Source organism: Nocardia sp. CNY236 (assembly GCF_000482385.1).
GTDB lineage: Bacteria > Actinomycetota > Actinomycetes > Mycobacteriales > Mycobacteriaceae > Nocardia.
The window spans coordinates 1-41304 of record NZ_AXVD01000041.1; the positions used below are offsets into that span (position 1 = coordinate 1).

Annotated in this window: 35 protein-coding genes; 23 read left to right on the forward strand and 12 right to left on the reverse strand. The window is 65.6% G+C overall.

What is annotated here, in order from left to right:
• Positions 1 to 556 precede the first annotated feature (556 nt).
• Entirely contained in the window at positions 557 to 760 is a 204-nt protein-coding gene (locus tag K940_RS0119020; protein ID WP_028478826.1) for a DUF397 domain-containing protein, read from the reverse strand.
• Positions 757 to 1761 (reverse strand): helix-turn-helix transcriptional regulator, encoded by a 1005-nt coding sequence (locus K940_RS29210; protein ID WP_081706482.1) that lies wholly within the window; start codon positions 1759 to 1761, stop codon positions 757 to 759. The genes K940_RS0119020 and K940_RS29210 overlap by 4 nt, the downstream gene beginning before the upstream one ends.
• A 430-nt stretch (positions 1762 to 2191) precedes the next feature.
• Here K940_RS29210 and K940_RS0119035 point away from each other — a divergent pair, with 430 nt between their 5' ends.
• A complete protein-coding gene (locus K940_RS0119035) occupies positions 2192 to 2461 on the forward strand; it encodes a hypothetical protein (RefSeq protein WP_028478827.1) in 270 nt (89 codons plus the stop codon).
• A gap of 6 nt (positions 2462 to 2467) precedes the next feature.
• Positions 2468 to 2794 carry a hypothetical protein gene (locus K940_RS0119040; RefSeq protein ID WP_028478828.1) on the forward strand — a complete coding sequence of 109 codons (327 nt, stop codon included), beginning with the start codon at positions 2468 to 2470 and terminating at the stop codon, positions 2792 to 2794.
• Between the two features lie 97 nt (positions 2795 to 2891).
• On the opposite strand, the gene K940_RS0119045 is transcribed toward K940_RS0119040, so the two are convergent.
• A complete protein-coding gene (locus K940_RS0119045; protein WP_028478829.1) occupies positions 2892 to 3848 on the reverse strand; it encodes a LysR family transcriptional regulator in 957 nt (318 codons plus the stop codon).
• A 65-nt stretch (positions 3849 to 3913) separates the two neighbouring features.
• Here K940_RS0119045 and K940_RS0119050 point away from each other — a divergent pair, with 65 nt between their 5' ends.
• The 10 genes from K940_RS0119050 (at position 3914) to K940_RS29215 (ending at position 16155) form a co-directional block, all read left to right on the forward strand.
• Positions 3914 to 5074 (forward strand): XdhC/CoxI family protein, encoded by a 1161-nt coding sequence (locus tag K940_RS0119050; protein WP_028478830.1) that lies wholly within the window; start codon positions 3914 to 3916, stop codon positions 5072 to 5074.
• Positions 5075 to 5131: 57 nt separating this feature from the next.
• A complete protein-coding gene (locus K940_RS0119055; protein WP_028478831.1) occupies positions 5132 to 6022 on the forward strand; it encodes a xanthine dehydrogenase family protein subunit M in 891 nt (296 codons plus the stop codon).
• A 2-nt stretch (positions 6023 to 6024) separates the two neighbouring features.
• Positions 6025 to 6543: a (2Fe-2S)-binding protein gene (locus K940_RS0119060; protein WP_028478832.1), complete on the forward strand. Its 519-nt coding sequence runs from the start codon at positions 6025 to 6027 to the stop codon at positions 6541 to 6543.
• The gene (locus tag K940_RS0119065; RefSeq protein WP_028478833.1) at positions 6540 to 8930 is read left to right on the forward strand and encodes an aerobic carbon-monoxide dehydrogenase large subunit; all 2391 of its coding nucleotides are present in this window, start codon (positions 6540 to 6542) and stop codon (positions 8928 to 8930) included. The genes K940_RS0119060 and K940_RS0119065 overlap by 4 nt, the downstream gene beginning before the upstream one ends.
• A gap of 26 nt (positions 8931 to 8956) precedes the next feature.
• A complete protein-coding gene (locus K940_RS0119070) occupies positions 8957 to 9847 on the forward strand; it encodes an XdhC family protein (RefSeq protein WP_028478834.1) in 891 nt (296 codons plus the stop codon).
• Positions 9844 to 10437, forward strand: coding sequence for an NTP transferase domain-containing protein (locus tag K940_RS0119075; protein WP_028478835.1), 594 nt, complete (start codon positions 9844 to 9846; stop codon positions 10435 to 10437). Before K940_RS0119070 ends, K940_RS0119075 begins: the two co-directional genes overlap by 4 nt.
• The gene (locus K940_RS0119080) at positions 10434 to 11321 is read left to right on the forward strand and encodes a MoxR family ATPase (protein WP_028478836.1); all 888 of its coding nucleotides are present in this window, start codon (positions 10434 to 10436) and stop codon (positions 11319 to 11321) included. Before K940_RS0119075 ends, K940_RS0119080 begins: the two co-directional genes overlap by 4 nt.
• Positions 11322 to 11334: 13 nt before the next feature.
• The gene (locus tag K940_RS0119085) at positions 11335 to 12012 is read left to right on the forward strand and encodes an SRPBCC family protein (RefSeq protein ID WP_028478837.1); all 678 of its coding nucleotides are present in this window, start codon (positions 11335 to 11337) and stop codon (positions 12010 to 12012) included.
• Positions 12009 to 13208 (forward strand): VWA domain-containing protein, encoded by a 1200-nt coding sequence (locus K940_RS0119090; RefSeq protein ID WP_036529288.1) that lies wholly within the window; start codon positions 12009 to 12011, stop codon positions 13206 to 13208. The genes K940_RS0119085 and K940_RS0119090 overlap by 4 nt, the downstream gene beginning before the upstream one ends.
• A 142-nt stretch (positions 13209 to 13350) precedes the next feature.
• Positions 13351 to 16155, forward strand: coding sequence for a DEAD/DEAH box helicase (locus tag K940_RS29215; protein ID WP_231390433.1), 2805 nt, complete (start codon positions 13351 to 13353; stop codon positions 16153 to 16155).
• Between the two features lie 52 nt (positions 16156 to 16207).
• On the opposite strand, the gene K940_RS0119100 is transcribed toward K940_RS29215, so the two are convergent.
• Genes K940_RS0119100 through K940_RS0119110 form a run of 3 tightly spaced genes read right to left on the reverse strand, consistent with a single transcriptional unit; the run spans position 16208 to position 18110 of the window.
• Positions 16208 to 17011, reverse strand: a complete 804-nt coding sequence (locus tag K940_RS0119100) for a hypothetical protein (protein WP_196812276.1) — start codon at positions 17009 to 17011, stop codon at positions 16208 to 16210.
• Between the two features lie 29 nt (positions 17012 to 17040).
• Positions 17041 to 17931 (reverse strand): ABC transporter ATP-binding protein, encoded by an 891-nt coding sequence (locus K940_RS29220; protein WP_051407362.1) that lies wholly within the window; start codon positions 17929 to 17931, stop codon positions 17041 to 17043.
• Positions 17928 to 18110 carry a PLDc N-terminal domain-containing protein gene (locus K940_RS0119110; RefSeq protein WP_036529290.1) on the reverse strand — a complete coding sequence of 61 codons (183 nt, stop codon included), beginning with the start codon at positions 18108 to 18110 and terminating at the stop codon, positions 17928 to 17930. The genes K940_RS29220 and K940_RS0119110 overlap by 4 nt, the downstream gene beginning before the upstream one ends.
• 686 nt (positions 18111 to 18796) lie before the next feature.
• Here K940_RS0119110 and K940_RS30980 point away from each other — a divergent pair.
• The 4 genes from K940_RS30980 to K940_RS0119135 are packed head-to-tail and all read left to right on the forward strand — an operon-like array spanning position 18797 to position 21612.
• Complete coding sequence (locus K940_RS30980) at positions 18797 to 19531, forward strand: hypothetical protein (RefSeq protein ID WP_051407363.1); 735 nt, start codon at positions 18797 to 18799, stop codon at positions 19529 to 19531.
• A gap of 35 nt (positions 19532 to 19566) precedes the next feature.
• Positions 19567 to 19932 carry a hypothetical protein gene (locus tag K940_RS0119125; protein WP_028478842.1) on the forward strand — a complete coding sequence of 122 codons (366 nt, stop codon included), beginning with the start codon at positions 19567 to 19569 and terminating at the stop codon, positions 19930 to 19932.
• Entirely contained in the window at positions 19925 to 20479 is a 555-nt protein-coding gene (locus tag K940_RS30985; protein ID WP_051407364.1) for an ImmA/IrrE family metallo-endopeptidase, read from the forward strand. Before K940_RS0119125 ends, K940_RS30985 begins: the two co-directional genes overlap by 8 nt.
• Positions 20476 to 21612 (forward strand): hypothetical protein, encoded by a 1137-nt coding sequence (locus K940_RS0119135; RefSeq protein ID WP_155980973.1) that lies wholly within the window; start codon positions 20476 to 20478, stop codon positions 21610 to 21612. The genes K940_RS30985 and K940_RS0119135 overlap by 4 nt, the downstream gene beginning before the upstream one ends.
• Here K940_RS0119135 and K940_RS0119140 read toward each other — a convergent pair.
• Entirely contained in the window at positions 21519 to 22694 is a 1176-nt protein-coding gene (locus K940_RS0119140) for a serine hydrolase (RefSeq protein ID WP_028478844.1), read from the reverse strand. The genes K940_RS0119135 and K940_RS0119140 overlap by 94 nt on opposite strands.
• Before the next feature lie 346 nt (positions 22695 to 23040).
• Between K940_RS0119140 and K940_RS0119145 the strand changes: the two genes are divergently transcribed.
• Positions 23041 to 23229 carry a hypothetical protein gene (locus tag K940_RS0119145; RefSeq protein ID WP_028478845.1) on the forward strand — a complete coding sequence of 63 codons (189 nt, stop codon included), beginning with the start codon at positions 23041 to 23043 and terminating at the stop codon, positions 23227 to 23229.
• Positions 23230 to 23491: 262 nt separating this feature from the next.
• The gene (locus K940_RS0119150) at positions 23492 to 25060 is read left to right on the forward strand and encodes an esterase-like activity of phytase family protein (RefSeq protein WP_028478846.1); all 1569 of its coding nucleotides are present in this window, start codon (positions 23492 to 23494) and stop codon (positions 25058 to 25060) included.
• Here K940_RS0119150 and K940_RS0119155 read toward each other — a convergent pair.
• Together K940_RS0119155 and K940_RS0119160 are read right to left on the reverse strand one after the other, a co-directional pair.
• A complete protein-coding gene (locus tag K940_RS0119155; RefSeq protein ID WP_155980974.1) occupies positions 25047 to 25391 on the reverse strand; it encodes a hypothetical protein in 345 nt (114 codons plus the stop codon). The genes K940_RS0119150 and K940_RS0119155 overlap by 14 nt on opposite strands.
• Before the next feature lie 65 nt (positions 25392 to 25456).
• Positions 25457 to 26089, reverse strand: a complete 633-nt coding sequence (locus K940_RS0119160; protein ID WP_051407365.1) for a TetR/AcrR family transcriptional regulator — start codon at positions 26087 to 26089, stop codon at positions 25457 to 25459.
• Between the two features lie 78 nt (positions 26090 to 26167).
• Between K940_RS0119160 and K940_RS29235 the strand changes: the two genes are divergently transcribed.
• Entirely contained in the window at positions 26168 to 27199 is a 1032-nt protein-coding gene (locus tag K940_RS29235; RefSeq protein ID WP_081706483.1) for a zinc-binding dehydrogenase, read from the forward strand.
• Positions 27196 to 28074, forward strand: a complete 879-nt coding sequence (locus tag K940_RS29240; RefSeq protein WP_051407366.1) for an MFS transporter — start codon at positions 27196 to 27198, stop codon at positions 28072 to 28074. Before K940_RS29235 ends, K940_RS29240 begins: the two co-directional genes overlap by 4 nt.
• 23 nt (positions 28075 to 28097) lie before the next feature.
• Here K940_RS29240 and K940_RS29245 read toward each other — a convergent pair whose 3' ends face one another.
• A complete protein-coding gene (locus tag K940_RS29245; protein ID WP_081706485.1) occupies positions 28098 to 28796 on the reverse strand; it encodes a TetR/AcrR family transcriptional regulator in 699 nt (232 codons plus the stop codon).
• Here K940_RS29245 and K940_RS34150 point away from each other — a divergent pair.
• A complete protein-coding gene (locus K940_RS34150) occupies positions 28787 to 28939 on the forward strand; it encodes an alpha/beta hydrolase (protein WP_369797527.1) in 153 nt (50 codons plus the stop codon). The genes K940_RS29245 and K940_RS34150 overlap by 10 nt on opposite strands.
• 416 nt (positions 28940 to 29355) lie before the next feature.
• On the opposite strand, the gene K940_RS0119180 is transcribed toward K940_RS34150, so the two are convergent.
• Together K940_RS0119180 and K940_RS0119185 are read right to left on the reverse strand one after the other, a co-directional pair.
• Entirely contained in the window at positions 29356 to 30447 is a 1092-nt protein-coding gene (locus tag K940_RS0119180) for a hypothetical protein (RefSeq protein WP_028478849.1), read from the reverse strand.
• A complete protein-coding gene (locus K940_RS0119185) occupies positions 30444 to 31406 on the reverse strand; it encodes a malonyl transferase (protein ID WP_028478850.1) in 963 nt (320 codons plus the stop codon). Before K940_RS0119185 ends, K940_RS0119180 begins: the two co-directional genes overlap by 4 nt.
• A gap of 345 nt (positions 31407 to 31751) precedes the next feature.
• Here K940_RS0119185 and K940_RS29250 point away from each other — a divergent pair, with 345 nt between their 5' ends.
• Together K940_RS29250 and K940_RS0119195 are read left to right on the forward strand one after the other, a co-directional pair.
• Positions 31752 to 39215, forward strand: coding sequence for a type I polyketide synthase (locus K940_RS29250; protein ID WP_196812278.1), 7464 nt, complete (start codon positions 31752 to 31754; stop codon positions 39213 to 39215).
• Positions 39215 to 41304: type I polyketide synthase (locus K940_RS0119195; RefSeq protein WP_155980976.1), on the forward strand; the 2090-nt coding region annotated here is incomplete at its 3' end. The genes K940_RS29250 and K940_RS0119195, both read left to right, overlap by 1 nt.

Sequence of the window (41304 nt, forward strand, 5' to 3'; positions counted from 1 at the left end):
GCAGACTTCGTTGCCAACCCTCGTAGGGCTGATGAGGACGGTGTGTCATTCCTGGTGACTTCCAAGGGGGGCGCCGGGTTGCCAACCCTCGTAGGGCTGATGAGGACTCGTCCGCGGCGCCGGCGTCGGCGAGTTGCCTCGGTTGCCAACCCTCGTAGGGCTGATGAGGACCCCACGGTAAACCCGCTGGTAGGGAGCCTAGCGAAGTGGGGTTTTCGGGGGGTGATTTCAGCAGAGTGGCGATAGTGTAAATGTGTCCGGCGTGTCGCTGCAATGATCTTGTTCTCAGATGATCAACGACGGTTCAGTCAGGTGGAGGTCAGACGGGCAGCTTTCGATCAGCAATCGCGACGATGCGAGCGGCCCGAGGCATCGACCTGGCGTGGTGTCCCACGTAGCCTCGCAGGCATGGAGCGTGCGGCCCGGACCCCTGCATGGATAGCCGGATCGCCGAATCCGAGAGAGGGATTCACAGCGTTCGTTTGGCCTCAGCGCGGTATAGATCGAAAATCGGTCCGCTGGAGGCTCCACCGGACCGATTCGGACATTGTCCGCGCTATGGCCGGTTGAAATTCTCACCCGCCACACCAGCCGTGAACGCATCCCACTCGCCGGGAGTGAACACCAGCGCCGGGCCGGTGGGGTTCTTGGAGTCGCGAACGCCAACCATCCCACCATCGAAGTGCGCGACCTCGACGCAGTCGTTCCCGCCTGCGCTGTAACTGCTCTTGACCCAGCGCGCCTCAGTGCCATTGGTCATGGCGTGTACTCCTTCGCTGCCTGCCGGAGCAGACGTCTACTGTCTGGCACGTCCAACGCTACGCGCCTCAGTGTCTCGAAGGCAGTCCGATATCGACGTACAGTGTCAGCCCGCTCCAGGTAGATGTTTCCGGTGTAGCTCTCGACGTACACCACAGGAGGCTCCAGCGGGCGAGCCCCGTCCTCGGCTGCGAAGTCCAGAATCGTAAACGGTCCAGTCGAGATGCCAAGCGGAAAACCACATTTGGAAGGGAGGATCCGTACCCGGACATTGGGTGGCAGGTTCGCGAGGTGGCGCAGTTGCGTGGACATCACCTTCGGCCCGCCGACACAGCGACCAACCACGGCCTCGTCCAGGACGAGATCGATTCTCAGGGGCCGCAAGTCGCGTGTGATCAGTGTCTGTCGCTTTCGTCGCACTGTGAAACGCTGTTCGATCTCGTTCACCGAATCCATGGGGAAGTACGCTCTATCCAGCGCCCTGGCGTACTCCGGAATTTGGAACAGACCGGATACCATGTCCGGCCGGTAGATGGTCAGATGGGTTGCTGCTGCCTCCATCTGTAGATACACATTGAATGTGGGGTTGATCTGGTTCGGATATTCATCCAGCCACGACGGTTTTTTGCCTTGTGCAGCCAGGGTTCTCAGAAACTGCAGCATTTCCGGCCGCTGGTAGAGCCGGCACAGTCCTTTGAGGTCTTCATCTCGGACAACCACATTCGGAGCGCCGGTTTCCAGTCGGTGCACGGTACCGGCTCCTCGCTTGATCGCCTTCGCCGCCACCTCGATGGACAGCCCGGCCTCTTGGCGCATCCCGCGCAAGCACCGACCGAGGCTCCTATATGGAACCCCCGATGTCGTTGTGTCATCTTGCGTGTCGGTCGTTGTTCGACGGTTTCTCATATCGATGGACCCCTGGTCTGCTCTGGCATTGGAAGGTACACACTTTCTGTTCTGGAAGGCGTGCGAGTCGTAGGTGGAATCGATTGCTCGGGACATTTGGAATGCGGGCAGGGAAAACAACGAATTTCGAAGCGAATTCCATTGGAACCTTACGCAGAAACAGCTTTGGTGCTCAACTGGTCGAGCACCCGTTGTGGAGTACGGAGGCCAACTCCCTCCTATTCCACGTCCGCTCCCCTTTACCAGCCAGGGGTGTACCTCGGACCGGGCACCCCGCGCTTTCCGATTCGAACAGAGGACCTCATGGGCCACAATGCATATGCCGATACCAAGGCGATTCGATACCGGTGCTGCCCGCCCAGGCGCCGCCTACCCATGGCCGGGAGCTCGCTATGTATCGCACGGATCGTGGCTCGGAGGCACGCGGTATGCGCGCTCGGCATGCTCGCGGTCATGGGTCAGCGGGTACGGCAGGCGACCGCAGGGCGCGACCGGGTGGTGGCCTATGGGTGAGCACCCTCCCCACGTGAGTGCCTCGGTGCTGATCAGAGTGGCCAACGCATTGCGGGAAATGTCCGATACACCACAAGGTTGCGCGCAGCCTGCGCCGGAGCAGGGTATCGGGTGGTTGCAGCGGGGCGACGGTACGTGGAGTCCGGTGTACGCGGACGGCTTGGTGGGTCCGGAGTTCACGTGGGCGCAAATGATCGCTGCCAGAGGCGAGGACCTCGGTGATGTACTCGATGCCGTGGTCGAAGCCGGGCTCATCGGCGGACCCGACCACCAGGGCGGGTGAACAGCCGTGCCATCGAGACCGACCGCTGTGGGCTACCTTCGCCGCGATATCTCCGGGATCTCCCAGGACTGGCACGAAATCCAGATCCGCAGTTTCGCAAAACGGCTCGGCTACAATCTGGCCAAGACCATCGTGTTCGGACCACGCACCGATGCCCGGATCGCGCGATTGGTGAGCGCCGTTGAGACCGCGGACGCCGAGGCCGTGTTCGTGCCCAGTCTCTGGCACTTCGATTCCCACCTGCCGAGCGAGCTGATGCAGCTCACCGACGTGATCACCCTGACCCCACTACGCACCTATTCGCGGAAGCCACCCAGGGAGTTCGACACGTAGGTCGAATTCACCTACACGACAACGACATCGGAATCCGCATGGCAGAAGTCATCGCCCACCGGACGGTGTGTCTGGGGACGACTGGAAGGTGTTGCCGTCAACTCCACAGCGTCACATGCACTTTCGGGCGGAAGCGAGCAACGCCCACCCCGGACCCGCGGATCATGGCCTGGATACAGCGTGGAGTGGTGATGAACCGCAGCAGTTCCGACACAGCGGGCTGGCGGGTCGCGGGCGGCAAGGTGGTCGCGCACCATTCGTCGCAGACCTGAAGGCCCGGCCCGGTGATGTGGGTCAAACGACCGGCCGCGAGGTCGGAGGAGACGGCGAAACCGACTGTCAGGGTGATGCCGCCGACATGGCGGACCTCTTCCAATGCGGCAGCGTCGCTCTGGAAGATCCGCTGGTGTGTTTCGGGAATGGCCGCAGCGCGCAGCATCGTCGCGATGTGCCCGTCGACGCTGCCGGCGCTGGGACCCAGCATCCATTGTTGTTCGCGCAAGAGAGCCGGATGCGCCGGTATGCCGGCCAGTGGGCAATCGGGGCGCGCGACCGCGATGATGCGGTATTTCAGGAAGGGTCGGGCGACGACGGTGGAGTCTGCGTAGTCCTGCCGGGATCCCAGCGCGATATCCACCGCGCGGGTCTCGACGAGACTGCGCAGCTGGCTGGTGGGGTGCACGCTCAGTTCGACCGACAGATCTTTCGCCCGCGCCGCGAACAGGTCGATGAGGCCAGGGGCGGCATGTTCGGCGAATGCGGTCGACGCCGCTATGTGCAGTAGCCGCCGACCCTGTGCTGCTTCGCTCACTTCGACGGCGGCTTGGCGCTGTAGGCCGAGAATCTCGATTGCCCGACTGGCCAGACGGAGTCCGCCGGGGGTGAAGCTCAAACCGGTCGCGGCGCGGGTGAACAGTGGATCACCGAGTTCTTTGCGCAGTTGAGCGATGTGCGTCGAGACACCCGCATCGGACATCCTCAGCTCTCTGGCCGCCGCATGGACGGAGCCGAGCCGCACCACCGTCGAGTAGGCCCGAAGCTGGGCGAGGGTCACATCTGGAGTCTACGTTGGAGGTGAAAGCAGTGCCTACAGTCGCAACGTTGCCTGGAGGACGCACCATGCACGACGTGCTCGCGGAATTGAAGACGATCTGGAATGCCGGGGGCACAGCCGGGCTCGCCACAGTGGTGCGGGCCTTCCGGTCAGCGCCCCGTCCGCCGGGTGCGGCGATGGTCGTCGCGCCGAACGGTGCGGTCGTCGGGTCGGTGTCGGGCGGATGCGTCGAAGGCGCGGTCTACGAACTCGCTACCGAGGTCATCCAGACCGGTCATCCCGTCCTGAACCGGTACGGTTTCAGTGACGACGACGCCTTCGCCGTGGGGCTCACCTGCGGTGGCACTATCGACGTGTTCGTCGAAGCGATCTCGCCGGCGACCTTTCCCGAATTGGGGGAGGTCGCTGCTGACGTTGCCGACGATCGACCGGTCGCGATCGCCACCGTGATCGAGCACCCCGACCCTGCCCTGGTCGGGCGGCGTGTGGTGGTCCGGCCGAACGAGGCGATCGGCACGCTGGGGTCGGCGCGGGTCGACGGCGCGGTGGTCGACGACGCTCGCGGACTGCTCGCCGCCGACCGCAGCGAGGTGCGTTCCTACGGTCCGCAGGGGCAACGTCGTGGCGAAGGGATGGCGGTCTTCGTCGCCAGTCATGCCCGACAGCCTCGGATGTTGGTGTTCGGGGCGATCGATTTCGCTGCTGCTGTGGCTCAGCAGGGGTCGTTCCTGGGGTACCGGGTGACCGTTTGTGACGCGCGGCCGGTGTTCGCCACTGCCGCCCGGTTCCCGACCGCCGACGAGGTGGTCGTCGACTGGCCCCACCAATACCTGGCCGCGCAGATCACGGCCGGAATGGTCGATTCCCGGACCGTCGTGTGCGTGCTGACCCATGATCCCAAGTTCGACGTTCCGTTGCTCGAGGTGGCGTTACGGGCGCCGGAAATGGGCTATGTCGGCGCCATGGGATCGCGCCGCACCCACGACGAGCGGTTGGACCACCTACGACGGGCCGGTCTCACCGATGCGCAGCTCGCCCGGCTCGCCAGCCCCATCGGGCTGGATCTGGGTGGCCGCACCCCCGAGGAGACCGCGGTGTCCATCGTGGCCGAGATCATTGCGCGTCGCTGGGGCGGACACGGCGGCTCACTGACCCAAACCGCGGGCCGGATCCACCACGCGCACCCAACCGACAGTGGATTAAGTGTTTCCTTAAGTCGGTCTTGACGCCCAGATCGCCACAGGCGGACGCTGACACCCTCCCATTTATGTGAGGTTGATCACATGCAAGTTCCCGGACCATTCGAATACGAGCGGGCGACCGGCGTCGACCACGCCATCGGACTCCTGGACCGGCTGGGGGAGGAGGCGCGCGTCGTCGCCGGCGGACACAGTCTGCTGCCGATGATGAAGCTACGTCTGGCCAATCCGGAATACCTCATCGACATCAACGACCTGGCCGCCGAGCTGGGCTACCTCATCACCGATCCGACCCTGGTGCGCATCGGCGCAATGGTGCGGCATCGGCGCCTGCTCGAGTCCGACGAGCTCGCCGCGGTGTGCCCGATCTTCCGCGACGCCGAACGCGTGATCGCCGATCCGGTCGTGCGCAACCGCGGCACGCTCGGCGGCTCGCTGTGCCAGGCCGATCCCGCCGAAGATCTCACCACGGTGTGCACGGTGCTCGGCGCGACCTGCCTGGTGCGCGGACCCTCCGGCGACCGCGAGATCGCGATGGAGGAGTTCCTCGTCGGCCCCTACGAAACCGCGCTGGCGCACGACGAGCTGCTGATCGAGGTCAGAATTCCCGTGCGGCACGCGACCTCGAGCGCCTACGTCAAAGTAGAACGCCGGGTCGGTGACTGGGCGATCGCCGCGGCCGGCGCGGCGGCAACTCTGCGCGACGGCGTGATCGCCGCCGCCCGCATCGGTCTGACCGCGGTCAACTCCGATCCGGCCGGACTGGTCGCCGCGGCGGACGCACTCCTGGGCGAGCCACCCACGCAGGAGGCCTTCGCGCAGGCGGGTCGCCGAGCGAGCGAGGCCTGCTCACCGAGCACCGACGCGCGCGGCACCGCCGACTACAAGCGGCATCTCGCCTCCGAACTGACAATTCGCGCGCTGCGCACCGCGGTAGAGCGAATCCCGAACAACACCGCGCTGGGAGAGAAGTAGCCATGCAGGTAACCATGACCGTCAATGGCGAGCAGGTGACCGCAGAGGTCGAGCCACGCACCCTGCTCGTGCACTTCTTGCGAGATCAGTTGCGGCTCACCGGTACCCACTGGGGGTGCGACACCAGCAACTGCGGCACGTGTGTGGTCGAGGTCGACGGCACACCGGTGAAGTCGTGCACGATGCTGGCCGCCATGGCCAGCGGACACGAGGTGCGCACCGTCGAAGGACTCGAGGTGGACGGCCAGCTCGATCCGGTGCAAGAGGGCTTCATGCAATGTCACGGGCTGCAATGCGGGTTCTGCACCCCGGGAATGATGATCACCGCCCGTGCCTTGCTCGACCGCGACCCGAATCCCGACGAGCAGACCATCCGCGAGGCGATCTCGGGCCAGATCTGCCGCTGCACCGGATACACCACCATCGTGCGGTCGATCCAGTGGGCCGCTGCCAAGCAACGAGGCGAAGCCGCCGAGCCCGAACCCGCCGCCCCGGCAGCGCCGGTAGGGAGCACGTCATGACCGCCGTGGAGCCCCGGCCCGAAGACCGAGTCGACAACGACCACAAGCCCTGCGGTCACGGCACGATGCTGCGCAAGGAGGACCCACGCTTCATCCGCGGACACGGCACCTACGTCGACGACGTCTCGCTGCCGGGCATGCTGCACATGGCGATCCTGCGTTCGCAGTTCGCGCATGCACGCATCCTGAGCGTCGATACTTCCGCAGCGCAGGCGCATCCGAAGGTCGAAGCAGTGGTCACCGGGGCCGACCTGGCCGCCAAAGGACTGGCCTGGATGCCGACGCTGTCCAATGACGTGCAGGCGGTACTGGCCACCGACAAGGTGCGCTTCCAGGGCCAGGAAGTGGCCTTCGTCGTCGCACACGATCGCTACTCCGCGCGGGATGCGTTGGAGTTGATCGACGTCGAATACGAGATGCTCGATCCGGTGATCGACGCTCGAACCGCCCTGGCGCCGGACGCGCCGGTGATTCGCGACGATCTCGAAGACAAGCACGACAACCACTGCTTCGAGTGGGAGACCGGTGACGCCGACGCGACCGCTGCGGTGTTCGCCCGCGCCGATGTCGTCGTCGAACAAGAGATCGTCTATCCACGGGTGCATCCCGCACCGATGGAAACCTGCGGGGCAGTAGCGGATCTCGATCCCGTGACCGGCAAGCTCACCCTGTGGTCGACCAGTCAGGCGCCGCACGCTCACCGCACGCTCTACGCCCTGGTCGCCGGTCTGCCCGAGCACAAGATTCGGGTGATCTCCCCGGACATCGGCGGCGGGTTCGGCAACAAGGTGCCCATCTACCCCGGATACGTGTGCGCCATCGTCGGATCGCTGCTGCTGGGCAAGCCGGTGAAGTGGATGGAGGATCGCAGCGAGAACCTCACCAGCACCGGGTTCGCCCGCGACTACATCATGCTCGGTGAAATCGCCGCGACCGCCGAGGGCAAGATTCTGGCTGTCCGGTCGAAGGTGCTCGCCGACCACGGTGCATTCAACGGCACCGCAGCGCCGTTGAAGTATCCGGCCGGCTTCTTCGGTGTCTTCACCGGCAGCTACGATCTCGAGGCCGCCTACTGCTCGATGACCGCGGTCTACACCAACAAGGCCCCTGGCGGCGTCGCCTACGCGTGCTCGTTCCGCATCACCGAGGCGGTCTACCTGGTCGAACGGTTGGTGGACTGCTTGGCCTACGAGCTGAAGATGGATCCGGCCGAGCTCAGGTTGCGCAATCTGCTGCGGCCCGAGCAGTTCCCGTACACCAGCAAAACCGGTTGGGTCTACGACTCCGGCGACTACGAGACGACCATGCGCAAGGCGATGGACATGATCGGCTACCACGCCCTGCGGGCCGAACAGCGCGACAAGCGCGCCCGCGGCGAGCTGATGGGTATCGGGATGTCGTTCTTCACCGAGGCCGTCGGCGCGGGTCCACGCAAGGACATGGACATCCTCGGATTGGGGATGGCCGATGGGTGCGAGCTGCGAGTCCATCCCACCGGCAAAGCCGTTGTCCGCCTCTCGGTGCAAACTCAAGGCCAAGGGCACGAGACGACCTTCGCCCAGATCGTCGCCGAAGAGCTCGGCATCCCGCCCGACGATATCGACGTGGTGCACGGTGACACCGATCAGACACCGTTCGGTCTCGGAACCTACGGCAGTCGGTCGACTCCGGTCTCGGGGGCGGCCGCGGCGTTGGTGGCGCGCAAAGTGCGGGACAAGGCGCGCCTCGTCGCGTCCGGCATGCTCGAAGTCTCCGTGGCCGACCTCGAGTGGGACAAGGGTTCGTTCCACGTCAAAGGCGACCCGTCGGCCTCGGTGACAATTCAGCAGATCGCGATGCGCGCCCATGGCGCGGGGGATCTGCCCGAGGGTGTCGAGGGCGGACTCGACGCGCAGATCTGCTACAACCCGCAGAATCTCACCTACCCATATGGCGCCTACTTCTGTGTCGTGGACATCGACCCGGGGACGGCGGTGGTGACCGTGCGCCGCTTCCTCGCCGTCGACGACTGCGGCACCCGGATCAACCCGATGATCATCGAAGGGCAGGTGCACGGCGGTATCACCGACGGTATCGGCATGGCGCTGATGGAAATCATCGCCTTCGACGCCGACGGCAACTGCCTGGGCGGCTCCCTGATGGACTACCTCATCCCGACCGCGGTGGAGGTGCCGCATCTGGAGACCGGATACACCGTCACCCCGTCGCCGCACCACCCGATCGGCGCGAAGGGCATCGGCGAATCGGCCACCGTCGGATCACCGGCCGCCGTGGTCAATGCGGTGGTGGACGCACTGGCGCCGTTCGGGGTACGCCACGCCGATATGCCCTTGACGCCCTCCCGGGTGTGGGAGGCCATGCAGGGGCGGGCCACCCCGCCCATTTGAGGAGGGGCCGAACCATGGGATCACCGATGAAGATGACCGAGCGCGCGCAAGCGCTGGTGCGCGCCCGGACATCGTTCGTGCACGCGACGGTGGTCCGGGCGCAGCCGCCGACCTCGGCGCATGCCGGAGACGAGGCGATCTTGTTGCAGGATGGGACGATCGAAGGGTTCGTCGGCGGGCGGTGCGCGCAGAACTCGGTCCGCAAAGCGGCGCTGGGCGCGCTGCAGTCCAACCAGAGCGTGCTGCTGCGGGTGCTGCCCGATGGTGATCTTCAGTTCCCCGAGGCGCCGGGCGCGGCGGTGGTGGTGAACCCCTGCCTGTCGGGTGGAGCGTTGGAGATCTTTCTCGAGCCGCAGGTCCCGGCGCCGCTGGTGTACATCTGCGGTGCGACACCGATCGCGGATGCCCTGGCCGAAGTGTGTGCACTGGTCGGATTCGAGGTGCAGCGCAGTAGCGCCGACGCCGAGACGCGCGAGGCGCTGGTCGAGGTCACGGCACTGGTGATCGCCAGCCACGGTGGCGCGGAAGCCGAGACGATTCGCGCCGCACTCGACGCCGGGGTGGGCTACATCGGGTTGGTGGCCAGCCGGGTTCGTGGTGCGTCGATCCTGCACGGGCTCGGGCCGACCGAGTCGGAGCAGGCGCGGGTGCACACACCGGTGGGACTGTCGATCGGCGCCAAGACCTCCGCGGAGATCGCCATCTCGATTGTCGCGCAGGTGATCCAGGCCATCCGTGTGGACGGTCTGGCCGTGACCGCCCGCGCGGCGCCGGCCGCGGTCGAAGTGGTCGATCCGCAGTGCGGGATGACGGTGGTGGTCGGGCCGCAAACCCCGCACCTGACCGTCGGCGGGGTCGACTATTGGTTCTGCGGCGCGGCCTGCCGCAGCTCCTTCGCGCAGAAGACGGCGTCATGACGATCGAGTTCGTCACCGGAGTCGTCCTGGCCGCGGGAAGCTCGCGGCGGCTCGGTCGGGCGAAACAACTTCTGCCGTATCGGAAGACGACGATTCTCGGTGCCACTCTCGACGTGGCGCGCTCGTGTGGGTTCGATCAGCTCATCGTGACCCTGGGTGCGGCGGCCGCGCGGGTTCGTCGCGAGGTCGACCTCAACGGGGTGGAGGTGGCCATGGCCGACGAGTTCGGGTCGGGATGCGCGTCGTCACTGCGGGCGGCACTGCGGATCGTCGATCCCCGCGCCCGCGGCATCGTCATGATGCTCGGTGATCAACCGGAGCTGTCGACGGCCACCGTCGACCGGCTGATATCGGAGGGGACGACAGCTGCGATCACCGTCTGCGACTACCGCGACGGCATCGGTCATCCGTTCTGGCTGGATCGCAGCGTATTCGACGAATTGGCCCGACTGCGCGGCGACAAGGCTGTGTGGCGGATCATCCACTCGAGCCACGTGCCGGTGGCTCGACTCGCGGTCGATGCTGCAGCGCCGCAGGATGTGGACACCTGGGACGACTACGCGCGCCTGTGCGCGGCGACATCGCCATGATGGCGCTGTTCGACGATGTCGACGATGTCGTGCGACGCTTCGACACCGACAATTACCTGCTCGACACCGGGGCCGCCGCGGCGTTCTATCTGGCCACCACCTTGGGCCGTCCGCTGTTGCTGGAAGGCGAACCGGGAGTGGGAAAGACGACGGCTGCGAAGACGTTGGCCACCGTATTGGATGCAGCGTTGATCCGCCTGCAATGCTACGAGGGTCTCACCGTGAGCGAGGCGCTCTACGACTGGAACTATCAGCGCCAGTTGTTGAGCATTCGGCTGGCCGAGGCACGCGGTGTGGGTCTCACCGAAGCCGATCTGTTCACCGAAGAATTCCTGGTGGACCGCCCGATTCTGCGTTGCGTGCGATACCGCGGTCCGGCGCCGCCGGTGCTGTTGATCGACGAGATCGACCGTGCCGACGACGAATTCGAGGCGCTGCTGCTGGAATTCCTCGGTGAGGCCACGGTGACGGTTCCCGAGCTCGGCACGTTCGTCGCCGAACGCCCACCCATCGTCGTGCTGACCTCCAACCGCAGCCGAGACCTGCACGACGCACTGCGGCGGCGCTGTCTCTACCACTGGATCGACTACCCGGACCCGGCCCGCGCGGTGCAGATCGTGCGCCGCACCGTGCCCGGCGCGACCGATGCGCTGATCGAGCATGCCACCCGATTCGTCGGCCGCGCACGCGGTCTGGATCTCGACAAACCACCCGGCGTCGCCGAGACCATCGATTGGATCGCGGCATTGGCCACGCTCCACGTCGCCGACCTCACCGCACCGGCTGCGATCACCGCGTTGAGCGCGCTGGCCAAGACCCCGGACGACCGTGCCACCGTTCGTGGGGCATTCGTCGAATACGCCCAAGAGCTGGGTACCGGATGAGAGGGAAACTCCGATGAAGATCGTCAACGAGTTCACTGTCAACGCACCCGTCGGGCAGGCGTGGGAGGTCCTGACCGACCTCGAACAAATGGTCCCGCTCATTCCCGGAGCACAGATGACCGGATGGGAGGGCGAACAGTTCCTCGGCAAACTGAAGGTCAAGATCGGACCGGTGACCAGTGACTTCTCCGGAAAGGCCAGCTTTGTCGAGCGCGACGACGGCGACCATCGGGCGGTGATCGCCGGCACCGGCCGGGATACGCGCGGATCCGGCAATGCGACGGCCACCATCATCACCCAAGCGCGTGCGGACGGAGACCAGACCCGCGTCACCGTCGACACCGACCTCAAGGTCGTCGGCAAGCTCGCCCAATTCGGCGGCGGAGTCCTGCAACAGGTCTCCGAGAAGCTGATCGGCCAATTCGCCGCCTCGCTGGAAGCGAAGCTCGCTGCCGGCGGCGCGGACACTTCGGCGCAGGCGGCGGGGGCCGACGCTCCACACGAGCAGCCGGCCGCACGATCCGGCGGTCGACACGCACAACAGCCGGCCACGCAATCCGAACCCGCACCGCTGGACCTCGTCGGTCTCGTCGCGCCCGCGCTGATCAAGAAGTACGCGCCGGCAATCGCATTCGCGGTCGCGGCCGTGCTCGCCATGGTCGTCGTGCGCAGGAGAATGCGGGCGCGGTGACGACCCGAGCGGTCCTGCTGCGCGGCATCGATCTGGCCGCGTTCGCCGTCGCGCTGGTCGCACACCTGCGCCGGGGTGGCGTCGCAGTCGCGCCCAGCGGGCCCGGTCTGTTCGTGCAAGCCGTGCGCTGTATGGCGCCGCGCTCACGCACCGAACTGTATTGGACCGCGCGGCTCACGCTCGTGGACCGCATGGAGGATCTCGCCGCCTTCGACGTGGCCTTCACGACGGTGTTCGCCGATGCGGCGCCGGAGGCAGGCCCACGGACCATCGCATCCGGACCTCCGAGTGAGCGCGCGGCGGCTGCGAACGCAGCCGGTCGCCGACCGTCGGGTTCCGGCAGTGACGTGCCGTGGACGACCCTGCGGTCGGCGCCCGCCGAACGCACTGCCGGCGCGGACCGCACGCTGGCCGACATGCTGCCGAGTCGGTTCGTCGCTCGCGCGCAGCAGCCGTTCGATCGCTTCGATCCGGATGATCTGCGGGCCATCGGTGGTTGGCTGGAACAGGCTTGGGCGCTCTGGCCGCAGCGCAGTAGCAGGCGTTACGAGAATCATCCGCACGGCAAGCGGATCGACTTTCGCGCGACGACGAATCGCTCGCGCCGCACCGGGTGGGAACCGGCGGTGTTGGTGCGCACTCGTCCTCGGCGTCGCCCCCGCCGAATCGTCATGATCTGCGACGCCAGTCGCTCGATGCAGCCGTATACGATGATCTACCTGCATCTGATGCGCGCTGTGCTGCAGCGTCGTCGGCTCGATCGTCCCGAAGTGTTCGCCTTCTCCACCTCGTTGACCAGGCTGACATCGGTGCTTGCGCATCGCAGCGCGGAGGTCGCGGCGGCGCGGGCCAGCAACAAGGTGGTCGACCGATACGGGGGCACGCACATCGGGCGAAGCCTCGGTGCGCTGCTGGCCGGACCGTCGGGTAGTGCGGTGCGCGGCGCCGTGGTCGTCATCGCCTCGGACGGTTGGGACAGCGATCCTCCGGAGGTCCTCGCCAGCGCGATGGCTCGGATCCGCCGCCGGGCGTGGTATGTCGTGTGGCTCAATCCTCGAGCGGGTGCGGCTGGATTCCGACCGGTCACCGGGGCGATGGCGGCAGCACTGCCGTTCTGCGACATCGTGGTGCCGGCGCACACTCTGGCGAGCCTGCCTGCGTTCATCCACGCGGTGGCGTCGGCGACGGCCCGCTGACCGACACCGAGCGCAGCCGAGCCGGCGTGGCGCAGCTCACGGACCGCCCCGGTGCGATCGTGGCCGGCGCAGTCGTGTCGGCGTGGTGGGTTAGGGTGACGCGATCGATACATACGTCATGCCAGCCGCCGCGGTGACCGGTGTGACCGAGCCCTGGAGGTCACCGGTCCAGTCGATGCAGATCGAGGATGACGTGTCCGATGTCGCCGATCCACGGCCTCCGATACTGTGGATGAAGATCGCGGACCCCGATACCCCGATACCCCCGTTTCGGTCCGGAACCGATATGCGTGTGTTGATCCCGATCGGCGATCGATTCACCACCATGCGAGAACAGCTGCACGCGCAGCGGATTCCCTTTCGTGAGGTCGGCTACCTGCTCGAGCACGAAGTGATCAGCACCCTGAACCCGCGACGAGAGCTGCTCGCGGCCGTCGGCCAGCGCGGGTCGGCGTCGTCCTCGGCGAGGCCGGCGCGCCCCTTGGAGGGCGCTGCCGCCGAGGCTGCTCGCGACGGATTCGATCTCATGTGGCACAACCACGTCACGCCCGACGACTTCGCTTCGGGAGGGACCCCGGCTCGGTCGGTGCCCGTGGATCATCTCGTGCCCCCGGCGTGGATTCGCTTCCTTCCCCACGACGCGATGAATCCCGCTCAGGCCGAGGCCGTCCCGCATATCATCGGCAGTGACGACCATGTGCTCGTGGTCGCGCCCACCGGCGCCGGGAAGACGGTGATCGGCATGGTGGCTGCGCTGCGCACCGTTCTGGAACACGGCAAGAAAGCCGCCTGGCTGGTGCCGCAACGGTCCTTGACCGATGAACTGAATCGCGAACTCGACAGCTGGCGTCGCCGCGGTTTGCGTGTCGAACGGCTCTCGGGTGAGTACCGGGTGGATGCCCACCGTATTCGGGCCGCCGATCTGTGGGTGACCACAACCGAGAAGTTCGAGGCCATCTGCCGGACCTCCACGCTGCGTGAAGCGCTCGCCGAGGTCGGTTGTCTGGTTGTCGACGAAATCCATTTGCTCGGTGATTCCACCCGTGGGTCGTTCCTCGAAGCGATTCTGGCCCGGGTTCGTGGGAGCGAATCACCGATTCGGATCGTCGGATTGTCGGCAACAGTGGCCAATGCCGATCAAATCGCCGCGTGGTTGCATGCCCGCACTGTCCGGGTGGCGTGGCGCCCGACCCGGTTGACCTGGCAGTTGCCGACCGTCGCCAACAGTACCGATTGGAGTTTGGTCGAAGCGGCCAAGGTCAGACTGACCACGTCCATCGTCGCTATGGTGACGCGTGACAATGGCAGTGTCGTCGTGTTCTGTGGCAGTAAGCGCAATGTCCGACGTACCGCGCTGATCATCGCCGCCAGTCGCGGTGCCACCGGATACGGTATCGACCCCGACGACGTCGAAGCGGTGCATCGCGCCTGCCGGGCGGTCGGCGTCGGTTTGCACTACAAGGGCTGGGAACACAAGAGAGAGGCCGAGCAGGCTTTCCGTGCACGGGAATTCGATGTCCTGGTCGCGACCTCCACGGTTGCTGCCGGGGTGAATCTGCCCGCTCGCGCGGTGATCGTGCAGGATACCGAAGTAGGACTGAAGGCCATCGACGTCGCCACCGTCCAACAGATGTTCGGGCGCGCCGGACGCGTCGGCGCCGGTGAACGACAGGGGTGGGCGTTCCTGCTCGTCGACGAGACCGAACGGTCCATCTGGCAGCGAAAGCTGTTGGCCGGCTTCCGGGTCAATTCTCGCATCCAGGACAGCCTCACCGAGCATGTCCTGGCCGAAGCCACACAAGAACGTATCCACTCCGTCCACGACGCCGAACGGTGGTACGAACAGACATTGTCGTATCACCAAGGCAGCCAGGACATGACGCCCCTGCGCCAGGCGGTCGGGTTCCTCGACGAGGGCGACTTCTTCACCCGAAAGCGCCCGGTGTCCGGCGAGGACGAACTGGTTCCCACCGAGCTCGGGTTGCTGACGGCGCGACTGATGGTCCCACCGGACACGTGCCATCGGATCCGGGCCGCGTTGGCCGAGGTGGATGTCCCCGATACCGCCGAGGACGCCGAGGCCGTGCTGATCGAAACTCTCGCCGCACAGGTGGTCACGCTCGCGCGGGCCGCTATCAGCGAGGACCTCAAGCAGCGCGCGGTCGAACTCGAGCTGGCCCGAGGCTTTGTCGCCGAGGTCACCGACAACGACCGAAGGCGTTCGGCGGAGTCGAGCTCGTATGTGTACGCCCCCGGTGTCTTGGCTCGCGCGGTCCTGCTCACCGCGGCCAATTCTCCCACGGCGTTCCACCGCGGCGCGCGCACCATCGGCGGAATCCCCTACGCGACCATGTATCCGATTCTCGAACAGGCGCCGCGGTATCTGCACTGGCTCGGCTGTCAGGGATTTCTGGGCACGGTGCACCCCTGGGTGGCCATCGTCGCCGCCGACTTGAGTCGACGTATTCGGTGGCGGCGGTGTAACCCGCCCCGGGGAGCCGGTCGACTGTTGTGGATGTGTGAGCAGATGGCCACGGCCGTCCACGCCGATGACGTGGTTCCGGCACTGTGGCGCGCCGCGACCGCTCGGGGCATCACCAATCCGGATTGGGGCGAAACCGGTCGACCGCAGGATTGTCGGCTCAGCCCATCCGACTACGCAACGCTCCTGCGTGATCGGGTCACCCAGACGAGTGTGACGATCGACGACGAGCGTGTGACCACGACCTGCTCGACATCAGCGACTCTGATGGTCTGGTCCGGGACCGACCATGTTGCAGTACCGGTGGCCCAGGGGCGTGCGAGCGCGCCCCTGCCTGCCGGCGACCCCCGCGCGGTCGGGGCCGCTGTCTTCACCAGACGTGGCGACTACCGGGCCGTCGGCTGGCTCGGTGCCTACAGCGAATGCGCACAGCCGTCGACGCCCGCTACACCGTCATTGGTCTGACCACCGCCGCACCCGGATGGGCGCCGATCGTCATCGTCGAGGACTCACTCTCTCATCGAGGTCGATCCGAGCGGGTGACCACTCGGGTGTCGGTATGACGGCGGGTCTCGACACCCAAGTGGATCGCAAGAACGGCGGCCACAGCCGCGACGGCGACGATGATCGGTGGCCACCCGACGGTGGAGGAGGCCCACGGGGTGGCATCCACCTGCGCCGCGGCGCCCATCGTCCGTGCGATATCGGCCGGTAGCCAATCGCCGATCCGTTCGATGGTGGTGAGCAACGGAACAGCCAGCAAGACGACGCTGGCGCAGCAAACGGTAGCCGCTAGGCCGCGGACCAGGCCGGAGATCGTCGCGGTGACCGCGATACACAGCGGAAACCACACGCTACCGGTGAGAATCGCGATGGTCAGGTCGGCGAAGGCGGTGTAATCGAACAGGACGGCGAGTTGATAGGCCAGCGCCGCACCCGCGATCCAGTACGCCAGGAGTGCGGCGACCGTCAGTACGACGAATCGTGGCCACAGCAGCCGAATCGGGTCGGTGAGCCGGGTCCGGTAGAACACCGCCAGTCCTGGACGGTTCGCTTCGGTGTAGGTGGCGCTCGCCACGGCCACGATGGCGAGTGTCGTGAACGTTTGCATGTTCTGCCCGAACGTATCCAATACCATTGTCGCGGTGGGCGGTGGCAGTGTTGCAGCGCCGAGTTCGGCCCCCACCAGGCTGTCGAGGTTGTAGATCAGCACGGGAATCCCCAAGGCGGGCAGGAGCATCACGAACAGCACCGCTATCAGCCGTCGGGTTCGCAGCAGGCGCAGGACCTCGAAATACCACACGGTTGTCGCGGCTCGCATGCGGTACGTCGGAGCGGGCACCGGCGCGTTCACGCGGTCAGGCGCAGGAATGCGTCCTGCAGCGTGCCGGTCTCCTGGTGCAGGGAGGTGAACGGGATTCGCGCCGACCCCAGGACGGCGCCGAGTCGCCAGCCCGCGTCGGCAACGACCTTCTCGTCGAGGTGAACTCGTAGTTCCCGTGGACCGACGGTAGTGACCGCGCCCACCCAGTTCTGCGCGACCAACACATCACGAGCCGAATCGCAGTCGGACGAACACCTGATTCGCCACTGTGTCGTGGCATGTGGACCGGTCAGGCCGTCCAATGGTCCGTGATAGACGACGCGACCACGTCGCAGGACCGCGAGCGCGTTCGCTCGCTCCTCGACGTCTTGCAGGTCGTGGCTGGACAGCAGGACGGTGGTCTGGTCGGCCACGTCCGCCAGCAGGTCCAGCACCTGGACTCGGCCCGCGGGATCGAGGGCAGCGACCGGTTCGTCGACGACGAGGAGACGCGGTTCGGACAGGATGCCGGCGGCAATACTCAGCCGGGTCTTCATCCCACGCGAAAAGCCACCCACTCTACGGGTGTTCGCCGGATCGAGCCCCACCTGATCCAGGGTGTCGGCAATGCGTGTGCTGGTCACAGATTCTCCCCGCAGCGCGGCAGACAGCTGCAACAGTTCTGCTGGGTTCAACCAGGAATCGAACTGCGCGACATCGGGGCAGTAGCTCAGCGCCGACGGCGCGATCTCGAGCCTCACCTGCCCGGACGTCGGTCTCAGCAGCCCACATACCACGCTCAACAATGTCGACTTACCGGCGCCGTTCGGGCCGACGAGCGCGAACATTCCTCGATCCGGTATGTCGATGCCGACCTCGCGCAGTGCGTCCAGCTCACCGAACCGGACTCCGACACCGTCGAGGGCCACCGTGGTCACCGAGGCCGCCCGAACACGAGGTAGGCGAGCCCGCCGAGAGGGATCGTGACCACACACAGCACAGCCCAGATCGATTTGCCGAACACCCGCGTGTGCGGCGCCCGGTACAGGTCCCACCAACAGAACACGACGAACGCCAGTCCGATCAGCACGAGTGGCACTACAGCTTCGATGGGCATGATTACGGCTTCACTCCTGACATTCGGCGCTTCCGAAGCGGGTAGGCCAGTCGCTGCCCCCCGATTGCTATTGCACATCACTGCAATGCACTGGGCAAGTTTGTCGCCATGCTGCTACGTCACCAGCGAAATTCGAACGCTACCAACGGTGTCGCTACCAGCGGGGTGCCTCGGGGCAGGGCGACATCGGTGTCGATGCGATCGCGGTCGTGTCCATGTCGTGTCGGTTCGAGCGGGCACGGAAACCACAAACCGAAGGGCTCAGCCTGCCTGCGCCATCGGACGTTGTGCCGCGAGGCAACTACTTCGCCCACGGCTATGTCGATCCCCTGTGCTGTGGCGACTACCCCAGCGAGTGGACTCAACTCAGCCTGACATGCAGGGACCACGCGGATTGAAGGCTCACACGGAATCGAGAGGAGTTGTCGTCTCCCCTCCTCCGGACGACATCTCTCTAGCTCGGTGAACCAATCAACCACCGCCGCTTCACATTGCGGGCAGTGTGTGGATTCGATGTGCTGCCCAGCAAACGAGGCGTCGCAAACATATCATGAGTGCCAACGTGCGCTTGATGATCCCTGTGTGAGGTTGATTAGGGCAATTAGTGAGTGTTCTGTGATATCTCGACTGCACGGTTCACGGTGGAGAGAGTGGGCATCGGGCGTGGTTCGCATAGGGTTTGGCTCGTGGTTACGCTGGATCTGCAAGAGCGATTCGGGCGAATCGTGGCGGGACGCCGCGAGGAGCTCGGGCTGTCGCGGCCGGACCTGCGAGCAGCCGGCGGTCCTTCCATTGCGACGACGGCGCGGGTCGAAATCCCGCGCGCCGATACAGCGCCGCCGAGCCCTGCCACGCTGCGACTCCTGGATACCGGCCTGCGATGGGCCGAGGGCAGCGCAGCGAGAGCGCTTCATGGCGGCGACCCGAGAAGCCTGGGCGAGCCTGTGCCGGGTTCGGATGCACATCGTCCGGTGACTTCGGGTGGCAACGAAAACGACCCGCTGAGTTTCCGCCTGGTGGAACTCGATATCGACGTCGTGGACGCGCTCATCGCTGCCGCCGACCGTTGCTTCCAACTCTGCGATCGGTCCGATCTTCCCGAGTCGGCCCAGGAAGCTGCGCGGGTAGTGAAAGAGCAGCTCGGCGTAGCCATCGGCAGGCTTGCGGCCGCGCAAGCAACCGAAGTGCTCGAGCGTGCAGGCGGACCGGGCAACGATATCCCCAAGAGCATAGAAAGACTCATCGGTGCGCTGTTGGCGACACCGCCGACAACCACGGGGGTCGAACGGCAGAACCAGCTGTACCGGCGGTGGCTCGCTGGCAGCGCAACAGATCTGGACTCCGCGCTCGTGGACCGCTTTACCAGGCGATGGCAGTCTAAGCTGGACCGGATAAGTCTGATTGAGGGAGAACGCTGTTGAGCTCGAGCGGTGGAGTCATACCGTTGGAAGCGAGGGTGAACCTACTGTTTGCCACCATCATCGACAACGATGGAGCCGAGGTCAGCACCACAGCCGTGGCGCAGGCGCTTTCGAAGAGCTTGAGGTACGTGGTTGAAGTAGAGCAGATCGAGGCCTTGCGGTGGCCCGCGGCGCAACGGCCGAGTAGCGACCTGCTCGAAGGGTTGGCTCGTTACTTCGACATGCCCGCGAGCTTCCTTTCCGACGATCCTGAACTGTACTACAGTCAGTTTCAACAGCTGAGCCTTCTGATCGTACAGCGCGACAAGCGGATTCCATTTGTAGCTCTACGTCCGAGTTCGGACCGTCTGGGCGATAGTGCGCTACAGGAGTTGAAGAACTACCTTGAGTCTCTTGAATGAAGGCGGCGCCGACCAGGACAGCCTGATTGCGGCGCAGGCTCTTGCGAAGCTGACGCTACGCCGGCCCTGGTCGATGCAACGCTTCGTGGAACAACTGAGCCTGCAGCGGGACCGGCCGATCGAGATCATCGAAGGGCTTGGCGAATTCGAGAGCATGGACTTCTCCGGCATTTGGATCCCGCTGCCTGAGAAAGACCTCATCCGGCACCGATCAGGTTTCACCCGGATCGAGCGCGACGGTATCATCGCGCACGAACTCGGGCACATCATCCTCGGACACGAGGTTCCGCCCGAGGAGCGGATCCAGTATTTCCAGCGAACAGCGTCATCGATCCCGGCGGTCGTCATCAAACGGCTCATGGACCAGCAGGCATGTCTGCGCTCGAACTTCGATCTGCCGCTGGAGCGTCAAGCCGAGTGGTTTGCGACGCTGCTGATGGAGGCCGCCGCTGCACTCAGCCAACCACTGTTCCCGGACCGAGATCTCAATCCGAGGCAACGTCTCATGCTCGAGCGGGCAGCCGCGATCTTTGGATGGTCGGCGTGAAGATCGTCATCGGCGCACTCATCCCGACAGTGCTTCTCGTACTGGTGGTCCATCGCATTCGGGTCAACCGGCAAGGTGTTCCGCGTGGCGTCCCCACGGGGATCACCAACCCGCTGACCCAGCTTCTGCTCTTCCTAGGTCTGGCGAAACTGTGCCGGGTCCCGGTGATCACCGACGACATCATCAATCGTGTGTTGCGCGACGCAACTGGCCTCGCCAATGTCATGTCTTTGGGCGGGATGACATTCGGCGCGCTCGCGGCGATACCGATCCTCGGGGTCAGCTCGTACATCACCGGCCGCAACCTCACACCACGTACACAGCTCGGGATTGCCTTTATGATCGTCACGGCGATGATCGCGACGTTCCTTCGCACGCCAATGGCGAACACGCCAACGTCGTATATGAGCAACGACTTCCCGGTGACAGGGCCTGTCATGGCGTACTGGCTCGCGTATCTGACACCGTTGGCGAGCGCACTGGTAATCGGCTGCGCATACATCATCCGCGAACTGATGTGGGTCCGCAGTGGCCCGTTCGCGCGTGCGCTGGCGGCCATCGCTTTGTGTGAGCTACTGGGTTTGGTCTACTGCGCATTCAAGGTCTACAACCTCTATCTTCAGCGCGTCGGAATCGACAACTTCTGGCACCAGAATGCCGCACCTGTATCGATCGCACTCGGGCTCATGGCACTGATTGCGGCTGGAGCATCTGCGGGCATCTACGCCACCCACATCCTCCGGGACCGGTTCCGACGCTACCGACTGCTGCGGGATTTCGGGCACCGGTGGCTGGCGGCCCGCGCGGCCAACCCTGCTGTCGTGCTGGACAAGTCCGATCCATTCCTCCCCACTCGGCGAATGTGCTGGACGGCTTCTCGTTCGGGGGCGACCGCATATAGGTGCAAATCGAATTGGCCGACCATATGCGCCAAGTCGGAAGCACAGGCACCGCAAACGGCCCCGCGGTCGCCTGACGGCCGGATCACGATGGGTGCGGAAGATGCACCCACAGCGCATCCCGCACCCGCTCGGACAGCTCAGCTGAGCGCAGTGCGCAGCGCGTCGGACCAAGGCTGCCAGCGCGGATCGGGTCCGCCTGTGTCATCCCCCACCATGTTGGTGCAGGTGTAGCCCACGGCGACGCCGGATTCGGGATGGGCCATACCGATGCGTCCTCCAGTGCCGACCTGCCCGAAGGCTCCGTTGCCCAGCAACTGGGCAGGCCGAGTGAGTTCGTATCCGTGGGCGAAGTAGTTGCCCCGCGGCATCACGTCCAGCGGCGCAGGATGGCCGAGGCCCTCGGTCTGTGGTTGCCGGGCCCGCTCGACCGACTCCGGGGTGAGCAACCGGATGCCGTCGATCTCACCGATCGTTGCCGCGAACATCCGCGCCACAGAACGAGCGTTCCCGATCCCGTTGCCGGACGGCACCTCCGCGAAGTGCCCGGCTCGAGTATTGAGTAGCGCAAGCCCCTCGTCCCTGGCCGCGACCGTCGCGAGGGTTGCGCGAACCAACCGTGCGTCGACATCGACGCCCATGCGGTTCAACATCGCTTCCACGTCGGCTGCCCCGGGCAGTTGACGCCGCACGAACTGCGGAACGACACGGTACTCCTGCGCTTCCGGCAGTCCGATCCACAGACTCAAACCGAGCGGCTCGGCGATCTCGGCGGCAAGGAACTCACCGACACTTCTACCGGAGACCCGGCGGATCAGCTCACCAGCCAGGTAGCCCCACGTGAGAGAGTGATAGTAGAAGGCGGTTCCCGGCTCCCACAAGGGTTGCATCGACTCCAGCGCGGACACGCACGCCGTCCAGTTCGTCAATTCCCGAGCCCCGATCCCGGATTCGACATCGAAGCTCGACAGGCCACTGCGATGCGATAGCACGTCGCCGACCGTCACATCGGCCTTGCCCGCAGTGGCGAATTCCGGCCAATACTCCCGGACCGGCGCGTCCAGATCGAGCAGATCCCGATCGACAAGGATGTGCACGCAGGTTGCTGTCATCCCCTTCGACACCGACATGAGCAGTGTCAGTGATTCAGCGCCCCACGTCTTCCCGGATTCCGGATCCTGCCCCGTCCACAGATCCACCACGACGCGACCTTGGCGATAGACGCAGAGTTGCGAAGCTCCCTCATCATCGTCGTGCGCGCGTGCAAAACCATCTCGCACCGCCTCGAATCCACGCTCGACAAACCCCTCGATCAACGTCTCAAGCCTCCTCGACAAGATCCAGCGGGTAGACCGCTGGGGCGAAACCCCTTCGCACCCAAACAATATTCGAACGGGCTCCGGTCGATACCGTCGCCCGTCGCACTGTAGCCCGCCGCGAACGCCAACAAACAGGACGCCCGATTGTTCGGTTGCGAGAACCTACGAAGGCGGCTTCCGGCACGCCGGACCCACCTGGACCAAATCCCTTCCGGTCGCGGGCAGCCAGCCGTCACCCTACCCCGGTTCCTGGTGTGGAGTCGGTCCGCCTCGACCGGCATGACCCTGCCACCCACGTCGACGCCCTCGACGCAGTCGACCGTGTCTACCTCACTACCGCCCTTTGGGTGACTCCGACCCGGCGGCGGTCCTCAGCATCAGTGAAGGCAGCACCATCTGGACCGCTACCCGCAGCGGTCGTATCGGCTTCGTCGACGCTGCCGACATCGCGGCCGTCGCCGTCCGGCGCCAGGAGCGACGACCACGCTCCCAACACCAGGCCGCCGAGTTCGATGAATACACCGGCCAGTAGCCATGCCGGGGGAGTCGTAGACTGACTGTAGCGGCTCGTTTTCAGCCGGTTTCCACTCCGTACCACACCGCATCCGCGGTTCGGGGCAATCGTCGCGCCGCACTACCGGTGAGGGAATTCCCGACGTGGGAGTCTTGCTTCGTTCGCGTCGGCTCGTACCGGCTCGGCCGGGTGGTGGAGGGCGCCGCTGTTTGTGCGGGCGGATGGCCGCTGTTCAACTCGACGTCAACTATTGGTCTCGCTCGAACGGTACGCATCCTTGGTGAGAAATCGCCGTAGTACCCGAAGTGCACTCGCCACGGTCGCCGTGTGCGCGACCGCTGTCCTGTCCGCGTGCTCGTCGTCGAGTCCGGAGGCCGACTTCACCATCGCAGCGGATCGACCGCTGGTGCTCTCGTTGGATGAGCTGCTGGAAGCGACCGGTGGTAGCGCTGCGGTCGCAATATCCGACCCAGAACACGGCACGATCACTCGCCGCACCGACGGTGCCGTGGTGTATACCCCGGCGGACGGGTACACCGGCTCCGACACCATCGCTGTGACCACCACTGATGCCGTCGCACTGTTCACCAGCGATATACCGCCACTGGGCGAGTTCGGCGGAGTGAGTCTGCAGGACAGCGGATACGGGTCGGCGTTCACACTGGTTCCCGGATCGACAGACGAGTTCTACGGTCTCACCGATCGCGGGCCGAACGTGAAAGGCCAGAGCAAGGCAGAAAAGCTGACGCCGGTGCCGACATTCACGCCTGCCATCGCCAAATTCACATTGGACGGAACCAAGGCGGTGTTGGAGACCACCATCCCGTTGAAGAATCCGGCCGGCCAGCCGTTCAACGGGCTGGTCGATACCTCCGCCGTCACCGGTGAGACCATGCGTGATCTCGACGGGAACGTCCTGCCGCCCACCGATCACGGCATCGACAGCGAAGGTCTGGTCGCCATGTCAGACGGCAGTTTCTGGGTATCCGACGAGTACGGGCCGTTCATCGTGCACTTCGACGCCGAAGGCACCGAGTTGGAGCGCCTGGTGCCCGGGCGGGGCCTGCCCAAGGAGCTTGCGCTGCGCACGCCGAACCAGGGGATGGAAGGACTGACCATCACCCCGGACGGCAACACTCTGGTCGGAATCATGCAAAGCGCGTTGAACATGCCAGGTATCGAGTCGGCGCGTGCGGTGCCGATGACTCGGATCGTCGCCGTGGATCTGACCACTCGGGAGGTCCAAGAGTTCGTGTATCCGCTGGAGGATCCGAAGCGAAAGCTCATGGTCTCCGAGATCACGGCATTGAGCGACACCACATTTGTCGTCATCGAGCGTGACGGCGACAAGGCGCCCGGGGCCACGAAGAAACTATGGACCATCGACCTCGCAAAGGCTACCGACATCGGCCCACAGGCGAAGATCGTCGGCGCGCAATACGATCCGGAGCTGGGCCTCCTGGTCGACGGTCGGCCGTTGGAACTGCTCGTCGGTGCCGTTCCCACCTCCGACGGTGTCGCCACGCTGCAGAAAGCCGGCATCACCCCTGTCGCCAAGGAGTCTCGACTCGACCTCAGCGGGCTGCTGGGTGATCTGAACGCCGACGGCGAATTCTTCGGCCACGACAAGATCGAAGGCATTGCCACTCCTGACGGCGGCAAGACCCTCTACATCGCCAACGACAGCGATTTCGGAATCGACGCAGCCACCGGTGACCGACCACCGTTCGGACTGCAGGCGAAAATCCTGGCCAGCGGTGCGCAAGACGCGGGGGAGGTGCTCAAGGTCGACACCGCGAAACTGCCTGCCACGACACGGACGACAACGGTCACGGTCACGGTCGAGTAGGCGGGAGGTGAAGCCGGACCGCGCGCTGCGTCGGGCAGCAGGCAGGGAGCGTACGAAACTCGTCAACAGCAGTGTGCCGTTGCTCTCCCGTGCGATGCGACAGCCAGGTCAGCAGCGGTTCCGACAGAGCGCGCTGGCGCTGGTCGGCGATCGTATCGGCTTCCTCGAACAGTCCCTCGTCTTCGGGGACGGAAGTCATGCCGTTCTTCGTGATGTGAACGGGACGATAGTCGGATCTGTCGGCGATGACATCGGCAACCGCTTCGGCTTCACGCTGTTCGAGTACGCGCCCGGTGAAGAACGCGCGGAGCAGAGTTCGTTTGTCGGCCACGACCACTCGATGATCGACCCGCCCCACCGCCGCCATCCGGCACCGGATCGCGCGGCGGGTGGAACTCAACTCGGGGCTGAGCCCGCGCTGAGTCCCGTGGCGATGAATATGGTCAGGTTGTCGATCCCGGTCTCGGGATCGCCACGCCAGAACTGGATCATCGTCTCGGCGGTCGTCGCGACCATCGCGGCGGTGACCGCCGGCTCAGCGGGCAGCCTCGCGCCTTGGTCGGACAGCTCGGTGAGCCAGTCGATCCAGGGTTGCAACTGCTCGGAACGGAACGCTCGCATCCGTTGAGCGAAGGCTGGATTGGCGAGCGTGGCCTGCTCGATCGCGGCGAAGACGTCGCGGTGAGCGGTATAGGTGTGCCAGAACACCGCGACGTGCATGCGGGTGGACTGATAGATGGACTGCTCGTTCGCCGCCGTGGGCGATGGAGGGGTAGATCCGGCGATCTCGTCGGCGTCGGCGCCGATATCGACGGCGAGGGCAGCCAGGATCTCTTCCTTGCTGTCGAAATGGTTGTAGAAGGAGCCCGCGGCGCGTCCCGCTTCCATGGTGATATCGGTGATCTTCGTATTCAGATAGCCCTGACGTGCGAATACGGCGCGCGCCGCGGTCTTGAGATCAGCGGCGGTCCGGAGGGCTCGGAGCTGTCGCTTCGTGGGTCGGCTCGTCGGGATGTCGATGGGGATCACTCCTTGACAGTATTCCGCAGGAGCCTACTAGTAGGAATCAAAGTTCACTGAATCGATATTCACCGAAATGAGAGTCCGATGAAAGCTGCGGTACTGCATCGGTACGGGGCACCGGAGTTCGGGGATTTCGTCGTTCCCGAATTGGACGCGTGCCCCGACGGCGTGCTGGTCGAGGTACATTCGGCCACCATCAACGTGATCGACCGGGCCGTCGCTGCAGGCAAGCACTACCTCAGCCCGAAGACCTTCCCGGTGGTCACAGGCATCGAAGGGGCTGGCGTCACGACTGACAACCGGCGTGTCTACTTCGGGCGCCCGATCAGCCCGTTCGGCGCGATGGCCGAGTGCACACTGGTCCCCGCAGGATTCGCGTTGCCGATCCCGGGCGGTGTGGACTTCCCGATGGCCGCCACCCTCGGCAACAGCGGCATGGCGGCACTGATGCCGCTCACCGATGCCGCGCAACTACGGCCCGGCGACAGCGTGGTGCTGCTCGGCGGCAGCGGCGTTGTCGGCAGACTGGCGATTCAGGCGGCCCGGATGCTCGGCGCCCGCAGCGTCACCGTGGTCGGCAGGAACAAAGCGGCCCTGGCGGCCACCGTGCCACTCGGCGCGTCGGCCACGGTGTCGACCGAAGGGCTCGAGGGCGAGCGGCTCACGGCAACGATTCGTGAGGCGTCCGGCGGTGTGGACGTAATCGTGGACTACGCCTGGGGTGAGTCCGCGGTGGCCGCCCTCGCCGCAGGTAGTCCCGGTGTGCGTCTGGTGCAGGTGGGCGAGAGTGCGGGTGCGACGGCGGCACTGCCCGCTCAGCTGCTGCGGTCCGTCGGCGCGTCCGTTACAGGATTCATGCCGGTGCACCACGGGCCGGAAGCGATGATGCGCGCTTACCGGCAGTTGGTCGTGTGGGCCGATCGGGGAGACCTGACCGTCGACTACGAACTTGTTCCCCTGGCCGATGTGGCGGCTGCCTGGGAGCGGTCGGCCGCAGCACGGCACAAGCTGGTGCTCGTACCCACCGACTACCGGGCGAGCACGGGGGCCGAGCGTCGTCGAGCAATTCCATACTTCCGCCGCAGCACATCGCGGCAGCCAATACGCTGGAGATGAGCGCTATCCAGATCGGCGGAATCACCGGCAGCCTACTGGCCGGTGTGCTGATCCAACTCGGCGGTCCCGCACTGGCATATCTATTGGACTCGTGTGCGATGTTGGTCGCGGTGTGGGCTGCGTACCGTTTGCCGCAACTGCCACCGAGTGGTCGGGTGACCAGCTCCGGTGTGCGGGAGATCTGGTTCGGCTTGGTATATCTCTCGTCCCAGCGGCTGATCACGGCAATGTTCGTGATAGATATGGTCGCGATGGTGGCTGGTCTTCCACGTGCGCTGTTCCCAGCGATGGCGGAGAAGAATTTCGCGGCGGGCAGCGATGACGGAGAGATGATCGTCGGCGTGCTGTTCGCGGCGATGGCGATCGGCTCGTTGCTCGGCGGCGTGTTCTCCGGTTGGGTGCCGAGGGTTCGCAGACATGGTGTGGCTGTAGTCGTCGGTGTTCTGATCTGGGGCTCGGGCATCATCGGGTTCGGGCTGAGCGCCCTGCTCGACAGCGGCGGCCTGATCCTCGCGATCTTCTTCCTCTCCCTCGCCGGTGTGGGCGACCTGATCTCGGTTGTCTTCCGTTCCACCATGATTCAGCAGATCGCCACCGACGATGTGCGTGGTCGCCTGCAGGGCGTATTCAATATCGCGGTTGCGGGTGGCCAACGCCTCGGCGACTTCTCGCACGGTATTACCGCCGCCCTCGTCGGCACCACCGTCGCTGTCTCTGGTGGCGGTGCCTTGGTCGTTTTCGCGGCAATCCTGATCGCGCTGTTCGTTCCGATCACTGTCCGCTATCGATTCGATCCCACATACGTGGCGTCGGATGCCCCGGATGGGGAGACCGAGGTCGTCGTCGAGACAGCTGTCCCGGTCAAGGAGCCGTGAACCCTTTCGCTCGGCCTCATTCGCTACCGCGCAGTGATCGGTCCGCTCGTCAGCTGGTCGAGTCGCACCTGTAGTCCGTCCAGGACGCGATCGAGTGCGTACAGGCAGTAGTTCTTCCACGTGGCATCGCGTTCGGTGTCGTTAGTGAACTGCTCGACCAGTTGCTGCATCTGCCGGGCACCCGGCGCGTCCGACGGATCCGAATCGAGCACGGTGAGCAACCCGGACAATCCGAGGTCGGCTCCGGCGACCTGCTGGTCACCGAGTGCGATCAGGCCGAGACAGGTGTTGAAGGCCACCGAATACGCAGCGGCAGATTCCTCACCCCAGCCGGCTTCGAGCATCAGTGTGACGCCCACGTCCACTGTAGGCAACAGCGCTTCGGTCTGTGGGCCGTTGCGCAACAACCATGTGGCGACACCCGGATACCGGAACAGGTGAGAGATCATCGACGACAGCACGCCATATAGCAGTCGTCGCCAATTCGTGGTGTCCAGCTGTATATCCATCTCGGCGTAGACTCGGTCGACTACCGCGGCGCACACCGCATCTCGGTCGCCGACATGGTGGTAGATCACCGACAACGAGGTGTCGAGACGTGCGGCGAGGTCGCGCATACTCCACCCGTCGAGACCACGCTCCGCGGTGAGTGCCTGCGCGGCGTCGATGATCAATTCACGCGAGAGCCCGGTCCGATAGGCCCGCCTGGAACTTGGGGACATCGCTCGACCCTAATTGCCACAGCGGTCGCCGAACAATTGGGGCTGAACTGGTGAACGTTGGCCGGAGGGGTCACATCAACCTCGGCTCGGACCTTGGTGAGTGGCAACAGGGCTGGGACATTCTCCGCTCGTATTTCGCGTAGTGCGCACATCCTGATACACGGATCGAACATGGAGAAACGCGAGACAGGACAGCCGCTGATGGCCCTCGACCTTCGACGGCTTCGATCACACTCGGTACAAGGACGAAGTCATCGACCGCTGGCTTTGATCAATACGTTGTAGGCGTTGGCGCGCCGCCAACGGAATTCGCCACAGGTGCTTTGTCAGAAGCTTCTGTGTAGCTTCAACATATCGCATTGGCGTGGCGCCGATGGTTTTGAACTGAGCTCAATCACCGGTTGTTCTGGAGTGCGCGTCCTCGCCCCGGTGCACCGCCGAAAGCTTTGCAAGGCACGTGTGCCGTTGCTCAGGAGTACGAGCTCCGGCAGTGGGTATCCAACGGCTGCAATCACCTGACGGTTCCACCCCAAGCAGTTCGGAGGCGTATTCACGTGTTTCAGTAGAGGCCTTCCGGCGCCGTGGTAGTGATTTGCAGGGGCCGGACATTGGCAACTCCGTCGGAGGGCCAGTCGCATCCGGTATCGAAGCGGAGAGCTTGGTCACGTTCGAGGACGTTGGGCAGGAACAGGTCTTCGTGCAGGACCGTGAGGCGGACCTGGCCGGTTGCGCCGTAGGGAGTGGTCGTCGACCAGTCGTTTCGGTCGACAACAGCCATGGTGACTTGGGGATAGTTGGGGGCGTACGGAAGGATTTCGCCGTCTTGCTCGGCGGGGAGTCCGGCGCCGTTGCCGAAGGTGTTGCCGTAGCTGCGACCGCAGATGCCGCCGTCCAACGCGGCGACCAGATCTCGGTACATGTCGGGGCCGACCTGGGTGCCGCTCAGCCGGGCGCCGCGCAGAGCCGACACCAGATCCGGATAGCGACGCGCGAGCACCTGCAGGAGAGCGGGAGTGGTGTTGATGTAGTCGATGCGGCCGTGTTGCAGAACATCGGCGATCTGGTCGACCAAATGGATGCTGTACTCGTTGGCTTCGGCCAAGCGGCCTTCCCGAATGAGCCGCTTCACCCACCGCGGGTCCATGTCGATGGAGTAGACCAGCCCGGCGTGGAGTTCACTCGCTTCCCAGGCGCCGTTTCCGATCAGGTGCGGACCGGTCGGGGTGGCTTGCAGCCAGGTGCGGTGCGGCTCGAAACCTTCAGTGACGAAGGACCATCGGCGCCAAGCTCCGCGGTGTAGCAGCATATCGGGGGTGTAGTAAACCCGGCAAGGCGTACCCGTGGTGCCGCCGCTGTCCCACACGCGACCGGTGATCGGACGGGGTACCGCCAGGGGCACGAGCTCGGCAGGGTTCATTGACCGCAAGGTGTCGAGCGGGAAGGGACCGAAGGCGGTGAGCTGTTCGTAGCGTGTGATGTCGCGGGGATCGAAATCCAGCTCGTCCGTGCGGCGCAACCAGTAGGGTGCGCCGGTCTCCTGGTCGAACGTCCGCCGTATCACAACGCGGGTCCACTCGTCGAGGTCGGCGTCGAGCCAGCCCCGGATCAGGGCATCACATTCGGTGGCACGGGGATTGAAGGTGCTGGTCATCGCATCGCTCGCGTGGGGAACACTTCGATACCGAGCTCGAAGACCATGGTCAGCACCTGCTCGATATGTTCGGGACGGTCGACGTGCAGGACGGAGAACGGGAACCGCAGTACCCCATCGGGAATGGAGCCGCCCACGACGAGTCCGAGGCGTACACCCTCGTCCTTCATCGCCTCGTAGATGTACATCAGATTGATCGGGTCGGTGGGGTTGCGGTGGAAGGTGTCCCGGACATCCGCTGCAGTCGTCAGCACCTTGTTGTCCAGGCAGGACAGCAGCGGCGGCCCCGGATCGGTGAACGGCATGGCATCGATGTACGGCGCCATGAACGCACGGAAATGGCTACGCAGCGGCGAGTGGATGGCCATCGCGCGGCCGGGTAGCTGGACCACGGTGTCCGCGGGTAGCTCGGTGCCCAGGTCGTCCAGTGCCGCGCGCTCGCCGGAGAGCATCAGAATGCGGGTCTGTCCGTCGGCGGTCGGGCCGAACTGCCCGGCCAGGTATACGCCGGGCCGCCCCGCACCGCGGTAGCGGCCCGAATTGTCGCCGACCGGTTCGAAGGCCAGGGCGAGTCCTTGCTCGGGCGTGCCGTGCGGCTGGTCCGGGGTGTTGCGGGCGTGGGCCAGCATCTCGAACAGCGCCCGGCGGCTGATCGCCCCGGCCAAGCAGGCAGCCGACATGCCACCGAGGCTGAGGCCACCCAACGCGCTCGGACGCAGTCCGTGTTCGGCGAGCACGTCGTGCACCGCGATGGCATGTGCCGATTCTCGGATGGTGCCGATGCTCTGCCGTGTTTCCGGCGCCTCGGGGAGATCCTCCTCCAAGATCTGACCCACCGTCAGTTCCGTCCATTCCGCAACCTGACGGTAAAGGTGCTGAACTCCGGCGTTGGTCTGGTGCAACTCGACGCCGCGCGGCTCGCTGCCGACTCCGCCGCCGAACATATAACCCAAGGTCATTGCATTTTCTCCCGCTGCGTAACTCGTGTTCGAATTCGTCGGCCCGACAATGAGCTGATCGTGACCTGCGTTTATATGTTCTCGATTATCACAGGTAGCTCTGGTGTAGCTCCAATATTGATCGAAAGGCCAGGTCGAACGCCGTTCGTCAATTCTATACACCAGTGTCAGGGCATTCATCGGCGGATTGTGCTACAAAGCCGCGACATGCAATCTCGGCGGACGCTATCGAGACGATATCCGGACCCGCGACAATCGTATTTCCAGAACTCGGAAGCAGTCGATCATCTTTGTGGAAGCAAAAGCAAAGTCCATCTCGGCATCGCCGGGAATTCGAGGCGGTACATGAATTCGGTCATCCCCATCGCTGTTATCGGATACGCATGCCGGCTTCCCGGAGCCGATGACCCTATGGAGTTCTGGCGACTGCTGGCCGCGGGCCGGAATGCGGTCACCGAGGTCCCGGACGACCGTTGGGACCCCGCCACCGCCACGGGGCCGAAGGAGGGGCACTCGGCGCGCTGGGGAGCATTCCTCGACGATCCTGCGCTGTTCGATGCCGACTTCTTCGGAATTCCACCGCGCGAAGCCGCCGCGATGGATCCGCAGCAACGACTTGCGCTCGAATTGGGCTGGGAGGCTGCGGAACACGCCGGGATCATCCCGGCCTCGTTGTCCGGCAGCCGGGTGGGAGTGTTCATCGGTGCGGCACTCGACGACTACGCCATGCTCCGCAGCCGGCTCGGTTCGATCGGCATCGACACCCACACGACCGTCGGCACCCTGCGCAGCATGATTGCAAACCGATTGTCCTATCTGCTCGGCGCGCGTGGGCCCAGTCAAATCATCGACACCGGCCAGTCATCCGCCCTGGCCGCAATCCACCGGGCGTGCGAGAGCCTGCGATCCGGCGAATGCACCTCGGCGCTGGCCGGCGGCGTCAACCTCAACCTCGCGATGGACACCGCGCTGGCCCTGGCTACCGCTGGGGCATTGTCCCCGGACGGGCGCAGCTACACCTTCGATGAACGGGCCAATGGGTACGTCCGCGGGGAGGGTGGTGCGCTCGTACTACTCAAGACCCTCGACCAGGCACAGGCCGACGGGGATCGCGTGCGGTGCGTGATCCGCGGCGGCGCGGTCAACAACGGTGCGGCCGCGGCCGGGCTCACCATTCCGGAGGCAGATGTCCAGCAGGAGGTCATCGAACTCGCGTATCGGCGCGCAGGCGTCGCCGTAAAGGATGTTCACTACGTAGAACTGCACGGGACCGGAACTGCGGTCGGTGACCCAGTGGAGGCAGCTGCCCTCGGGGCAGCGATCGGCACCCATCGACCGGCCGACCGGCCGCTTCGAGTCGGATCGGTCAAGACCAACATCGGTCACCTCGAAGCCGCTGCCGGGGTGGCCGGGCTGCTCAAAGTGATACTGGCGCTGGAAAACGAGGCACTGCCCGCCAGTCTCAACTACTGCACCCCGAATCCGGCCATCCCACTGGACCGGCTCAACCTGCGGGTACAGCGGGAGCTGGAATCGTGGCCGGCCGGTGGCGACACTCGCCGCGCCGGGGTGAGCGCCTTCGGGCTCGGCGGCACCAATGTGCACCTGATTGTGGAGGAATCCCCGCGGGACACCAGAACCGCAGCGGGGCACACCGAGCCGACGGCAGGCGGAGCCTCCGACTCGGTCCTGTGGCCATTGTCCGCACGCAGTGCCGAGGCGCTCCGAGGCCAGGCCTCCCGACTGCACACGTACGTGACAGCCCGTCCCGCGCTCACCGCGGCCGATGTCGGCTGGACACTGCTCAGCGCCAGAACCGCCTTCGAGCACCGTGCCGTGGTCGTCGGGCGCGACCGTGAAACGCTGCTCGAGGGACTGGCGGCCTTGGCGGAGCGCCGGGCGGACGCCTGTCTGGTCGAGGGTGTAGCTCGAGTCGAGAACTGTTGTGTCACAAATAGTCCCGGCAGAAACGACTGCGATTCCGACGACATCCTGATGGCAATCGCCTCGTCGTATGTCAACGGCATGCCGATCGACGCGGACTCGGTCTTCGGGGGCTCCGGTGCGCGCCTGGTCGACCTGCCGACCTACGCCTTCCAACGTCGTCGACACTGGCTCCCCGCGGCGTCAGTCATGCCCGACCAGCAGCCGGGAGTGTGGGACGAACCCGTGCTAGCAATGCCCACGTCGACTACCGACGAGCGCGGGCCTCGGTCTGTACCGGATATTGCAGTGCTGGTCCGGTCGCAGGTGGCGCGGGTACTCGGTCACGACGACGCCGGCGCCATCTCGACCGCCAGGACTTTCAAGGACCTCGGCTTGGACTCCCAGACGGGTGTCGAGCTGAGCGAAATACTCTTCCGCCGGACGGGCGTACGTCTGTCCAGCACGCTGACCTTCGACTACCCGACCCCGGATGCCCTGATTTCCGGCTTGCGTCGCAAGCTGAACAAGGCCGCCACGTCACAGACCGCGATCGCGCCGCAGACGTCGACCGCCGGGTTCACCGGCGACATCGCGCCCGAGGTCGCGGACCTCGACGAAGACGATCCTGTCGTCATCGTCGGCATGGCCTGCCGGTTCCCGCGCGGCATCACCTCACCGCAGCAGCTGTGGCAGGCGGTTGTCGACGGCGTGGACGCCATCGGTGACTTCCCTGCCGATCGCGGCTGGGACCTGGGCGCACTGGACGAATCCGACCGGATCGGCAGCCCTGTGCGGTGCGGCGGATTCCTCGACAACGTCGCGGATTTCGATGCCGACTTCTTCCATGTCAGTCCCCGTGAGGCCACTGCTATGGACCCGCAGCAGCGGCTGCTGCTCGAAACAGCGTGGGAAGCATTGGAACACGCCGGAATTCGCCCAGATCGATTGTGCGGCGAACCGGTCGGGGTGTACGTGGGCGGAACTGCCATGGAGTACGGGCCGCGGTTGCACGAGCCGGTCGAAGGCACTGATGGCCTGAGGTTGACCGGCTCGACCGCCAGCGTCATGTCCGGGCGTATTGCGTATGCGTTGGGTTTGGCGGGCCCGGCGATGACGGTGGATACGGCGTGTTCGTCATCGTTGGTGGCATTGCATCTTGCGGTGCAAGCATTGCGCAGCGGGGAGTGTTCACTTGCGCTGGCCGGTGGCGTCACTGTCATGTCCACGCCCGGCATGTTCATCGAGTTCACGCGTCAACAAGGGTTGGCGCGCGACGGACGTTGCAAGTCCTTCTCCGATGGCGCCGACGGGACGGGCTGGTCGGAAGGGGTGGGATTGCTTGCGGTGCAGCGATTGTCGGCGGCGCGGCATGCAGGTCGCCGCGTATTGGCGGTGGTGGCCGGCTCGGCGGTCAACCAGGACGGTGCGTCGAATGGTTTGACTGCACCGAACGGTGCGGCACAGCAGCGGGTGATCCGGGCGGCATTGGCCGATGCGGGATTGACCACTGCCGATGTGGACGCTGTCGAGGCGCACGGAACCGGCACCGAGCTGGGTGACCCGATCGAGGCGCACGCCCTGCTGGCGACCTATGGTCGAGACCGGCCCGAGGGACGACCATTGTGGTTGGGGTCGTTGAAGTCGAATATCGGGCATACCCAGGCAGCTGCGGGTGTGGCGGGTGGGATCAAAATGGTGCAGGCGATGCGCCACGGCGTGCTGCCCCGCACACTGCACGCCGATCAGCCGTCGCGCCATGTGGATTGGTCGGCGGGTGCAGTGCGATTGCTGGCGCAGTCGACAGCATGGCCGCAGACGGGGAGTCCGCGCCGGGCCGGGGTGTCGTCGTTCGGGATCAGTGGCACCAACGCGCATGTCATCCTCGAATCCCCCGGTAGTCGCAGCGAGGTCCCCGCACCGCCGCGCCGGTCCGTCGATGACCATCCGGTGCCGTGGGTGGTGTCGGCTGGGAACGAGTCCGCACTGTCGGCGCTGATCCGACGTCTGGTGGATGTCGCCGCCGATCGGGATCCGGTGGATGTCGGCTGGTCGCTGGCTACTACTCGAGCCGATCTCCCGCACCGCTGCGTGGTGCTCGGCTGCAATCGGGACGAACTCCTCGACGGCCTGCGCGCGCTATCCGAAGGCCGGTCGATCACGGGCGCCGTACGCGGTCGGGCGTTGTCGACCAGCCCGGTGTTCGTCTTCTCCGGCGAGGGGTCGCAGTGGACGGGGATGGCCGGCGAGCTGCTGCGAATCTCGCCCGCCTTCGCAGCCCGTATGGCCGAATGCGAGACAGCTCTCGCGCCCTACACGGACTGGTCGATGCTGGCGGTGATCCGCGGCGAGGACGGTGCGCCGTCACTGGAGCGGGTCGACGTCGGCCAACCCGTACTGTTCGCAGTGAGTGTGTCGCTGGCCGCGATGTGGGAGTTCCATGGCGTGAAGCCTGCTGCGGTGATCGGGCACTCTCGGGGGGAGATCGCCGCAGCCTGTGTGGCCGGCGTGCTCTCACTGGACGACGCTGCCCAGCTGATCACAGCCCGCGGCCGCGTGCTGGCCGCGTCCGGGTTGGCCGGCCAGGGCGCGATGGTCTGGGCTGCCCTGGGGCTCGAGGAGGCGAGCGAGCGGCTCACCGCAGGGCTCGATATCGCCGCGGTGAACTCGCCCGCTTCGGTTGTCGTCGCGGGTGATCCGGCCGAGCTTGCCCAGTTCACCCGGGCGTGCGCTGCCGAGGGCATCCGTACTCGGGAGAGCGCGTCGGACTTCGCCTTCCACTCCGTGCAGATGAAGACCGTGGCCGACGAGCTTGCCCAGGCGGTCGGGTCGATCTGCCCACGGGAGGCGACGGTGCCATTCTTCTCCACCGTTACGGGAGCCGCTGTCGACGCCCACGAGATCGACGCAGATCACTGGGGTAGAAATCTGTGTGACACAGTGCGATTCGAAGCCGCCGTGCACGCGCTGCTCACCGGCGGGCATCAGCTGTTCATCGAGGTCAGCCCGCACCCGGTCCTGATCACTGCGATCGAGGAGACCGCGGACGAACTCCGCATACAGGTCGCGACGACTGCGACGCTGACCCGCGGCTCGGACGATCGCGAGCGTTTGCTCTCCAGCCTTGCCGCCGCGTACGTGCACGGCGCCTCGGTCGACTGGCCCGGTGTCCTCGCGAGGTCGGGTGGACGCCTCGTCGACTTGCCGACCTATCCCTTCCAGCAACAAAGGTTTTGGCTCGAAGCCCGAACTCCGACTGCTACCGGCGTGACGGATGTGTTCTCGACCGGTGTGCGCCCCGCCGCGCATCCGCTGTTGTCCGCGGCGGTCGATATTGCTGGAAACGAGGCGGGGGTCGTGCTGACCGGTCGCCTGTCGCAGGAGACGCACCCATGGCTTGTCGACCACATGATCGACGGCACCGTGCTCGTACCGGGCACCGCCTTGGTCGAACTCGCCCTGCGTGCCGGCCGGGAGGTCGGGTGCGACCTGGTCGAGGAACTGATTCTGCACGCGCCACTGGTTCTGCCCGCCGTGGGAGCGGTCGATATCGAGGTGGTGATCGGTGACCCGGTCGACGACCGTCGGCAGGTGGGCATCTTCTCTCGCCTCGCAGAGGGCCGGTTCGTCATCGATTGGACTCCGAACGCCAGCGGAATGCTGGGCGCCGACGACCGGGCACGGCCGGACACCGAATCGGCATCTTGGCCGCCGATCGGCGCCGCGGCGGTCGCCGTCGACGATTTCTACACCACGGTGTCCGAGCGCGGATACGACTACGGTCCAGTGTTCCAGGGACTGCGCGCGGTATGGCGGCGCGGTGGCGAACTGTCCATCGAGGTCGAGCTGCCGACGGGCGCGACGACGGTAGGCGAGTATCACGGGGTGCATCCAGCGCTGCTGGATGCTGTTGTCCAAGCCGTGCTGGTGGCCGAGGGCACGGACGACAGGACTATCTTGCCGTTCGCGTGGGCAGGCGTCCGGCGCTATGCGATGGGTGGATCCGCGTTACGCGCGCGGATACGACTTGTGGCCGACGCTGTCGTCGCGGTGACTGTCACCGATCGGTACGGCGAACCCGTCCTGACGATCGACACCTTGACCATGCGTCCCATCGTGCCCGGGCAGTTGGCCGGCGGCGACAACGGTCTCTACGAAGTGCAGTGGGTCCCACTGGAACCGGGTGCAGCTACACCGATGCCCTGGGTGGAATGGGCCGGTGAGCTCACCCCGGAGGTGACCGGCGGTGCGGTCCTGCTCGACACTCGCGCTATCGGCAGTGGCATGGGCTCGGCCGAAGCCGCCCGCGCCGCGGTTGGGCAGGTGCTGGATGTTCTGCAGTGGTGGGTGAATACCGAAGGTTTCGACGAATCCCGGCTGGTGGTGGTTACCGCAGGCGCGGTGGGGCCGACAGTGTCGGATGTCGCAGGCTCTGCGGTGTGGGGTCTGGTGCGCTCGGCTCAGGTGGAGTTTCCGCGGCAGTTCGTGTTGGTCGACGACGGCGATGCCGGGTCCGCCGACCTGCCGGGGTTGCTGGACGAGTCGGGTCGGCTCAGGCTGCCGGTCGTCGAGGATCAGCTACTGGTGCGGTCCGGGCAGGTGTCGGTTGCCCGATTGGGTCGCATTGCTGCCAGTGCGGATTCGGCTGTGCCCGCACTGGGCGACGGTGCAGTGCTGATCACCGGTGGCACCGGGACATTGGGCGGGCTGCTGGCGCGGCATGCGGTGCGGCGCCACGGTGTCCGGCATCTGGTCTTGATGTCCCGCCGCGGACCGTCCGCGTCCGGCGTTGCGGATCTGGTGCGGGAGTTGGCGGCGCTGGGCACACGGGTCGATGTGGTGGCGTGTGACGTCTCGGACCGGGCGGCGCTGGCGGCCGCATTGGCCGAGATGCCGTCGTTGTCGGCAGTGGTGCATGCCGCAGGCGTGCTCCGGGACGTGACGCTCACGGGAATGTCGGCTCACGACCTCGATGAGGTCTTCGAAGCGAAGGCGGTGTCGGCGTGGCATTTGCACGAGCTGACCACCGCGACGAAATTGTCTGCATTCGTGCTCTTTTCCTCGGTGATGAGCGTGCTGGGCGGTCCAGGCCAGGGCAACTACGCAGCCGCGAACTCCTTCCTGGACGGCTTGGCGGTGTTGCGGCGCACATCCGGATTGCCTGCGGTGTCGATGGCGTGGGGGTTGTGGGCTGCGGAAAGCGGGATGACAGGTGAATTGTCGGCCGTGGACCGGCGGCGGATGGCGTCCGGTGGCTTGGTCCCGATGGCGGCAGATCAGGCACTGGCGTTGTTCGACGCTGCCCTCGCCAGCGGCCGCGCCAACGTCGTACCCATGCATGCGGACCTGGCCGCTGTGCGCCGCGGTGGGGCGCAGCCGCCCCCGTTGTGGCGGGGCTTGGTTCGGCCCATGGGCTCCATCGCGGTCGGACCCGCCGCCCCGACCGATCTGCGGCAACGGCTCGCCATGCTGCCGCTGATCGAGGACCGCGAACGACTGGTGACCGACCTCGTGCGCGCGGAGGTCGCGGCCGTGTTGGGTCAGCCGCGCCCAGAGTCCATCGACCTGCGTCGAGCATTCAAGGAACTCGGGTTCGACTCGCTGATCGCGATCGAGCTGCGCAACCGCCTCGGCCAGGCGACCGGTTCGAGACTGCCTTCCACTGTTGTGTTCGACCATCCGAGCCCCATCGCGGTCGTCTCGTATCTGCTCGGCGTGCTGGTCGACACCCGAGGCCGCGAAATCGACACCGACAGTGGCGGAGTCGATACCGATACCCCCGGAGCGAGCAGATATACCGCCGAGTCTGTGGCGGATGAGGCCGTGGTCGATGGGTTGGGGATCGCGGATCTGATTTCGCTGGCGCACGAAGGAGCTGAGTCGTGATGGATTCGCAGATGGGGTCGGGGTCGGTCGAGGAGTTGGTGGGCGCTCTTCGCAGCGCGGTGAAGGAGACGATGCGGCTGCGGCGGCAGGTGGCGGCGGTGCGGGAGCCGATTGCGATCGTGGGGATGGGGTGTCGGTTGCCGGGTGGGGTGTCCTCGCCGGATGAGTTGTGGGATCTGGTGGTTTCGGGTGGGGATGGGGTGTCGGGGTTCCCGCTCGATCGTGGGTGGGACGTGGCGGGGTTGTTCGATCCCGATCCGGATCGGGTGGGTCGGTCGTATGTGCGTGCGGGTGGGTTTCTCCATGACGCGGCGGAGTTCGATGCGGAGTTCTTCGGTATTTCGCCGCGTGAGGCCTTGGCGATGGATCCGCAGCAGCGGGTGTTGTTGGAGACAGCGTGGGAGGCGATCGAGCACGCGGGTATCGATCCGACGTCGTTGCGGGGTTCACGCACCGGCGTCTACGCCGGAAGTCTGTTCTACGACCAAGGCCTCGTACATCCCGACGGGCTGTCGGCCATCGACGGCCAGCGGCTGATCGGCAGTGCGGCCAGCGTGATGTCGGGGCGGGTGTCGTTCGTGCTCGGGTTGGAAGGCCCGGCGCTGACGGTGGATACGGCGTGTTCGTCGTCGCTGGTTGCGGTGCATCTGGCGGCGCAGGCGCTGCGACGCGGGGAGTGCGATCTCGCCTTGGCCGGTGGCGCCACCCTGATGGCCCGGCCGACGGTCTTCATCGACTTCAGCCGCCAGCGTGCGTTGGCGCCCGACGGTCGGTGCAAGGCGTTCGCCGCTGCGGCCGACGGCACCAGTTGGGGTGAGGGCGCCGCACTCCTCCTGCTGGAGCGAGTGTCGGATGCGGCGGCCAACGGGCATCAGGTGCTGGCGGTGTTGCGCGGTTCGGCGGTCAACCAGGACGGTGCGTCGAATGGTTTGACTGCGCCGAACGGTCCGTCGCAGCAGCGGGTGATCCGGGCGGCGTTGGCCGATGCGGGATTGACCACTGCGGATGTGGATGCTGTCGAGGCGCACGGAACCGGCACCACGCTGGGTGATCCGATCGAGGCGCACGCCCTGCTGGCGACCTATGGTCGAGACCGGCCCGAGGGACCACCGTTGTGGTTGGGGTCGTTGAAGTCGAATATCGGGCATACCCAGGCAGCTGCGGGTGTGGCGGGTGGGATCAAAATGGTGCAGGCGATGCGCCACGATGTGTTGCCGCGAACGCTTCACGTGGATGAGCCCTCACCGTTTGTGGATTGGGAGTCCGGGGCTGTTCGCCTACTGACCGAGCCGGTGCAGTGGCCGCGGGGTCACCGGCCGCGCCGGGCGGCGGTGTCGTCGTTCGGGATCAGTGGAACCAACGCACACCTCGTGCTCGAGGAACCCGACACCGACACGGCCGACACCGACACGGCCGACACCGACACGGCCGACACCGACACCTCCGACACCTCCGACACCGACCGCCTCACCACACCGACCGGCCCGGTCCCGCTCGTGTTGTCGGCCCGGACCCCGCAGGCACTGCGTGAGCAGGCCCGCCGCCTCGTGCCGCTGGTTCACGACGACACAGTGCACCCGCACGATCTGGCACACTCCCTCGCCACCACGCGCACTACCTTCGAGCATCGCGCTGTCGTGATCGCCGAGAGCCGAGACGAGCTGCTCGCAGGACTGCGTGCACTCGAGGACGGTGACGATGCAGTCGGTCTGGTTCGCGGCGGCGCGATCCACTCCGGTCGAACGGTGTTCGTTTTTCCGGGGCAGGGGTCGCAGTGGGTGGGCATGGCGCGGGAGCTGCTGGCGGAGTCGGCGGTGTTCGCGGCGCGGATGGCCGAGTGCGAGGCGGCATTGGCGCCGTGGGTGCAGTGGTCGCTGGTGGATGTGCTCCGTTCGTCGGCACCGCTGGATCGGGTGGATATCGTTCAGCCGGTGTTGTTTTCGGTGATGGTGTCGCTGGCGGCGGTGTGGCGTTCGTTCGGGGTGCAACCGGCTGCAGTGCTGGGCCATTCGCAAGGCGAGATCGCCGCAGCCGTGGTGGCAGGTGGACTGACCCTGGCCGACGGCGCGAAAGTTGTCGCGTTGCGCAG

What these genes read in the sequence shown, in the direction of transcription:
- K940_RS0119020 (WP_028478826.1), bottom strand. Translation starts at nt 760, where the DNA reads ATGACCAATGGCACTGAGGCGCGCTGGGTCAAGAGCAGTTACAGCGCA.
- K940_RS29210 (WP_081706482.1), bottom strand. Translation starts at nt 1,761, where the DNA reads ATGTCCCGAGCAATCGATTCCACCTACGACTCGCACGCCTTCCAGAAC.
- K940_RS0119050 (WP_028478830.1), top strand. Translation starts at nt 3,914, where the DNA reads ATGCACGACGTGCTCGCGGAATTGAAGACGATCTGGAATGCCGGGGGC.
- K940_RS0119055 (WP_028478831.1), top strand. Translation starts at nt 5,132, where the DNA reads ATGCAAGTTCCCGGACCATTCGAATACGAGCGGGCGACCGGCGTCGAC.
- K940_RS0119060 (WP_028478832.1), top strand. Translation starts at nt 6,025, where the DNA reads ATGCAGGTAACCATGACCGTCAATGGCGAGCAGGTGACCGCAGAGGTC.
- K940_RS0119065 (WP_028478833.1), top strand. Translation starts at nt 6,540, where the DNA reads ATGACCGCCGTGGAGCCCCGGCCCGAAGACCGAGTCGACAACGACCAC.
- K940_RS0119070 (WP_028478834.1), top strand. Translation starts at nt 8,957, where the DNA reads ATGAAGATGACCGAGCGCGCGCAAGCGCTGGTGCGCGCCCGGACATCG.
- K940_RS0119075 (WP_028478835.1), top strand. Translation starts at nt 9,844, where the DNA reads ATGACGATCGAGTTCGTCACCGGAGTCGTCCTGGCCGCGGGAAGCTCG.
- K940_RS0119080 (WP_028478836.1), top strand. Translation starts at nt 10,434, where the DNA reads ATGATGGCGCTGTTCGACGATGTCGACGATGTCGTGCGACGCTTCGAC.
- K940_RS0119085 (WP_028478837.1), top strand. Translation starts at nt 11,335, where the DNA reads ATGAAGATCGTCAACGAGTTCACTGTCAACGCACCCGTCGGGCAGGCG.
- K940_RS0119100 (WP_196812276.1), bottom strand. Translation starts at nt 17,011, where the DNA reads ATGCGAGCCGCGACAACCGTGTGGTATTTCGAGGTCCTGCGCCTGCTG.
- K940_RS0119110 (WP_036529290.1), bottom strand. Translation starts at nt 18,110, where the DNA reads ATGCCCATCGAAGCTGTAGTGCCACTCGTGCTGATCGGACTGGCGTTC.
- K940_RS29235 (WP_081706483.1), top strand. Translation starts at nt 26,168, where the DNA reads ATGAAAGCTGCGGTACTGCATCGGTACGGGGCACCGGAGTTCGGGGAT.
- K940_RS29240 (WP_051407366.1), top strand. Translation starts at nt 27,196, where the DNA reads ATGAGCGCTATCCAGATCGGCGGAATCACCGGCAGCCTACTGGCCGGT.
- K940_RS29245 (WP_081706485.1), bottom strand. Translation starts at nt 28,796, where the DNA reads ATGTCCCCAAGTTCCAGGCGGGCCTATCGGACCGGGCTCTCGCGTGAA.
- K940_RS0119180 (WP_028478849.1), bottom strand. Translation starts at nt 30,447, where the DNA reads ATGACCAGCACCTTCAATCCCCGTGCCACCGAATGTGATGCCCTGATC.
- K940_RS0119185 (WP_028478850.1), bottom strand. Translation starts at nt 31,406, where the DNA reads ATGACCTTGGGTTATATGTTCGGCGGCGGAGTCGGCAGCGAGCCGCGC.
- K940_RS29250 (WP_196812278.1), top strand. Translation starts at nt 31,752, where the DNA reads ATGAATTCGGTCATCCCCATCGCTGTTATCGGATACGCATGCCGGCTT.